56 protein-coding genes, 1 tRNA gene and 1 pseudogene (1 of these 58 running past the window's edge) are annotated in these 55,142 nt (G+C 64.2%); 27 read left to right on the plus strand and 31 right to left on the minus strand.

The window, feature by feature from the left end; all coding sequences use genetic code 11:
• From AC1DZ8_RS21860 to AC1DZ8_RS21880, 5 genes are all read left to right on the plus strand, one after another.
• On the plus strand, positions 1 to 2,974 hold a 2,974-nt coding region (locus AC1DZ8_RS21860), incomplete at its 5' end, for a cobaltochelatase subunit CobN (protein WP_477401636.1).
• Positions 2,971 to 4,434, plus strand: coding sequence for a precorrin-3B synthase (cobG, locus tag AC1DZ8_RS21865; protein ID WP_477301449.1), 1,464 nt, complete (start codon positions 2,971 to 2,973; stop codon positions 4,432 to 4,434). The genes AC1DZ8_RS21860 and cobG, both read left to right, overlap by 4 nt.
• A gap of 2 nt (positions 4,435 to 4,436) precedes the next feature.
• Entirely contained in the window at positions 4,437 to 5,069 is a 633-nt protein-coding gene (locus AC1DZ8_RS21870; protein WP_027050245.1) for a precorrin-8X methylmutase, read from the plus strand.
• Entirely contained in the window at positions 5,066 to 5,830 is a 765-nt protein-coding gene (locus tag AC1DZ8_RS21875) for a precorrin-2 C(20)-methyltransferase (RefSeq protein ID WP_477301446.1), read from the plus strand. The genes AC1DZ8_RS21870 and AC1DZ8_RS21875 overlap by 4 nt, the downstream gene beginning before the upstream one ends.
• Complete coding sequence (locus AC1DZ8_RS21880) at positions 5,827 to 6,591, plus strand: precorrin-3B C(17)-methyltransferase (RefSeq protein ID WP_477301444.1); 765 nt, start codon at positions 5,827 to 5,829, stop codon at positions 6,589 to 6,591. The genes AC1DZ8_RS21875 and AC1DZ8_RS21880 overlap by 4 nt, the downstream gene beginning before the upstream one ends.
• Here the strand turns inward: AC1DZ8_RS21880 and AC1DZ8_RS21885 are convergent.
• Positions 6,555 to 7,337, minus strand: a complete 783-nt coding sequence (locus tag AC1DZ8_RS21885; RefSeq protein ID WP_477301442.1) for a cobalt-precorrin-6A reductase — start codon at positions 7,335 to 7,337, stop codon at positions 6,555 to 6,557. The two genes, AC1DZ8_RS21880 and AC1DZ8_RS21885, sit on opposite strands and share 37 nt — an antisense overlap.
• Before the next feature lies 1 nt (position 7,338).
• Here AC1DZ8_RS21885 and cbiE point away from each other — a divergent pair, with 1 nt between their 5' ends.
• From cbiE to AC1DZ8_RS21925, 8 genes are read left to right on the plus strand one after another with little or no spacing between them, the layout of a single operon-like run.
• Positions 7,339 to 8,568, plus strand: coding sequence for a precorrin-6y C5,15-methyltransferase (decarboxylating) subunit CbiE (gene cbiE / locus AC1DZ8_RS21890; RefSeq protein ID WP_477301440.1), 1,230 nt, complete (start codon positions 7,339 to 7,341; stop codon positions 8,566 to 8,568).
• Positions 8,565 to 8,951 (plus strand): cobalamin biosynthesis protein, encoded by a 387-nt coding sequence (locus AC1DZ8_RS21895; RefSeq protein ID WP_477301438.1) that lies wholly within the window; start codon positions 8,565 to 8,567, stop codon positions 8,949 to 8,951. Before cbiE ends, AC1DZ8_RS21895 begins: the two co-directional genes overlap by 4 nt.
• Entirely contained in the window at positions 8,948 to 9,712 is a 765-nt protein-coding gene (gene cobM / locus AC1DZ8_RS21900) for a precorrin-4 C(11)-methyltransferase (protein WP_181055868.1), read from the plus strand. The genes AC1DZ8_RS21895 and cobM overlap by 4 nt, the downstream gene beginning before the upstream one ends.
• Complete coding sequence (gene cobA / locus AC1DZ8_RS21905; RefSeq protein ID WP_477301436.1) at positions 9,709 to 10,515, plus strand: uroporphyrinogen-III C-methyltransferase; 807 nt, start codon at positions 9,709 to 9,711, stop codon at positions 10,513 to 10,515. Before cobM ends, cobA begins: the two co-directional genes overlap by 4 nt.
• Positions 10,512 to 11,825, plus strand: coding sequence for a cobyrinate a,c-diamide synthase (locus AC1DZ8_RS21910; RefSeq protein WP_477401640.1), 1,314 nt, complete (start codon positions 10,512 to 10,514; stop codon positions 11,823 to 11,825). The genes cobA and AC1DZ8_RS21910 overlap by 4 nt, the downstream gene beginning before the upstream one ends.
• Positions 11,822 to 12,589: an adenosylcobinamide-GDP ribazoletransferase gene (cobS, locus tag AC1DZ8_RS21915; RefSeq protein WP_477301434.1), complete on the plus strand. Its 768-nt coding sequence runs from the start codon at positions 11,822 to 11,824 to the stop codon at positions 12,587 to 12,589. Before AC1DZ8_RS21910 ends, cobS begins: the two co-directional genes overlap by 4 nt.
• Before the next feature lie 24 nt (positions 12,590 to 12,613).
• The gene (gene cobT, locus AC1DZ8_RS21920) at positions 12,614 to 13,624 is read left to right on the plus strand and encodes a nicotinate-nucleotide--dimethylbenzimidazole phosphoribosyltransferase (RefSeq protein ID WP_477301432.1); all 1,011 of its coding nucleotides are present in this window, start codon (positions 12,614 to 12,616) and stop codon (positions 13,622 to 13,624) included.
• A 16-nt stretch (positions 13,625 to 13,640) separates the two neighbouring features.
• Entirely contained in the window at positions 13,641 to 14,381 is a 741-nt protein-coding gene (locus tag AC1DZ8_RS21925; RefSeq protein WP_477301430.1) for a hypothetical protein, read from the plus strand.
• A gap of 78 nt (positions 14,382 to 14,459) precedes the next feature.
• On the opposite strand, the gene AC1DZ8_RS21930 is transcribed toward AC1DZ8_RS21925, so the two are convergent.
• From AC1DZ8_RS21930 to AC1DZ8_RS21940, 3 genes are all read right to left on the minus strand, one after another.
• Positions 14,460 to 14,535, minus strand: a tRNA-Lys gene (locus AC1DZ8_RS21930).
• A gap of 246 nt (positions 14,536 to 14,781) precedes the next feature.
• Positions 14,782 to 15,012 (minus strand): hypothetical protein, encoded by a 231-nt coding sequence (locus AC1DZ8_RS21935; protein WP_477301428.1) that lies wholly within the window; start codon positions 15,010 to 15,012, stop codon positions 14,782 to 14,784.
• A gap of 127 nt (positions 15,013 to 15,139) precedes the next feature.
• Complete coding sequence (locus AC1DZ8_RS21940) at positions 15,140 to 16,048, minus strand: PhzF family phenazine biosynthesis protein (protein ID WP_477301426.1); 909 nt, start codon at positions 16,046 to 16,048, stop codon at positions 15,140 to 15,142.
• Between the two features lie 113 nt (positions 16,049 to 16,161).
• Between AC1DZ8_RS21940 and AC1DZ8_RS21945 the strand changes: the two genes are divergently transcribed.
• The 4 genes from AC1DZ8_RS21945 (at position 16,162) to AC1DZ8_RS21960 (ending at position 19,711) form a co-directional block, all read left to right on the plus strand.
• Complete coding sequence (locus AC1DZ8_RS21945; RefSeq protein WP_477301424.1) at positions 16,162 to 17,451, plus strand: efflux RND transporter periplasmic adaptor subunit; 1,290 nt, start codon at positions 16,162 to 16,164, stop codon at positions 17,449 to 17,451.
• Positions 17,452 to 17,455: 4 nt separating this feature from the next.
• Positions 17,456 to 18,157 carry an ABC transporter ATP-binding protein gene (locus AC1DZ8_RS21950; RefSeq protein WP_477301422.1) on the plus strand — a complete coding sequence of 234 codons (702 nt, stop codon included), beginning with the start codon at positions 17,456 to 17,458 and terminating at the stop codon, positions 18,155 to 18,157.
• Positions 18,154 to 19,371 carry an ABC transporter permease gene (locus AC1DZ8_RS21955; RefSeq protein ID WP_477280583.1) on the plus strand — a complete coding sequence of 406 codons (1,218 nt, stop codon included), beginning with the start codon at positions 18,154 to 18,156 and terminating at the stop codon, positions 19,369 to 19,371. The genes AC1DZ8_RS21950 and AC1DZ8_RS21955 overlap by 4 nt, the downstream gene beginning before the upstream one ends.
• Before the next feature lie 97 nt (positions 19,372 to 19,468).
• Positions 19,469 to 19,711, plus strand: a complete 243-nt coding sequence (locus AC1DZ8_RS21960) for a hypothetical protein (RefSeq protein WP_477301420.1) — start codon at positions 19,469 to 19,471, stop codon at positions 19,709 to 19,711.
• Between the two features lie 6 nt (positions 19,712 to 19,717).
• Here the strand turns inward: AC1DZ8_RS21960 and AC1DZ8_RS21965 are convergent, their stop codons facing one another.
• Positions 19,718 to 20,194 (minus strand): Lrp/AsnC family transcriptional regulator, encoded by a 477-nt coding sequence (locus AC1DZ8_RS21965; protein WP_477301418.1) that lies wholly within the window; start codon positions 20,192 to 20,194, stop codon positions 19,718 to 19,720.
• Positions 20,195 to 20,340: 146 nt separating this feature from the next.
• On the opposite strand from AC1DZ8_RS21965, the gene AC1DZ8_RS21970 reads away from it, so the two are divergent.
• On the plus strand, positions 20,341 to 21,444 hold the full coding sequence (locus AC1DZ8_RS21970; protein WP_477301416.1) for a 1-aminocyclopropane-1-carboxylate deaminase: 1,104 nt from the start codon (positions 20,341 to 20,343) through the stop codon (positions 21,442 to 21,444).
• A gap of 63 nt (positions 21,445 to 21,507) precedes the next feature.
• Here the strand turns inward: AC1DZ8_RS21970 and AC1DZ8_RS21975 are convergent, their stop codons facing one another.
• From AC1DZ8_RS21975 to AC1DZ8_RS21985, 3 genes are read right to left on the minus strand one after another with little or no spacing between them, the layout of a single operon-like run.
• Positions 21,508 to 22,776, minus strand: a complete 1,269-nt coding sequence (locus AC1DZ8_RS21975; RefSeq protein ID WP_477301414.1) for a hypothetical protein — start codon at positions 22,774 to 22,776, stop codon at positions 21,508 to 21,510.
• A 57-nt stretch (positions 22,777 to 22,833) separates the two neighbouring features.
• Positions 22,834 to 23,562 (minus strand): hypothetical protein, encoded by a 729-nt coding sequence (locus tag AC1DZ8_RS21980; RefSeq protein ID WP_477301412.1) that lies wholly within the window; start codon positions 23,560 to 23,562, stop codon positions 22,834 to 22,836.
• Between the two features lie 14 nt (positions 23,563 to 23,576).
• Positions 23,577 to 24,689, minus strand: a complete 1,113-nt coding sequence (locus AC1DZ8_RS21985; protein ID WP_477301410.1) for an endonuclease/exonuclease/phosphatase family protein — start codon at positions 24,687 to 24,689, stop codon at positions 23,577 to 23,579.
• Between the two features lie 167 nt (positions 24,690 to 24,856).
• Here AC1DZ8_RS21985 and AC1DZ8_RS21990 point away from each other — a divergent pair, with 167 nt between their 5' ends.
• Positions 24,857 to 25,447, plus strand: coding sequence for a BA14K family protein (locus AC1DZ8_RS21990; protein ID WP_477301408.1), 591 nt, complete (start codon positions 24,857 to 24,859; stop codon positions 25,445 to 25,447).
• 171 nt (positions 25,448 to 25,618) lie between these two features.
• A complete protein-coding gene (locus AC1DZ8_RS21995; RefSeq protein ID WP_477301406.1) occupies positions 25,619 to 25,903 on the plus strand; it encodes a PilZ domain-containing protein in 285 nt (94 codons plus the stop codon).
• 87 nt (positions 25,904 to 25,990) lie between these two features.
• Here AC1DZ8_RS21995 and ilvC read toward each other — a convergent pair whose 3' ends face one another.
• Positions 25,991 to 27,010 (minus strand): ketol-acid reductoisomerase, encoded by a 1,020-nt coding sequence (gene ilvC / locus AC1DZ8_RS22000; RefSeq protein ID WP_112394672.1) that lies wholly within the window; start codon positions 27,008 to 27,010, stop codon positions 25,991 to 25,993.
• Positions 27,011 to 27,035: 25 nt separating this feature from the next.
• The gene (locus AC1DZ8_RS22005) at positions 27,036 to 27,689 is read right to left on the minus strand and encodes a TetR/AcrR family transcriptional regulator (RefSeq protein ID WP_477301404.1); all 654 of its coding nucleotides are present in this window, start codon (positions 27,687 to 27,689) and stop codon (positions 27,036 to 27,038) included.
• Between the two features lie 151 nt (positions 27,690 to 27,840).
• On the opposite strand from AC1DZ8_RS22005, the gene AC1DZ8_RS22010 reads away from it, so the two are divergent.
• Positions 27,841 to 28,272 carry an anthrone oxygenase family protein gene (locus AC1DZ8_RS22010; RefSeq protein ID WP_477301498.1) on the plus strand — a complete coding sequence of 144 codons (432 nt, stop codon included), beginning with the start codon at positions 27,841 to 27,843 and terminating at the stop codon, positions 28,270 to 28,272.
• Between the two features lie 18 nt (positions 28,273 to 28,290).
• Here the strand turns inward: AC1DZ8_RS22010 and AC1DZ8_RS22015 are convergent, their stop codons facing one another.
• Entirely contained in the window at positions 28,291 to 28,749 is a 459-nt protein-coding gene (locus AC1DZ8_RS22015) for a MarR family winged helix-turn-helix transcriptional regulator (protein WP_477301402.1), read from the minus strand.
• 98 nt (positions 28,750 to 28,847) lie between these two features.
• Here AC1DZ8_RS22015 and AC1DZ8_RS22020 point away from each other — a divergent pair, with 98 nt between their 5' ends.
• On the plus strand, positions 28,848 to 29,153 hold the full coding sequence (locus AC1DZ8_RS22020; RefSeq protein ID WP_477301400.1) for a Rieske (2Fe-2S) protein: 306 nt from the start codon (positions 28,848 to 28,850) through the stop codon (positions 29,151 to 29,153).
• A gap of 1 nt (position 29,154) precedes the next feature.
• Positions 29,155 to 29,895, plus strand: a complete 741-nt coding sequence (locus tag AC1DZ8_RS22025; protein ID WP_477301398.1) for a glutathione S-transferase family protein — start codon at positions 29,155 to 29,157, stop codon at positions 29,893 to 29,895.
• Here the strand turns inward: AC1DZ8_RS22025 and AC1DZ8_RS22030 are convergent.
• A pseudogene (locus AC1DZ8_RS22030) lies at positions 29,858 to 31,093 on the minus strand (FAD-dependent oxidoreductase); the annotation flags it as partial. The gene AC1DZ8_RS22025 and the pseudogene AC1DZ8_RS22030 overlap by 38 nt on opposite strands.
• Positions 31,094 to 31,168: 75 nt before the next feature.
• A complete protein-coding gene (locus AC1DZ8_RS22035) occupies positions 31,169 to 31,576 on the minus strand; it encodes a winged helix-turn-helix transcriptional regulator (protein WP_352584038.1) in 408 nt (135 codons plus the stop codon).
• 136 nt (positions 31,577 to 31,712) lie between these two features.
• Between AC1DZ8_RS22035 and AC1DZ8_RS22040 the strand changes: the two genes are divergently transcribed.
• Positions 31,713 to 32,603, plus strand: a complete 891-nt coding sequence (locus AC1DZ8_RS22040) for an SDR family oxidoreductase (RefSeq protein WP_477301395.1) — start codon at positions 31,713 to 31,715, stop codon at positions 32,601 to 32,603.
• A gap of 48 nt (positions 32,604 to 32,651) precedes the next feature.
• Here AC1DZ8_RS22040 and AC1DZ8_RS22045 read toward each other — a convergent pair whose 3' ends face one another.
• From AC1DZ8_RS22045 to AC1DZ8_RS22055, 3 genes are all read right to left on the minus strand, one after another.
• Complete coding sequence (locus AC1DZ8_RS22045) at positions 32,652 to 33,692, minus strand: SDR family oxidoreductase (protein ID WP_477301393.1); 1,041 nt, start codon at positions 33,690 to 33,692, stop codon at positions 32,652 to 32,654.
• A 35-nt stretch (positions 33,693 to 33,727) separates the two neighbouring features.
• Entirely contained in the window at positions 33,728 to 35,647 is a 1,920-nt protein-coding gene (locus AC1DZ8_RS22050) for a potassium transporter Kup (protein WP_477301391.1), read from the minus strand.
• A 103-nt stretch (positions 35,648 to 35,750) separates the two neighbouring features.
• On the minus strand, positions 35,751 to 36,491 hold the full coding sequence (locus AC1DZ8_RS22055; protein ID WP_477301389.1) for a pyridoxine 5'-phosphate synthase: 741 nt from the start codon (positions 36,489 to 36,491) through the stop codon (positions 35,751 to 35,753).
• Positions 36,492 to 36,711: 220 nt separating this feature from the next.
• Here AC1DZ8_RS22055 and AC1DZ8_RS22060 point away from each other — a divergent pair, with 220 nt between their 5' ends.
• On the plus strand, positions 36,712 to 37,131 hold the full coding sequence (locus tag AC1DZ8_RS22060; RefSeq protein WP_477301387.1) for a SpoIIAA family protein: 420 nt from the start codon (positions 36,712 to 36,714) through the stop codon (positions 37,129 to 37,131).
• A gap of 6 nt (positions 37,132 to 37,137) precedes the next feature.
• Here the strand turns inward: AC1DZ8_RS22060 and AC1DZ8_RS22065 are convergent, their stop codons facing one another.
• From AC1DZ8_RS22065 to AC1DZ8_RS22105, 9 genes are all read right to left on the minus strand, one after another.
• Positions 37,138 to 38,265 carry an ATP-dependent DNA helicase gene (locus tag AC1DZ8_RS22065; protein ID WP_477301496.1) on the minus strand — a complete coding sequence of 376 codons (1,128 nt, stop codon included), beginning with the start codon at positions 38,263 to 38,265 and terminating at the stop codon, positions 37,138 to 37,140.
• A gap of 172 nt (positions 38,266 to 38,437) precedes the next feature.
• Complete coding sequence (locus tag AC1DZ8_RS22070) at positions 38,438 to 39,505, minus strand: translation factor GTPase family protein (protein WP_477401646.1); 1,068 nt, start codon at positions 39,503 to 39,505, stop codon at positions 38,438 to 38,440.
• Positions 39,453 to 39,797 carry a nitrile hydratase accessory protein gene (locus tag AC1DZ8_RS22075; protein ID WP_477301382.1) on the minus strand — a complete coding sequence of 115 codons (345 nt, stop codon included), beginning with the start codon at positions 39,795 to 39,797 and terminating at the stop codon, positions 39,453 to 39,455. The genes AC1DZ8_RS22070 and AC1DZ8_RS22075 overlap by 53 nt, the downstream gene beginning before the upstream one ends.
• Positions 39,784 to 40,443, minus strand: a complete 660-nt coding sequence (gene nthB / locus AC1DZ8_RS22080; protein ID WP_477301380.1) for a nitrile hydratase subunit beta — start codon at positions 40,441 to 40,443, stop codon at positions 39,784 to 39,786. Before nthB ends, AC1DZ8_RS22075 begins: the two co-directional genes overlap by 14 nt.
• Positions 40,440 to 41,045, minus strand: a complete 606-nt coding sequence (gene nthA / locus AC1DZ8_RS22085) for a nitrile hydratase subunit alpha (RefSeq protein WP_477301378.1) — start codon at positions 41,043 to 41,045, stop codon at positions 40,440 to 40,442. The genes nthB and nthA overlap by 4 nt, the downstream gene beginning before the upstream one ends.
• Before the next feature lie 55 nt (positions 41,046 to 41,100).
• Positions 41,101 to 44,262: an efflux RND transporter permease subunit gene (locus AC1DZ8_RS22090; protein ID WP_477301376.1), complete on the minus strand. Its 3,162-nt coding sequence runs from the start codon at positions 44,260 to 44,262 to the stop codon at positions 41,101 to 41,103.
• Positions 44,259 to 45,554: an efflux RND transporter periplasmic adaptor subunit gene (locus AC1DZ8_RS22095; protein ID WP_477301374.1), complete on the minus strand. Its 1,296-nt coding sequence runs from the start codon at positions 45,552 to 45,554 to the stop codon at positions 44,259 to 44,261. The genes AC1DZ8_RS22090 and AC1DZ8_RS22095 overlap by 4 nt, the downstream gene beginning before the upstream one ends.
• 250 nt (positions 45,555 to 45,804) lie before the next feature.
• Entirely contained in the window at positions 45,805 to 46,401 is a 597-nt protein-coding gene (locus AC1DZ8_RS22100; RefSeq protein ID WP_477301372.1) for a LysE family translocator, read from the minus strand.
• Between the two features lie 131 nt (positions 46,402 to 46,532).
• Entirely contained in the window at positions 46,533 to 47,489 is a 957-nt protein-coding gene (locus tag AC1DZ8_RS22105) for an acyl-CoA desaturase (protein ID WP_477301370.1), read from the minus strand.
• Between the two features lie 124 nt (positions 47,490 to 47,613).
• Here AC1DZ8_RS22105 and AC1DZ8_RS22110 point away from each other — a divergent pair, with 124 nt between their 5' ends.
• Positions 47,614 to 48,057, plus strand: a complete 444-nt coding sequence (locus AC1DZ8_RS22110; RefSeq protein WP_477301368.1) for a metalloregulator ArsR/SmtB family transcription factor — start codon at positions 47,614 to 47,616, stop codon at positions 48,055 to 48,057.
• Positions 48,058 to 48,093: 36 nt separating this feature from the next.
• Here AC1DZ8_RS22110 and AC1DZ8_RS22115 read toward each other — a convergent pair whose 3' ends face one another.
• The 6 genes from AC1DZ8_RS22115 to tmpA form a co-directional block, all read right to left on the minus strand.
• Entirely contained in the window at positions 48,094 to 48,330 is a 237-nt protein-coding gene (locus tag AC1DZ8_RS22115) for a hypothetical protein (protein ID WP_477301366.1), read from the minus strand.
• A 77-nt stretch (positions 48,331 to 48,407) separates the two neighbouring features.
• The gene (gene ilvN / locus AC1DZ8_RS22120) at positions 48,408 to 48,980 is read right to left on the minus strand and encodes an acetolactate synthase small subunit (RefSeq protein ID WP_023668352.1); all 573 of its coding nucleotides are present in this window, start codon (positions 48,978 to 48,980) and stop codon (positions 48,408 to 48,410) included.
• An 83-nt stretch (positions 48,981 to 49,063) separates the two neighbouring features.
• Positions 49,064 to 50,845, minus strand: a complete 1,782-nt coding sequence (locus AC1DZ8_RS22125; RefSeq protein ID WP_477301363.1) for an acetolactate synthase 3 large subunit — start codon at positions 50,843 to 50,845, stop codon at positions 49,064 to 49,066.
• A 252-nt stretch (positions 50,846 to 51,097) separates the two neighbouring features.
• Positions 51,098 to 52,243, minus strand: a complete 1,146-nt coding sequence (locus AC1DZ8_RS22130; protein WP_477301361.1) for a PcfJ domain-containing protein — start codon at positions 52,241 to 52,243, stop codon at positions 51,098 to 51,100.
• Positions 52,244 to 52,975: 732 nt separating this feature from the next.
• On the minus strand, positions 52,976 to 53,560 hold the full coding sequence (gene tmpB / locus AC1DZ8_RS22135; RefSeq protein ID WP_477301359.1) for a (R)-1-hydroxy-2-trimethylaminoethylphosphonate oxygenase: 585 nt from the start codon (positions 53,558 to 53,560) through the stop codon (positions 52,976 to 52,978).
• Positions 53,557 to 54,708: a 2-trimethylaminoethylphosphonate dioxygenase gene (tmpA, locus tag AC1DZ8_RS22140; RefSeq protein WP_477301357.1), complete on the minus strand. Its 1,152-nt coding sequence runs from the start codon at positions 54,706 to 54,708 to the stop codon at positions 53,557 to 53,559. Before tmpA ends, tmpB begins: the two co-directional genes overlap by 4 nt.
• 120 nt (positions 54,709 to 54,828) lie before the next feature.
• Between tmpA and AC1DZ8_RS22145 the strand changes: the two genes are divergently transcribed.
• Positions 54,829 to 55,142, plus strand: the start of a protein-coding gene (locus AC1DZ8_RS22145; protein ID WP_477301355.1) for a LysR family transcriptional regulator. The gene runs 577 nt beyond the window's last position; only the first 314 of its 891 coding nucleotides appear in the window; the start codon lies at positions 54,829 to 54,831; its stop codon lies off the right edge, out of view.

A 55,142-nucleotide genomic window follows, 5' to 3' on the forward strand; every position in this document is an offset into this window, starting at 1 on the left:
ACCCGGCCCTGCGGGCCACCCTCCCCTCGAGGGGGAGGGAAAGGTCGTCCCCATCCTCTTCTACCGCTCGATGCTGCTGGCTGCCGACGTCGCCCCCATCGACGCGCTTTTTGATGCACTCCGCCAGCGCGGCCTCAGTCCGGTCCCCATCTTCGTCTCCAGCCTCAAAGACCCGACGTCCCTCGCCTTCGTCGAAACCGCGCTGGCCTCGCTGAACCCCACCGCCATCATCACCGCGACCGCCTTCGCTTCCGGCGCCGAACCGGGCGTCGAGACCGTGTTCGACCGTGCCGGTGTGCCGGTGTTCCAGGTCATCGTCGCCACCACCCGCCGCGATGTCTGGGACAAGAACCAGCGCGGCCTGGCGCCCGCCGACCTCGCCATGCATGTCGTGCTGCCCGAGCTCGACGGCCGCATCCTCGCCGGCGCGATTTCCTTCAAGGGCGAAAGCGAGACCGACCCCGCCCTCGGCCACCGCGCCTTCGCCAACCGGCCGGAACCGGATCGCGTGGCACAGGTGGCGGAGCGTGTGGCGGCGTTTATTCGCTTGCAGGAGACACCGCGTGCGACGCGCAAGCTGGCGATCTTGATTCCCGACTATCCGAGTGCCCCCGGCCGCACCGGCTATGCGGTTGGCCTCGACGTACCGTCCAGCGTGCTGGCGATGCTGCATGACCTGAAGGAGCAGGGCTACGCTGTTGAAGGGATTCCGCAATCGCCGCGAGGGTTGCTGGATTTGCTGGAGCGGAGTGGCGACGGGTTGGGGCTGGAGGAGTATCTCGACCTTTCCGTGGAGTTACCCACAGCGGCAATTGCCACTGTGGAGGCCGCTTGGGGGAAAGCAGAAGACATAAATTCGCGCGAGGCACCCCCCTCTGTCCTGCCGGACATCTCCCCCTCAAGGGGGGAGATTAGCGGTTCCTCCGGCGACGCCAGTCCTGCAGCGCTGGTGATTGGCGAAGGCCGAGGCGAAGGAATAATCTCCCCCCTTGAGGGGGAGATGTCCGGCAGGACAGAGGGGGGTGTTCAAGCGCCGACCTCGCCGCACTTCCCCTTCCGAGCCGCCACCTTCGGCAACATCACAGTCGCACTCGCCCCCGACCGTGGCCGCTCGGCCGACCGCCGCGCCGACTACCACGACCCGACGCTCCCTCCGCGCCATGCCCTACTCGCCTTCGGCCTGTGGCTGCGCAAATCGCTCGGCATCCACGCCCTCATCCATGTCGGCGCTCATGGCACGCTGGAATGGCTGCCGGGCAAGACGGTCGCGCTGTCGCAGGCCTGCTTTCCCGAAATCGTCACCGGCCCGCTGCCCGTCATCTACCCCTTCATCGTCTCCAATCCGGGCGAGGCAGCACAGGCCAAGCGCCGCATCGCCGCCGTCACGCTCGGCCATCTGCCGCCACCGCTGGCCGGCGCGGGACTGGACGAAGAACAGCACAAGCTCGAACGCCTGGTCGACGAATACGCCCAGGCCGACGGCCTCGACCGCCGGCGCCGTGACCGCCTCGCAAAACTGATCGTCGACACGGCGCAAAAGACCGGCCTCGCTTCCGAAGCCGGCGTCGCCAAAACCGATGCGCCCGACGAAGCGCTGCGCCGCATCGACGCCTGGCTCTGCGACCTCAAGGACTTCGCCATCAAAGATGGCCTGCACATCTATGGCCGCGCGCCCGAGGACGAGCCAGATGCCATTCGCCGGCAAAGCGCCGAGGCCGAGAAGACCGCACTGCTTGCCGCGCTTGATGGCCGCCACGTCAAGGCCGGTCCGGCCGGCGCGCCCGCGCGTGGCCGCTCCGACGTGCTGCCCACTGGCCGCAACCTCTTCACCTCCGACCCGCGCACCATGCCAACGCCGACCGCCTATGATCTCGGCAAGGCGGCAGCGGAGGAAGTGGTGCGCGGCTACATGCAATCGCATGGGGACTGGCCGCGCTCGCTGGTCATCGACCTCTGGGGCTCGGCCTCGCTGCGCACCGGGGGCGAGGAGATCGCGCAAGGCTTGGCGCTGATGGGCTGCCGGCCGCAATGGGATTCTGCCACCGGCCGCATCACCGGCATCGAGGTGCTGCCGCCGGCAACGCTCGGCCGCCCGCGCGTCGATGTCACCTGGCGTATTTCCGGCCTGTTCCGCGACATGTTCCCGACCCAGATCGCGCTGATCGACGCCGCAGCCAACGCGGTTGCCGCCCGCGACGAAGACGATTCGGAAAACCCGCTCGCGGCCAAGACCCGCGCCGACGGCAAGATCAGCCCGCGCATTTTCGGCACTTCGCCCGGCACCTACGGCGCCGGCGTCGAGGACCTTTTGGCCAGCGGCGACTGGGGCGCACGCGAAGAGATCGGCCGCGCCTATCTCGACGCGACATCGCATGCCTATGGCGGCGCCGAGGGTGAAGGCACCGCCTCCCCCGGCGCCTTCGAAAGCCGCATCGCCGAGGCCGATCTGCTCGTCCACACAGGCGACGACCCCGGGCGCGACATTCTCGAAGGCTCCGCCGATGTCGCCTTCATCGGCGGATTTTCGGCCGCACTTGCGGCGCTGGGTCGAAATGCCGACGTCATCGTCCTCGACACCACGGACCCGCAAAAGCCCAAGCCGCGTTCGGTCGGCGAGGCCGTATCGCGGGTGGTGCGGGCACGTGCGGTCAATGCCCGCTTCATATCAGGCCAGATGCGGCACGGCCCGCGCGGCGCCTCCGAATTCGCCGAGACAGTCGACCGTCTCATCGGCTTTGCCGAAACCACGCACGCCATTTCGGGCGCGCTGATCGAAGCCGTGCACGACGCCTATGTGGGCGACGCGGAAGTCCGCGCCTTCATCCTGCGCGAAAACCCCGCTGCCGCCAAAGTCATTGCCGAACGCTTCCTGTCGGCGCGCCGGCGTGGCCTATGGCACCCCTTGCGCAACTCGATCGACGACGATCTTGCAGCACTCATCGCCGAGGCCGAGGCGCTCGGGGTCGCGGCATGAACGCCTTCTCAAGGCGCGGCGCCTGCCCGGCTTTGTCGGCGCCGATGCAGACCGGCGACGGCCTGCTGGTGCGGCTCAACCCGGTTGCTGGAGGATTGGCGCCGAAGCTGTTGATCGGACTCGGCGAAACCGCCTTGCGGCACGGCAACGGCATCATGGAGGTGACGGCGCGCGGCAGTCTGCAGATACGCGGGCTGACGGTGGAGAGCGCACGACTTCTGGCTGGAGAGGTCGATGCGCTGGGCATTGCCGTGCGCACCGGCGTGCCGGTCGAGACCGGGCCGCTGGCCGGCATCGATTCGTGGGAGCTTGTGGATCCGCGGCCGCTGGCTGAGCGGATCAGGGCGGCGGTCGAGGACGCCGGGCTGACGGCGAGGCTCGGACCGAAGGTTTCGGTGGTTGTCGATGGCGGCGGACAGCTGACGATGGATGCGGTGACGGCTGATGTCAGGCTGAAGGCGGGGCGAGGCGGCGCTGGCGTCTTGTGGAATGTGTCAGTTGGGGACGTTGGCCAAAGCATGAAACCGCTCGCGACGATCGACGCAGATTCCGCAAGGGATATCGCGGTGGCTGCACTCAGGATGGTCGCGGAGAAAGGGCGCGAAGCGCACGCTCGGGATTTATCGGAGAGGCAACTGATATCTCTCGCGAGTTGGCACTCCGTCCCACCCCCCTCTGTCCTGCCGGACATCTCCCCCTCAAGGGGGGAGATTGAGCTCTCATCTCGGCTTTTGCCAATCGCCAACGTTGAAGGTGAAGCGCCAGCGCCCAAACTGCCAATCTCCCCCCTTGAGGGGGAGATGTCCGGCAGGACAGAGGGGGGTGTGCAGGATCGCCGGCCTATCGGTCTTTTCCTCTTGTCAAACAACACCTCTGCCCTCGGCATAGCCCTCCCCTACGGCAGCATGCCAGCCGACAAACTCATCGCCCTCATCCAAACCGCCCTCACCCTCGGCGCGACCGAGATCCGCCTGGCCCCCGGCCGCGCCTTGCTCTTCCTCGGCCAACCCCCAGCCACCAACCAACCCCTCCAAACCGCCGCCACCGCGCTCGGCTTCGTCACCTCTGCCACCGACCCGCGCACCCGCATTGCCGCTTGCCCCGGCACCCCCGCCTGCGCCTCCGGTCAGATCGCCACCCGCGACATCGCCGAGACCATCGCCGCCGAAAACCCCGACATCCTCGACTTCACCTTGCATATCTCCGGCTGCGCCAAGGGCTGCGCACACCCAGGTCCGGCGGCGCTAACTCTGGTCGGCGGCGAAAACGGAGCCGGACTTGTCGTGAACGCGACGGCAAAGACCCTTCCTGCGGGCTACAGGCCGGGCTATGACGCCGCGCGCGGCATCGGTCGCGTCGCAGCGCTGGTCCGCAGCGCACGATTTCAGGGCGAAACCGCCGCCGCTTGCCTGGCAAGGCTCGGGCCGGCGGCAATCGCCAAGACCTACCGACAGGAATAAGCATGGCCGCCTACGACTACATCCATGACGGCAACGCGATCTACGAGCGCTCCTTCGCCATCATCCGCGCCGAGGCCGACCTGTCGCGCTTTTCCGAAGCGGAGGCCGATGTCGCCATCCGCATGATCCATGCCTGCGGCCAGGTTGAGGCCGCCAGTCATTTTGTCTTCTCACCTGACTTCGTCGCTGCCGCACGCACCGCTTTGGCAGCCGGCGCGCCGATCTTCTGCGACGCCGAAATGGTTTCGCATGGCGTCACCCGCGCCCGGCTGCCGGCCGGCAACGAGGTGATCTGCACCTTGCGCGACCCGCGCACGCACGACATCGCCAGGGATATCGGCAACACCCGCTCGGCTGCCGCGATCGACCTGTGGGGCGAGCGCATTGCCGGTTCGGTTGTCGCCATCGGCAATGCGCCGACAGCGCTGTTCTATCTGCTCGAAAAACTGCGCGACGGCGCGCCGAAGCCGGCGGCGATCATCGGCATGCCGGTCGGCTTCGTGGGCGCGGCCGAATCCAAGGATGCGCTGGCCGAGAACTCCTATGGCGTGCCCTATGCCATTGTGCGCGGCCGTCTGGGCGGCAGCGCCATGACCGCCGCCGCGCTGAATTCGCTGGCGAGGCCCGGCCTGTGAACGCGATCCCCAAAGGCCGCCTCTTCGGCGTCGGCACCGGTCCCGGCGATCCCGAACTGTTGACGCTGAAAGCCGCGCGCGTGCTTTCCGAAGCCGATGTCGTCGCCTATTTCGCCAAGCGCGGCAACAACAGCAACGCGCGCGCCATCGTCGAGGCGCGCTTCCGCCCGGACATGCTGGAACTGCCGCTGCTCTATCCCGTCACCACCGAGATCGACAAGGATCACGACGACTACCGCTCGCAGATCACCGATTTCTACGAGCAGTCGGCCGAACAAGTCGCCGAACACCTCGAAGCCGGCCGCATGGTCGCCGTGCTCTCCGAAGGCGATCCGCTGTTCTACGGCTCCTACATGCATTTGCATGTGCGCCTTGCGCACCGTTTCCCGACCGAAGTCATTCCGGGCGTCACCGCCATGTCCGGCTGCTGGTCGCAGACCGGCGTGCCGATCGTCCAGGGCGACGATGTGCTGACGGTTCTGCCCGGCACGATGAGCGAGTTCGACTTGACCCGCCGTCTCGCCGACACGGATGCCGCCGTCATCATGAAGGTCGGACGCAATCTGCCCAAGATCAGGCGGGCGCTGGAGGCGACCGGCAAGCTCGCCCGCGCCGTCTATGTCGAGCGCGGCACCATGGCCGGCAGCGTCTCGATGCGGCTGGCCGACAAGCCGGACGACAAGGCGCCCTATTTCGCCATCGTGCTGGTCGCAGGCTGGTCAGCCCGGCCTGGCGTTGTGGGAATGGGAGCCAAGCCATGAGCGGCCGCCTTACCGTCATCGGCCTCGGACCCGGCAATGCCGACCAGGTCACGCCGCAAGCGAGCCACGCTGTCGCCGAGGCAAAGTTCTTCTATGGCTACAAGCCCTATCTCGACCGGCTGGACTTGCGCCCCGACCAGACCCGCGTCGCCTCCGACAATCGCGAGGAACTCGCCCGCTCCAAGGACGCGCTGGTCAAGGCCGCCGAGGGTCATGATGTCGCCGTCGTCTCCGGCGGCGATCCCGGCGTGTTCGCCATGGCGGCCGCCGTCTGCGAGGCGATCGAGGCCGGCCCGGCCGAATGGCGCACCGTCGATGTCGCTGTCGTGCCCGGCGTCACCGCCATGCTGGCGGTTGCCGCCCGCATCGGCGCGCCGCTCGGCCACGATTTCTGCGCCATCTCGCTGTCCGACAATCTGAAACCCTGGGACCTGATCGAACTGCGCCTTCTGGCGGCGGCCGGCGCCGGCTTCGTCATTGCGCTCTACAACCCGATCAGCAAGGCGCGCCCTTGGCAGCTTGGCCGCGCCTTCGAATGCCTGCGCGCCATCCTGCCTGGCACCACGCCTGTCATCTTCGGCCGCGCCGCCGGCCGCCCGGACGAGCGCATCGAGGTGTTTCTGCTGGCCGACGTCGAGGCCGAAAAAGCCGATATGGCGACCTGCATCATCATCGGCTCGCCGGAAACCCGCATCATCAAGCGTGGCGACAAGCCGGCGCTGGTCTACACGCCGCGCTCCGCGACTGGGTCGAGCAAATGATCGACCCCAAATTTATCAACAATGGCGGCGAGCTCATCGGCGGTTTCGGCGGAAGGCACGTCCGGCAGGACGGGCCTGCGCACCATGACCACCTCGATGCCGAGCGCCCGCGCCGCTGCGATCTTGCCGTAGGTCGCCTCGCCGCCGCTGTTCTTGGACACGACGACATCGATGCGGTGCTCCACAAGCAGCGCGCGTTCATCCGCCTCGCGGAACGGGCCGCGCGCCGGCAGGTATGCCGCATCCGGCACCGCCAGTTTCGGCTCGACCGGATCGATGCTGCGGATGAGATAGTGGTGCTGCGGTGCTGCCTCGAACGCCGCGACCTCCTGCCGGCCGAGGGCCAGAAAAGCGCGGCGCGGCGGCGCTCCAAGCACTTGCGCGGCATCGCCCACAGTATCCACCAGCGTCCATCGATCGCCTTCGACAGGCGCCCAGCCGGGGCGGCGCAGCGCCAGGATTGGCACGCCGGTCAGGCGCGCGGCCTGCGCCGCATTGGCGGAGATTCGCGCGGCATAGGGATGCGTGGCGTCGATCAGCAGATCGGCGCCCGCCTCCCTGAGCCAGGCGGCCAGCCCCTCGGCGCCGCCAAAACCGCCGCTGCGCACCGGCACGCCTTGCGCGACCGGGCTTTCGGTGCGGCCGGCAAGCGACAGGGTGATCGACAGATCGGCACGCGCAGCCAGTTTTCCCGAGAGGTGCCGGGCTTCGCTGGTGCCGCCAAGGATCAGAATGCGGTGGGTCATCATGCCTGCTAAGGGTTCGCGCGACGCCAAATGGCTCACCATCGTCGGCATCGGCGAGGACGGTTTAGCGGGTCTCGGCGACGAGGCCAAGCGGCTGATCGCCGAGGCGGAATTCGTCTTCGGCGGCAAGCGGCATCTGGCGCTGGTGAGTTCGCTCTCCAAGGGCGAGCAACGTCCTTGGCCCGTGCCCTTCGATGCCGGCATGGCCGGTGTGCTGGCGCTTGCCGGCCGGCGCGTCTGCGTGCTCGCTTCCGGCGATCCACTCTTCCACGGCGTCGGCGTCACCCTTGCCCGCAAGGTCAAGCCTGAGGAAATGCAGGTCATCCCGGCGCCCTCGGCGATTTCGCTGGCTGCCGCGCGGCTTGGCTGGGCGCTGCAGGACATCGAGACCGTCTCGCTGCATGGAAGGCCGCTCGACCTGCTCCGGCCATTGCTGCATCCAAAGGCGCGCATTTTGGCGCTGACATCGGACGGCGACGCCCCCGCTGCAATCGCGCGCCTGCTCGCCGAGCTCGATTTCGGCGCTTCGCGGCTGACGGTCCTCGAAGCGCTGGGCGGACCGAACGAGAGACAGCGCTCGGCCCGCGCCGACGCTTTCGATCTCAGAGACATCAACCCGCTCAATGTGCTGGCGCTCGAACTTGAATCGACACCGGAGGCCCGCATCCTGCCGCTGACCGTTGGCCGCGCCGACCATCTGTTCGAGCATGACGGCCAGATCACCAAGCACGACATCCGCGCCATCACGCTTGCGGCGCTCGCGCCCTGTCGCGGTGAACTGCTGTGGGACATCGGCGCCGGCTCCGGCTCGATCGGCATTGAGTGGATGTTGGCGCACCCCTCGATGCGCGCCATCGCCATCGAGGCGAACAGCGACCGTGCCGCGCGCATCGCCCGCAACGCCGTGCATTGCGGCGTACCTGGCCTTGTCGTGGTGGAAGGCAAAGCACCCAAGGCGCTCAACGGGCTTGCCACGCCGGATGCGATCTTCATCGGCGGCGGGGGCAGCGATGCGGGCGTGCTGAATGCCGCCATCAAGGCGCTGCCATCCGGCGGCCGTCTGGTCGCCAATGCCGTCACGCTGGAGATGGAAACCCTGCTGCTTGCTGAGCACACCAAGCGCGGCGGCGACCTCACCCGCATCGCCATCTCTAGGGTTTCCCCGGTCGGCTCGATGCAGGCCTGGCGGCCGGCCATGCCGGTCACGCAATGGAGCTGGGCAAAACCATGATGGTCGCGGGCATCGGCAGCCGGAAGGGCGTCAGCGTCGAAGACGTGCTGGCCGCGATCGAAACCGCACTCGAAGCGCACGGGCTGGCGATGACGGCGATTTCGGCACTGGCGACCGCCACGCTCAAGAAGGATGAACAAGCGATCGCTGCCGCCGGCCGCGCGCTCAACCTTCCGGTTATCATTGTCGATGACGCAGAACTTCAGGCCGCCTCGCCGGGGACGCTTAGCCATTCCGGCCTTTCGCAGGATCTGGCCGGCACGCCGTCCGTCTCCGAAGCATCCGCCCTTGCCGTCGCCGGCGCCGGTGCAAGATTGCTCGGCCCCCGAACCGTGCTCGGTCCGGTTACCTGCGCCATCGCCATCGGCGGAGACGCGCCATGACCGTCCATTTCATCGGCGCCGGTCCGGGCGCCGCCGACCTGATAACACTGCGCGGCGCCAAGCTTCTCGCGAGCTGCCCGGTCTGCCTGCATGCAGGATCCATCGTCGCGCCCGAATTGCTGCAGCACTGCGCGCCCGGCACGAAACTGATCGACACGGCACCGATGTCGCTCGACGAGATCGAGGCTGAGTACGTGGCGGCCCACAAGGCCGGCCACGATGTCGCGCGCCTGCACTCCGGTGACCTCTCGGTGTGGAGCGCGGTGGCCGAGCAGATCCGCCGGCTGGAGAAGCACGGCATCCCTTACACACTGACACCGGGCGTTCCCTCGTTCGCCGCGGCCGCTGCCGCGCTGCGCCGCGAACTGACCATTCCCGAGGTGGCGCAAAGCCTGGTGCTGACCCGTGTCTCCGGCCGCGCGTCCAAAATGCCGCCCGGCGAAACGCTGGCAGGCTTTGGCCGCACCGGGGCAACGCTCGCCATTCATCTCGCCATCCACGCCATCGACCGCGTCGTCGCCGAGCTGACGCCGCACTATGGCGGCGATTGTCCGGTGGCGATCGTCTTTCGCGCCTCCTGGCCGGATGAGCGCGTGCTGACCGGCACGCTGGCCACCATCGAGGCGCTGCTCGCCGCCGATCCGATGGAGCGCACGGCGATCATCTTCGTCGGCTCGTCGCTGGCGGCCGAAGGCTTTGGCGAGAGTTCACTGTACGACGCCCACTACCAGCGGCGTTTTCGCGGACGGGACGGATTGTGAGCGGCAAGACCAAAAACACCACGCTCGAACAGGCGCTTGCGCGGCTCAACTTCAAGCCGCGTGCGCTTGAGCCGGGCCATGTCTGGCTGGCCGGCGCCGGTCCCGGCGACCCCGGCTGCCTGACGCTGGAAGTGCTGGCCGCTTTGGCCGAGGCCGATGCGCTGGTCTACGACGCGCTGGTCTCGCCTGACGTCGTCGCCGTCGCGGACAAGGCCGAGCTGTTCTTTGCGGGAAAACGCGGCGGCAAGCCGTCGATGAAGCAGGACGACATCACGGCTCTGCTGGTGCGGCTCGCGCGCGACGGCCGCCGCGTCATCCGGTTGAAGGGCGGCGATCCCTATATTTTCGGGCGCGGCGGCGAAGAAGCGCTGGCGCTCGCGCGAGAAGGCATACCCTTCCGTGTGCTGCCTGGCCTGACATCGGGCCTGAGCGCGCTAGCCGCCACCAGCATTCCGGCCACCATGCGCGGCATCAACAAGGCGGTGATCCTGGCGACCGGCCACGCCGCCGGCACCGATGACGATCTCGACTGGGCAGCGATCGCCCGCACTGGCCAGCCTGTGGTGATCTATATGGGCATGGCCAATTTGCCCATCATCGCCGCGTCGCTGCTCGAAGGCGGGCTGGCGCCGTCGACGCCGGCTGCCGTCATCGTGTCGGCTACAACGCCGCAGGAGCGCACCGTCGTCGCCACACTCGCCACCATTGCCGAGGCGGCGGCCGCTGCCGGGCTTGCCTCGCCGGCGCTCATTGTCGTCGGCGGCATTGTCGCCATGCGCGCGGCACTGGCGGGCGAGCAATGACCCGCGCCATCATCATCGGCGCGGCGCGCTCCGGCTCCGGCAAGACCAGCGTCACCATCGGCATTTTGCGCGCGCTCGCCCGCCGCGGCATCAAAGTGCGCGGCGCCAAATCCGGCCCCGACTATATCGATCCCGGCTTTCACACCGCGGCGACCGGCCTCTCCGGCGTCAATCTCGACAGCTGGGCGATGTCGCCCGACCTGCTCAATGCGCTGGCCGGCAACGCCACCGAGGATGCCGATTTCATCTTCCTGGAAAGCGCCATGGGCCTGTTCGACGGCATCCCTGCCGGGCAAGGCCGCACCGGTTCGGCCGCCGACCTGGCGCGGCTCTACCATCTGCCGGTGCTTCTGGTGCTCGACGTCTCCGGACAGTCGACGACGGCCGCTGCCGTCGCCAAGGGTTTTGCCACCTATGACCCGGATGTGCGCATGGCCGGCGTCGTGCTCAACCGTCTCGGCAGCGAGCGCCACCGCAAACTGTGCAGCGAGGCCATCGAAGCGCTCGGCCTGCCGGTCGTCGGCTCGATCTTGCGCGATCCCTCGCTCAACTTGCCGGAGCGCCATCTCGGCCTCGTCCAGGCCGGCGAATATGCCGACCTGATGGCACATCTGGACCGCTTGGCGGATATGGTCGAAAAATCGCTCGACCTCGACGCCATCATGGCGCTGGCCGCACCCTTTTCGCCGGCGTCCGGCAGTTTCGAAAATGCCCTGCAGCCGCCCGGCCAGCGCATTGCGCTGGCCGAAGACGCTGCCTTCACCTTTCTTTACCCGCACGTCGCCGCTTACTGGCGCAAGGCCGGCGCGCAGATCGTGCCGTTCTCGCCGCTCGCCGACGAAGCGCCGGTGGAGGATTGCGATGTCTGCTGGCTGCCCGGCGGCTATCCTGAACTTCATGCCGGCCGCCTGGCGGCGGCGACCAATTTCCACGCCGGGATGGCGCGTTTTGCCAAGACAAAACCCGTTCATGGCGAGTGCGGCGGCTTCATGGTGCTGGGCGAAGCGCTGGAGGATGCGGCCGGCGAGACGCATGCCATGCTCGGCCTGCTCGGCCACTCCACCAGCTTTGCCAAGCGCAAGATGAACCTCGGCTACCGCGAGGCGCGGCTGCGCGCCGCCTGTCCGCTGGGCGCACAAGGCGCGCTGGTCCGCGGCCACGAATTCCACTATGCGCAGATGATCGCGACCGGCAATGACGAGCCGCTGGCCGATCTCGCTGACGGCCAGGGCAATCCGCTCGGCGCTTCCGGCTACCGGCGCGGCCATGTCAGCGGCACCTTCTTCCATGCCATTGCGAGAGGTGGATGAACACAATTCCCTCACCCCGCCAGGCGCTCGACGACATCGCGCTCTGCCTCGTCTTCTTCACAAGGCTGCCGCTGCCGGTCTTCGATTTTCGCGGCCGCAGCCTGGCCGATGCGATCTGGGCCGCACCTGTCGCCGGCCTCGCCGTGGCAGTGGTTGGCGCCGTCGTTTATGCCATCGGCGTAAAGCTCGGCCTTGCCGCCGGTCCGGCGGCCGCCCTTGTGCTTGCAGCAACCCTGCTCACCTCTGGCTGCCTGCATGAGGACGGGCTGTCGGATGTGGCCGACGGCTTCGGCGGCGGCAAGACGCGCGACAAAAAGCTGGAGATCATGCGCGACAGCCGCATCGGGGCTTACGGCGCCGCAACGCTTGGCCTGTCGCTGCTCATCCGCTGGAGCGCGCTGTCGCAACTGGCCAATCCGACAAGTGTGCTCTTCGCCCTCATCGCCGCCCATGCTGCTTCGCGCGGCCTGCTCGGCGCCTTCATGCATCTGGCGCCGCCCGCGCGCAGCGACGGCCTGTCGGCCGGCGCCGGCACCGTCTCGGCGCAAACCGCTGTTCTCGGCGCAGTGCTCGGCACCGTAGCACTTCTGGCGCTGGGATTCGGCGGCGGCTTTGCCGCGCTCGTCCTGCTCGCGCTTGTGTTCAGCGCCTTGCGTGCGCTCTGCCTCAACCAAATCGGCGGCCAGACCGGCGATACGATCGGCGCCCTGCAGCAGCTCGGCGAGATCACCGTCCTGCTCGTCGCTTCCGTTTCCCTCACCTGAATCCCTTCCGGAGATTTTTTTCCCATGCCCTTCAAATCGCTCGATGAACTGCGCGCCGCCTGCCTTGACCTGCCCACCGGCAGCGACACGGCCGCCAATGCCGTCGCCCGCCGCCAGGACACGCTGACCAAGCCGCAAGGCAGCCTTGGCCGGCTGGAAACCATCGCCGCCTGGCTGGCGCGCTGGCAGGGCCGCGACATGCCGAAGCTCGACCGCGTCAAAGTCTTCGTCTTCGCCGGCAACCACGGCGTGACCGCGCAAGGCGTGTCGGCCTTCCCGTCTGAGGTCACCGTGCAGATGGTGGCCAATTTCGCCGGTGGCGGTGCCGCCATCAACCAGCTGGCCCGCATCGCCGGCGCGGAACTCGACGTCATCCCGCTCGACCTCGAACACCCGACCGGTGATTTCACACAAACGCCGGCGATGGACGAAAAGGCCTTCCTCGCTGCCGTCTCGGCCGGCTATGACGCGCTGACGAAAGACCTCGACCTCGTCTGCTTCGGCGAGATGGGCATCGGCAACACCACCCCGGCCGCCGCCATTTCGACCGCTTTGTTCGGCGGCGGCGCGGAAAAATGGACCGGGCGCGGCACCGGCGTCGATGATGCCGGCCTGAAGCGCAAGGTGACGGCCATCGAAGCCGGCCTCAAGCGCCATGCCGATGCGCTGTCCGATCCGCTGAAGATCGCCGCCGCCCTCGGCGGGCGCGAACTCGCCGCCATCTTCGGCGCCACGCTCGCCGCCCGTCGCAACAATGTGCCCGTGCTGCTCGACGGCTTCGTCTGCACGGCTGCGGCAGCGCCCCTGGCGCGACTGCACCCGAGCGGCCTCGCCCACACCATCGCCGCCCATGTCTCGGCCGAATCCGGCCACCGCCGCCTGCTCGAAGCACTCGGCCTGCCGCCGCTGCTCGACCTCGGCATGCGGCTCGGCGAAGGCTCCGGCGCCTGCCTCGCCGTCAACATCGTCCGCTCGGCGCTGGAGTGCCACGCCAGGATGGCGAGTTTTGCCGAGGCTGGTGTGTCGGAGAAGTAGTGAAACAAGAATTGCGATGAACGAAACGCCACATACTTTCGACGACCCGAAAGAGGGTATTCGCCAGACCTATGCGCGGATTGTCAGAGATTTTGACCGCAAGACCGGGGCCTTTGCCGGGCTGAACTACAATTCGCCGTGGATGCTGGCCACCAAGGACTGGGCGGAACGATCGTGCCACACAGTCGAGGAACTGCGTGACATGATTTCTCAGCAGCGGATTTCATACTTTTCAAAGGAACCGGTTGATCCAAGGGTCACCCGGACTTTCGAGGATCTTCGCAGCGCCGCGGAACAGTGGAGAGCAGAGACCGGCTACAGTGATCCGGCCACCCACCTACCTCCTGAAATGACAAAATTCCCTAATCGCAAGGAACTGAAAGCCCATACCCTTGAGACATGGGGCGCTCTGGGGTTGGCGAGGCAATGGCATAGCTACGATGCCAGAGACCTTCGTTTTGGCGGAGTTTTTGAAGACAGATTTGGTCACGGTGTTACAGTCACCATGACCTTCAAGCTTGGATATGGTGGGCCAATTGAGCTCGATTTGCGCTTTCCTTACTATGCAGACGATGAACCCACGTCATTTGGACTGGGCGGTCTCTCGGGCGAGGCGCTATTCCATGCACTTCGACTGCCCAAGCATCCTGAGCTCGAATGGATCGCCGGCAAAAGCAAGACAGACTTTGAAGCCGTCGATGGCGTCGTCGCCATAACACGGGCGATCCTCACCTATCTGCGGCCAACTATCCAATAGCAGTCGAATGAACGCTGCCGCCGGCCAGCGTCAACGCGTCTCGCTTCAAAGGTCTTCCACCAATTTTTTCGAAAAATTTGGTGGGTGCGCACAGGATTGAACTGTGGACCCGCTGATTAAGAGTCAGCTGCTCTACCAACTGAGCTACGCACCCACTCGACCGGCAAAACCGGTGTTGGCGGGCATATAGCCGCCGATACCGGTCCTGTCCAGCCCTGCCGGAATCATTTCCCGACAAATCGCTCCAGGCTTCGCTCTCGGCCGCGTCGCACAGCGAAACTTACCTTCTCGTGGCGGGACAGGAACGCCAACAGCGAGGGTCTTCCCCGAAGCCAGTCACACGTACAGTCTGCCTTCCGCCACCTTGATGGCATGGCCGCAAATGCGGGCAGAAGCGATTTCAGTCGGCCACTTCGATCAGAATCCCATAGATAGCATTCGCGCTTATCCAGCCGTTGATGCCGCCTCGATTGTTGCCGATCTGGAATTGGCCGTTCCTAACCGCCTTCACCAGATGCAGATATTGAGCGCCGCCGACGCGGCACAGGACGATGTCACCAACGCCAAGCAGGCTCGCATCTTCTATCGGCTTGACCGTGCAGAGCTGCCCGCTCTCGATCTTGCCTTTCATCGAATGGCCGCGCGGACGAAACTTCACCGTCTCTCCTGCCTGAAGGCGCCCAATATAGCCTGTCGCCCAACCCATCTGTCTCCCCTCTCGCCCGAACGCGCCGGCTCCCGCAGATCAATGCGCGCGTTCAGACGAACAGCTTGCCTTCCGCCACCTTGATGGCATGGCCGCCAATGCGGGCGGAAGCCAGCTTCCCGCCATCGACAGTGAGTTCGAGCCGGATTCGCGATGGGCGGCCCATCTCCAGGCCTTGCTCGATCCACAGCTGCGAAATGCCGTCGGTCGGTGCGTCGAACTGCATGATGGCGCCGGCAAAGGCGGCCGCCGCCGAGCCGGTCGCCGGGTCTTCATAGGACGGCGTGCCCGGCACGATCATGCGGACATGGAAGGCGCTGTCGTGGTTCACCGTCTGGCGGCAATAGACATACGGGCTGGCGAAAGCCCATTCGCTCTTGCGCGGCGCCAGTTCCGACCAGGCCTGGTTGTCGAGCTTGATGCGGCCAGCTGCCTCCAGATTGGCGACCGGAATGGTGACGTATGGCACGCCGGCCGACCAGAACGACACAACATGATTCTCGAAGCCGATCTCGTGCGGCGCCAGGCCAAGGGCGGCGCCGATCGCTTGCGGATCGGCTTCGAGCTTGAGCGGTTCCGGCAGCTTGGCCAGGTCGAACTCGGCAAAAGTGGCGCCATCGTGCTTGCTGACGGCGCAGCGCACCGGGCCGATATTTTCTTCCAGCACGAAAATGCCGGCGCCGCTCTCGCCTGCCAGTTCGGCCAGCGCGATGGCTGAGCCGACCGTCGGGTGGCCGGCAAACGGCATTTCATAGTCGGGCGTGAAAATGCGAATGCGGTTGCGGTGCTTTGGATTGTCCGGCGGCAGCACGAAGACCGATTCGGACAGGTTGAACTCGCGCGCAATGGCCTGCATCGCCGCCGTATCCAGCCCCTTGCTGTCGAGCACGACGGCCAGCGGATTGCCGGCCAGCCGGTCGGTCGTAAACACATCATAAAGCAAGTAGTTGCGCGTCTGCATCTTGGAAAACCTTCCGCCTCAATCCGAACATGGCCGAAATTTAATTTGATATTCGAACCAGTAAGCCTGATCTGTCCCCCTATAGGGACATTACGCTTTCATAGGGGTCCAGCGTGGACCAGCTTGTCAATCTGCCAAAGACGGAATCGGATTCCGCCATCGAGGCCGCACTTGGGCTCGACCAGAACGGCGTGCGCAAGAAGCGCCGCCGGGGCTGGCTTTACGCGCTGCTGGCGCTGATTGCCGTTGTTGGCGGCCTCGCCGGCTACCAATGGTATGCCGGTTCTCCCGCCAAGATCGACTACACCACCACGCCGGCCACTGTTGCCGACCTGACCGTCGCAGTGTCGGCAACCGGCACACTGCAGCCCCTCACCCAGGTCGACATTTCAAGCGAACTGTCCGGCATCATCCGTTCGGTCTCGGCCGAGGAGAACCAGCAGGTCAAGAAGGGCGATGTGCTGGCGACGCTCGACACGGTGAAACTCGAGGTCCAGATCGAGCGCGCCGAGGCCTCGGCCAAGGCCGCCGCCGCCAATGTCGAGGACGCCACGGTCACGCTGACCGAGAACGAGAAGGCGCTGGTGCGCGCCGCCGAACTCACCAAACGCGGCATGGCGACCGACCAGTCGCTTGAGGCCGCAACCGCCACGCGCGACCGCTCCAAGGCGGCGCTCGATAGTGCTGAGGCCAATCTCGCCATCGCCCAGGCCGACCTCAAGGCGCAGCAGACCGATCTTGCCAAGAGCACCATCTATGCGCCGATCGACGGCATCGTGCTGACGCGCTCGGTCGACCCCGGCCAGACGGTCGCCTCCTCGCTGCAAGCGCCTGTGCTGTTCATCATCGCCGCCGATCTCAGAAACATGGAACTGGTGGCGGCGGTCGACGAAGCCGATATCGGCGCGGTCAGGCCCGGCCAGCATGCCCGCTTCACCGTCGACGCCTTTCCCGAACGGCCGTTCGATGCGGAGATCCGCGACATCTCCTTTGCCTCTCTCACCACCGACGGCGTCGTCACCTACAATGCGCGGCTCGAGGTCAACAACAACGAACTGCTGCTGCGGCCCGGCATGACCGCCACGGTTTCGGTCGTCACCAAACAGGCCAAGGGTGTGCTCACCGTGCCGTCCACCGCCTTCCGCTACCGCCCGGCGCAACAGGCGGCCCGCGCCTGGAGCCTGAGCGACCTGTTCACCGGCCGCATGGGCCGTCCCGGCGGCAATCGCCGCCAGCAGGTGGCGGCGCCCACCGATGGCTCACGCACGCTCTATGTGCTGGAGAACGGCCGGCCGCATCCGGTCAACGTCAAGATCGGTTCCACCGACGGTGAACTCACAGAGATCACGTCAGGCCTCGACGAAGGCGCTCTGGTGATCACCGCCTCGCAGCTGCGGAGCTGACGCTGTGGGCGCCCTCATCGGCTTCGACACGGTCTGGAAGAGTTATGGCCAGGGCGAAGCCAAGGTGCATGCGCTGGCCGGCGTCGACCTTGCCATCCAGCGCGGCGAATTCGTCGCCATCATGGGTCCGTCGGGTTCAGGCAAGTCGACGGCGATGAACATTATCGGCTGCCTCGACACGCCGACCGCCGGAACGTACACCTTCATGGGCATCGATGCCGGCCGGCTCGACCGCAACCGCCGCGCGCTGCTGCGTAACCTCTACATCGGCTTCGTCTTCCAGGGCTACAATCTGTTGCCGCGCACGACGGCGGCGGAGAACGTCGAGCTGCCACTGATCTATCGCGGCGCCCCGGCCCGCGAGCGCCGCGAGCTTGCCATGCAGGCGCTGGCCGAGGTGGGTCTTGTCGGGCGCGAGCACCATACGCCGGCCGAGCTCTCCGGCGGCCAGCAGCAGCGCGTGGCGATCGCGCGCGCCATCGTCACCAGGCCGACGCTGCTCGTCGCCGACGAACCCACCGGCAATCTCGACACCGCCCGCACGCATGAGATCATGGAGCTGTTGACGCGGCTGAACCGCGAGCTTGGCCTGACCATCGCCATGGTCACCCACGAGGCCGACGTCGCCGACTATGCCGAGCGCACCATTCGCTTCCTTGACGGCCACGTCGCCTCCGACTCCAAGAATCTCGAGGTGGCCCAATGATCTGGGAAACCGTCCGCCTGTCGCTGCGTTCCATCCGCCGCAACGTGCTGCGCTCCTTCCTGACGCTGCTCGGCATCGTCATCGGCGTCGCCGCCGTCATCGCCATGCTGACCATCGGCTCGGGCACCACGGCCAAGGTCAAGTCCGACATTGCCAAGCTCGGCTCCAACCTGCTCGTCGTCCGCTCCGGCCGCCCGGCGGGCACCGGCGGACCGGGCGGGCTCGACCAGGCGGTGCGGCCGCTGGCCGACAAGGATGTTGCAGCCCTTGTCGCACACCTGACCGGTGCGCGCGCGATTTCGCCTGCCTCGCAAAAGCAGGTGCGCGTCATCTTCGGCACAGAGAGCCTGACTTCGGGCGTCACCGGCACCGACAGCGCCTATCTCGACGCCCGCGACTGGAAGCTGGTTTCGGGCCGGCCGTTCTCGGATTCGGAGACACGCTCCGGCACTGGCGTCTGCCTGATCGGCGAGACGGTGCGCCAGCAATTCTTCGGCGCCGGCGAGCCCGAAGGCGAGATCATCCGCGTCAACCGCACCTCGTGCAAGATCATCGGCCTGCTCGAACCAAAGGGCTATACCGGCTTTGGCCAGGACCAGGACAATGTCGTGCTGATGCCGCTTGCCGCCTATCAGCGCCGCATTGCCGGCAACCGCGACATCGACAACATCTACGTCGCCGCCGACGACCGCACGCCGACCACCGAATTACAGCCGCGCGTCGAGGACATTTTGCGCGACACCCGCCGTATCACGCCAGACCGCGAAGACGATTTCTCGATCCGCGACATGACCCAGATCGCCGACGCCATGGCCAGCGCCACCACCACCATGACCGGCATGCTCGGCGCCGTCGCCGGTGTCAGCCTTTTGGTCGGCGGCATCGGCATCATGAACATCATGCTGGTGTCGGTCACCGAACGCACCCGCGAGATCGGCATCAGGCTCGCCATCGGCGCGCATGAGAAACACATCCTCATCCAGTTTCTGGTCGAGGCGACGGTGCTGTCGCTGCTCGGCGGCATCATCGGCATACTGATCGGCCTGGCGCTCGCTGGCCTCGCCTCGGCGACGCTGGCCATACCGTTTGCGCCAAGCCCTGCGGTCATCCTGCTGGCCGTCGGTTTTTCGGCACTGATCGGTATGGTGTTCGGCTTCTTCCCGGCGTTGCGCGGCGCAAGGCTCGATCCGATCGACGCGCTGCGGCACGAATAATTGCTATCCACAACTTGGGTGCTTGCCGATGCCGGCAACGCTGTCATCGTCCGATCCACGATGCTAGGGAAATGCATCTCTGGTCGAGGAATGGGCGATGAGCAAGAAGGTGCGATTGATCCTGGCGATGGTGATCATCGAAGGCGCCCTTGCCGGCATCTGGTGGTATCTCGCCCGCTACGGCATGGCCAATCCCGATCGCGTCACAGCCGATTTTCAGGGCGTCGTCGGCCAGACGATGGGCACGGCGATGGGTGGGTTGCTGGGGCTCGGCCTTATCTTGTTTGTCGTCGCCGCCCGCAACGACCGCAAGGCAGCGCAGCAAAAGGCGCAGCGCTGAAGCCTGTCAGAACGGCAGCCGCGCATTCTCCTTGACCTCCTTCATGACGAAAAAGGTCCTTGTTTGCCGAACGCCCGGCAGCGCAATCAGCTTCTGCCCATGCAGCTTGTTGAAATCCGCCATGTCGCGGACCCTGATCTTCAGGAGATAGTCGAAGTCGCCGGCAACGAGATTGCAGTCCAGCACCTCCTTGAGTTCGAGCACGGCCGCTTCGAAAGCGGCGAAGCTTTCCGGTGTCGAACGGTCGAGCACGACGCCGACCATGACCAGCGCGCCAAGCCCGACCGCAACGGGCGCGATCTCCGCCCTCACCCCGGTGATGTAGCCCTCCTCGAACAGGCGCTGCGTGCGACGGTGACAGGTCGCGGCGCTGACATTGACGCGGGCCGCCAGCTCCGCATTGGTCAGCCGTCCCTCGGCCTGCAGGGCGCGCAGGATTTTCACGTCGATGCGGTCAAGAGCTTGTGTGGAAGATTCTTCCATTTTGATAGACCTCTGTGGACGATATAAGCAATCATATCGCCCGTTTGTGAAACCTGCAAAAACCCTCGGTGCAAGTTCGAGAGCACCTTTCGCGCAATTGCGCCTATCTTCTGCCAATCGAAAACGACCATGGCGGAGACAGATCGATGTCGCTTCTCGCAAAATTCGAACGTTACCCGCTGACCTTCGGCACGACGCCGATCGAGCATCTGCCGCGGCTGAGCGCGGCGCTGGGCGGCAAGGTGCAGGTCTACGCCAAGCGCGACGACTGCAATTCCGGGCTCGCCATGGGCGGCAACAAATTGCGCAAGCTCGAATACATCGTGCCGGACGCCATTGCCTCCGGCGCCGACACGCTGGTGTCGATCGGCGGCGTCCAGTCAAACCACACCCGCATGGTCGCCGCCACCGCCGCCAAGATCGGCATGAAGTGCGTGGTCATCCAGGAGAAATGGGTGCCGCACTATGACGCCGTCTACGACCGGGTCGGCAACATCCTGCTGACGCGGCTGATGGGCGCCGACAGCCGGCTGGTCGATAACGGCTTCGACATCGGCATCCGCAAGAGCTGGGAGGATGCCATCCAGTCGGTGAAGGACGCCGGCGGCAAGCCCTACCCGATCCCGGCCGGCGCCTCGGTGCACAAATTCGGCGGGCTGGGCTATGTCGGCTTTGCCGAAGAGGTGGCGAGCCAGGAGGCCGAGCTCGGCTTCAAATTCGACTACATCATTGTCTGCGTTGTCACCGGGTCGACGCAGGCCGGCATGATCGTCGGCTTTGCCGCGCAAGGTCGCGCCGACCGCGTCATCGGCATCGACGCCTCCGGCACACTCGACCAGACCCGCGCCCAGGTCCGCCGCATCGTCGACGACACCGCCGCCCTCGTCGGACTCGGCCGCACGGTCCGCGACGACGAGATCGTCATCAACCCCGACTATGCCTATCCGGCCTACGGTGTTCCCTCTGACGAGACCAATGATGCGATCCGGCTGGCGGCCCGTACCGAGGCGATGATCACCGATCCGGTCTATGAGGGAAAGTCGATGCAGGGCCTGATCGACCTGACCCGCAAAGGCTTCTTCCCCGAGGGCGCGAAAATTCTCTACGCGCATCTCGGCGGCGCGCCGGCGATCAACGGCTACAGCTACTACTACAAGGACGATGGCGCCACGACCCGGCCGCGACCGGCAGCAAGTTCAGAACCTCGCGAAGGCACTGAACCGGAGACGCTGCCGCCGCTGTTTCCCTGACCGGTCAAGGGTCCTCGCTGCTGAATGCCAAGCAGATCTCGATGCGGCCAGAAGCCTCGACTGTCAAACGTCGCCCCTCGTCGATTCAAGATAGAATTGTTGGTGATAATAGATGAACTGATCGCCTTCAAAGATCGGCGTTGTCGTTCCAGCCGACGTACTCCAGTTCTTTGGTGCGCCTTCAGCCGGTTGATCTTCAACCGTAAAGGACGCCGGTTGACCTTCAAGCGCCTGCATTGCCTCTTCGTTTGAGGAAAAGGCCGGAGACTCAAAGCAATAAGCAAACCCTCTATTTTCTGGAATCGTCGCGCTAACGTTCAGAATATTGACCGGCGACAAGGTAGAGACATAGCTAATCCATTTGCTGGGATCTCGCGGCCATTTGGCTGCTGAAACATCACTCGTAAAAGGGTAGAAAGCTGGAGGGCCAAAGTCACGTTGACCTATCCCGGGCGGACTAGGCGTGCTGCCTCTATGGCGTAAGGCACCGTATTTCGGACGCTCGGAATCAACCCACGGCCCCGTCCCCAAAAGCTCTCCGCCATCATCTCGCGAGAAATCCGCACCGTTGAATGTTTCGCGCAATTCGACGAGCGATTTGTGGTCGGGGATCATCCAGTATTTCGGCCGATCGGCAGGCCAGTATTTTCGTACCTTTGCGCGGAGCTTTTCGGGAAGAAGCGACCGGCTGTACGCCCAGCACGATCTCCCGAACGCTGGATAGATCTTCTTCAGCCCCATCTTTTCGACGACGTCCCGCGGCTGCGCGGAATGGTACTGCTCGCGCGTCACTAGGTTGGGCTGACCATTGGTGCGGAAATCGTCAAATTCGGCTCGTGTCGCTTTGTCGACTGATGCCTGGCCGAATTTCATCAGCGAACGCGGACTGTCATAGGCTTCCTCGGCTATGTAGGCGGTGCCGAAACCCAGGGTGTTGGCGTCGTCATACACGATCATTACCGGCATGAAATCTGACGGCACATTGCCTTTCGCCGTCGTTTGGCCGTGACAAGCGTCAGGCACTCGCACCACAAGTCCCTTGCCGTCGCTCATTTGTCGGCCATAGACCGTTGGCACCAGCCCAACCTCGCGCGTGCCTGAGCCGTCCTTGTAGCCGGTGCTAACAACGTTGCAGCCGGCGACGATATCGAAATGTTGGGGCTCGCCTCGATAGGTCAGGTCGACCTTGAGGCGAAAATAGGTGCCGCTATCGACGTAGGTCCTTTCCGTGTAGGACCAGCGGCCTGTCAGGATTTGCCCGCCTGTCGTAAATGTCGCCCACAGGACGGCTATTATGACCAGCCCGACCATGATCAGCACAAGCTTCCGCACAGGTGTCCCCCGGACCAAAACGCGCGGACATCATCGCTGAGCGGTGTTAATTCCAAGTCACGGAATTTGGGAGGAATCGTTGGAAAAATGCCACTCGACCAGTGGCTTCATATGCGGCGCCAGCCCGTCGGGCAGGTCGGTGGCATGGCGGATGATCACCGGCCCCTCGATCTCCGGCTCGGCCTCGGTCGCGACGAAGGCGCGGATGCGCCGGGCAATCTCATCGGCCGGCTCGTCGACATGGTAGCGGCGGAACAGGACCGTACCGGTCGTGGTCGACAGCGCGTGGTAGCGCTTGCCGCGCGCAGCGCCCGTCAGGTCGAGCCCGGTCTCCTCGCGCACTTCGCGGATCATGTTGAAATCGACATCGACGCGGCCGTCGCGAAAATCGATCGGCTCGAACGAGCCGGCGGCGAAATAGACGCGACCGGCCATGACCGTGTGTGAGCCCATGCGGATAGCCACCAGCGCATTGTCGCCGGCGACCAGCATGGCGTGTCCGTAGGCGTGCTCGGCGCCGGTTCCCTGCCGGTTCTTTCGCCACAGCATGAAGGTCGAGTACTTCACCGCGTGGCAGCGCCCGACCAGCCGATTGTCGCGCCAGGCGAGCGCCGACAAAAGCACCACGGTGCCGTCGAACAGCGCCGGTTTGGCTTCGATCTCACGCCGCCAGTTCTCAGTGATGGCCTGCGCGTTGTCGCGCTCGAACGGATGCGGTCCCGGGTCGAGCCGCACGTCGATCTCGTCGACCGGCAGGATGACGTTGCGCGGCAGGTCGAAACTCACGCTCAGGCCCCCACTCAGGCCATGTCCAAAGTAATTGCCACAGGACAATGGTCCGAGGCCTTCGGCCGGTCCCAGCCGGCGCGCGGAAAACGCTCCACCGCCTGTCCGGCCGGAAAGATGGTGCGCCAGGGCTGACCGTTGCGGATGATGTCGGGCACGGCCGTCGCATTCTTCGCCGCCAGCCCCTTCGACAACAGGATGTAGTCGAGCTGGCACAGGTGCCGCTCCTGCGGCCCGCGCGTGTGATAGAAACTCCAGCGGTCCATCTCTGGCCGCCGCTCGACGACATTCTCGCAAAAGCCGCCGGCGGTCAGCACATTGATGCAGGACAGGCTCTCGTCGATCACCTGGAAGCGGTAGCCGTCGACGGCGTCGCCCTCGATCTTCACCCGCTGCCGGTAGTCGTTCATGTCGCCGCAGATCGCCCAGCGCTTGTCGGCGGCGTGATCCTTGCTGAAGCGCTCCTCGATGATGTGTCGTACGGCCTGCGCCTCGGCGACGCGCAGCGGCATCGTCGCCTCGCGCCCGTCGAGCCCGTTGCGCGGCGAGCCCATCGATTTGAAATGCACGAGATAGAGCGTCAGCGGCACACCGCCGATCTTGACGTCGACCTCCAGGCAATCGCGCCGGAAGACGCGCTCATTGGCCTGATGCCCGAGTTCGGCCAGTTCGGGCGTAAACAGGCCGAACTGCTCGAAGGTGGCATAGGCATGGCTGGTCATGCGCACGAATTCGATCGGCTGGCCCTGCGCGGTCTCGTTGCGCATCATCACGGCAACGTCGATGCCGCGCGAATCATTGCCGGCGGTGGTGTATTTCTGCCGGTAGCCCTCGCCCACCATCTTGAAGAGATAGCCATATTCGAACGCCTTCAGCGCCTCGATATTGTCGACCTCCTGCATGCAGATGATGTCCGCGCGGGTGGCAGCGATGGCGAGCGCCGTCAGCTGGCGCGTATCGTCGGACTGCGCAATCGCGCGCGCCTGCTCCAGCATCTTGTATTCGGCCTCGCTCTGGATGTCGAAAAGCGCCAGTGTGCGGTCTTCGTTGAGCTGGTTGCGGTAGCCGGAGAAATCGAACCTGTTCATCAGGTTTTCGACATTGAAAGTGGCGAGGCGCAGCGACATGGCCGTGACCTTTGCCTGCAAGCGGTGTCGAAAACAAGGGCCTCGCCCTTGCTCGCCAGGGTTGATGGAACCTTTCCGTTCATCCTCCGTTCAGATGGAAAGTCCCATCATCAGGCTTCTTCCCTGGGGTATTCTGGGCGTGGGGCCTGTATCGCTTGGAGAGTGCAATGAACTCGCTCTTTTCTTCCACCGTCAAATCCGGGCTCATAGCGCTCGGTCTCGTCTCGGGTCTCACGGCGCCGTCCGCCGCGGGCCCGATCCTGCAGCCAAACCTGTCGGTGCCGACAAGCACCGCTGCCCCGACGATCACCCCGGTCCGAGACGAATGGGCGGGCGGCAATGACCGCCGCTCCTTCAACGATTGGCAGTGGCGTCGCCACGACGGGCGTCGCTTTGCCCGGTCGGGCAACTGGAACAACGACAACTGGAATGGCAACGGCAACTGGAATGGCGGCGACAACTGGCGCTGGCGCCATCATCGCCATCGTCACGGCCGCGATTTTGATACCGGCGCCGCCGCGGTTCTCGGCCTCGGCCTGGGTCTYGGCCTCGGCAGCATCTACAACAACGGCTATTATAACAACTACAATGACGGCTACTACGTGCAGCCGGCGCCTCGCCGCTACTACCGCACGCAGCGTCTTTCCAGCGCCCATGTCCAGTGGTGCTACGACCGCTACCGGTCTTACCGGTCCTGGGACAACACGTTCCAGCCCTACAATGGCCCGCGCCAGCAATGCTGGTCGCCCTATAGCTGAACTATAAGCGATAATGCATGACGGCGCCGCTCCTCGCGGCGCCGTTTCCATTTGGGAGACAGGGCTGGAGACGGCCGCCGCTAACCATCTGTTTATCGGCTGCGTCTATCCATGATACGGTGCCCCCCATCTGACGATCGCGCCCGGTCCGATCGCGAAGGACGTGCCGTCATGGCCGACGACGAATTGAGAAACAAACACCGGCAGCGCGTGCTGAAAGGCGCGACGATCCTGCTCGGCCTCACCAATTCCGAGGTCAAGTGCACTGTGCGCAACATGCATGCCGGCGGCGCCGAACTGAAGGTACCGATCGACGCGCGCGTGCCGGACGAATTCCTGCTTTATGTGCCGATCGACGGCATCGGCTACAAGGCCATCGTGCGCTGGCGCCGTGACGACCGCATCGGCGTCGAGTTCACCGGCACCGAGCCGAAGCCGCACTGGCATTACGGCTGACATCTGTACCAGCTGACCGAAAAAACAGCATGAAAAAGCCGGCGGATCGCTCCGCCGGCCTTTCCTATCCAACAAGGAGGCCGAAGATTAGTTCTTCGCCTTGTCGACCAGCTTGTTCTTCGAGATCCACGGCATCATGGCGCGCAGCTTGGCGCCGACTTCCTCGATCTGGTGGCTGTCATTGTTGCGGCGGATGCCCTTGAAGCGCGACATGCCGGCGCGGTATTCCTGCATCCATTCCGAGGTGAATTTGCCGGTCTGGATGTCCTTCAGCACGCGCTTCATCTCGGCCTTGGTCTCGGCGGTGATGATGCGCGGACCCGAGACATATTCACCCCATTCGGCGGTGTTCGAGATCGAGTAATTCATGTTGGCGATGCCGCCTTCATAGATCAGGTCGACGATCAGCTTGACCTCGTGCAGGCACTCGAAATAGGCCATTTCGGGGGCGTAGCCGGCTTCCACCAGCGTCTCGAAACCGGCGCGGATCAGCTCGACCAGGCCGCCGCAGAGAACCACCTGTTCGCCGAACAGATCGGTCTCGCATTCCTCGCGGAAATTGGTCTCGATGATGCCCGAACGGCCGCCGCCGACGCCGCAGGCGTAGGACAGAGCGAGATCGAGCGCATTGCCCGATGCGTCCTGGTTGACGGCGACCAGGCACGGCACGCCGCCGCCCTTCTGGTATTCGCCGCGCACCGTGTGGCCGGGGCCTTTCGGCGCGATCATGACGACGTCGACCGAAGCCTTCGGCTCGATCAGGCCGAAATGCACGTTGAGGCCGTGCGCGAAGGCGATCGCCGCACCGTCACGGATGTTCGGGGCAATTTCGTTCTTGTAGATGTCGGCCTGCAACTCGTCGGGCGTGGCCATCATCATCAGGTCGGCCCATTTGGCGGCGTCCGCCACGCTCATCACCTTGAGGCCGTCGGCCTCGACCTTCTTGGCGGTTGCCGAGCCGGCCTTGAGGCCGATGGCGATTTCCTTGGCGCCGGAATCCTTGAGGTTGAGCGCATGCGCCCGGCCCTGGCTGCCATAGCCGATGATGGCGACCTTCTTGCCCTTGATCAGGTTGAGATCGGCATCACGATCGTAATAGACACGCATTTTGGTCTTCCTTCCCGTTTGAAGATCAGAGGCCTTTCGGCCCGGTTTTTGCTCCGAAAAGAGCGAGAAACTGTTGCGTTGCCCGGACGGCATCGCCGCCGATCGTCGCTTCAGTCAATTCCAGCCGGTCGCCGAGCAGGAGACGGATCTGCACGTCGCGGGCGACCAGTCCGAAAAAGCTGCGGAACGCCGTTTCGGCATCCGTGAAATCGAGCAGCCCGGCCTGCTTGCCGGCCAGCAGCACCGGCTTCAGCCGCCTGGCCAGCGCAAAGCGGCCATTCTCCAGCACGATGGCGCCGAGGTCGTCTTTGCCGGAACCGGCATGGCCGACCGCGACGCGGTTCAGCGCGATCGACGTGTCGCTCGAAATCACCTTCAGCCAGTCCGAGGCAAAGCCTTCAAGGCTAGCCGTCAGCGAGGCAAGATCGAGTTTTTCGCCGTCGACCGGCACCACACGCACTTTCGAGGCCTGCCACTGCACCGTCGCCGTTAGCAAACCGTCACGGTCGCCGAACCATTTGTAGAGCGTTTCCTTGGAGCAGCTGGCGCGGCGCGCCACCGCCGTCATGGTGAGATTATCGCCCTCCTCGACGAGCAGCCGCAAGGCGGCGTCGAGAACGGCCTTCTGCCGCTCCGTCAGCGTCGCGCTGGTGTCGATGTCGGGTACGATGTGCAACACGCTCTTCCCTCGGCCGGCAGGCAAGCCAGCAAATGCGGCGTGCCGTACCGTACGTTACGGTTCGCCGCTTCTATGGCGTATTGCTATCAGCCTTGCAAGCCCTATTTCTGTTCGAACGGTTCACTTCACTGATGTCGCGGGAACGACGATGCTGGCCGGATTGCTTGCCTTGACGGTCGCCGCCGTGTTCTCCGGAGCCGCCATCTATGTCAGCGTCGCCGAACAGCCGGCGCGGCTTGGCCTCGACGACAAGGCGCTGCTCAGCGAATGGCAGCCTTCCTACAAGCGCGGCGCGGCCATGCAGGCATCCATCGCCATTGTCGCCTTCGTTCTTGGCCTTATCGCCTGGTGGCAGACCGGTGGCTTCGCCTTTCTGCTCGGTGCTGTGCTGATCATCCTACCTTGGCCGTTGACGCTGATGGTCATGATGCCGACCAACAAGCTGCTGGGGGCGATGGACGCCAGCGCCGACAATCCGCAAGCCAGGGCCTTGATCGTCAAATGGGGCACTCTGCACCTAGCGCGCGCCGGACTGGGCGTGCTGGCGACGCTGGCCTTCCTCTGGGGCAGCCATCTGGCCTGACGGCTGGCCGCGGTCGCCTCAGTCCGAAGCCGGCGGCAGGCGCAGTCGGCCAAGCAATGCCGACACCATGCTCAGTTCGTCCGCGGAGAGTTTTTCGCCGACCAGCTCCGCGATCGAGCGGCCATAGACAGCCCACATCCGCCGACGCGTCTCGCGCCCTTTGGCAGTGACGCGGATGGTCTGGCCCCGGCCGTCATCGGCGACCTTCAGCTTCTCGACCAGCTCGTCGGCTTCGAGCCGGGCCAGCAGCCGCGAGATGTTGTACTGCGCAAACAGGGTGCGCTCGATCAGCTGGAACGGCCGCAGCCCACCCTCACCTGCCTCGGCAAGCTCGTGCAGCACGTCGTACCAGTCGAGCGGCGGCAAGCCACTGTCCTTCAAAGCCTGTTCGGCCTGTTCGATAAGCTGGCGCGAAACCCGCATCAGACGCGCCCAGGCCTTGATGGCGTCGGGCGAAGGCGTGGCTTTCTCGGTCATGACCACATCCTAGGCGATAGATGCAATTGCATCAAGCTTGACGATTAATGCATCTGCATCTATATAGATGCAATCGCATCAATCACCCGAGGAACCTCATGAAACACGAAATCTGCAAAGTCGCCGACGTCCCGCAGACGGGCAGCCTGATCGCACCGTTCTTCGGCCGCGAGGTCCATGTCTGGCGCAGCGGCGAGCGCATCCGCGCTGCCGCCAATGTCTGTCTGCATTTCGGCGGGCCGCTCGACTGCAAGGACGGCCGGCTGGTCTGCCAATGGCATGGCGCCGCCTTCGACATGGCATCAGGCGATCGGCTCGAAGGCCCGGCGCCAAAAGCGTCCCGTCTGCTGTTCCTGTCGACGCGCATCGAGGACGGCGCGCTGAACTATGTCTGGGGAGAGTGACATGCCAGAGAAGAATGAAATGACTGGCAAGCTCATTCTCGTCAGCCATCATCTGTGCCCCTATGTCCAGCGCGCGGCGATCTCGCTGGCGGAAAAAGGCGTGCCGTTCGAGCGGATCACCATCGACCTCGCCGACAAGCCGGACTGGTTCAAGGCGATCTCGCCGCTGGGCAAGGTGCCGCTGCTCATCGTCCAGTCCAATGGCGCGGAGACGGTGATCTTCGAATCCGCCGTCATCCTCGAATTCCTCGAGGAGACGCAAGGCAATCCGCTGCATCCCGCCGACGCTCATGACCGCGCCCGGCATCGCGCCTGGATCGAGTTCGGCTCGGCGACGCTGAACGCCATCGGCCGCTTCTACTCGGCGTCGACGGAGGCCGCCTTCCTGACGGAATCCTCGGCACTGTCGGCCATGTTCGATCGCATCGAGGACGAATTGGCAGACCAGGCCGGACCATGGTTCAACGGCGAGCGCTTCAGCCTCGTCGATGCCGTCTACGGCCCGGTCTTCCGCTATCTCGACGCCTTCGACCGGATCGGCAATTTCGGCATTCTGGACGGCAAGCCGCTGGTTCGGGCCTGGCGCAAGGCGCTGAGTGAACGCGCCTCGATCAAGGCCGCCGTGGCGCAGGACTATCCGCAACGCCTGCGACAATTCCTGCTGGCGAGAAAGTCGTTTCTGTCGACCCTGATCCCGCCGGATGGTCTCGCCAGTCCGCCTCCTCTAGCCCGATCCGCCTGAACGGATCGACCAGCGTTCCCGCCACCATCGAGGCAAGCACGCTGGGTACTGGCGGGATTTTTGCGATGGTCGCCACCAGCCTGTCGCGGAAGAAGGGCAACATCACGCCATCCGACTGGTAGAACGGCGTCAGCGCCAGCGACAGCAACTGGAAGATCCGGACATGCCATCGCCGCGCCTTGGCATAGGCTTCCAGCGCCGTCTCGACGCTGCCCGTCTGTGCCAAGGCATGGCTGAGTGCTGCCGCATCGAGCAGCGCCATGTTGGCGCCCTGCCCGAGCTGCGGGCTGGTCGAATGCGCGGCGTCGCCGATCACTGCCAGACGCCGTCCCGCCGGCAGCTTCATCGTGTGGTGGCCGTAGCGCGCCAGCGACAGCTGGTCGAAACTGTCGATCTGGCTGGTGAATGCCTCGCACGCCGGCCACAGCGCAACCAGCCTCGCCTTCCAGGCGTCGAGGCCTGCGGCCCGGACCTGTTCGACGTCGGCCGGCTTCAGGCTCCAGAAGAACGCCGCCATCTTTTCGGCGCCCGGCTGCGGCCGGCCGATCGGCAGCACGCCGATCATGACGCTGGCCTTGTCGTAGCGCTGCAGCAGCGCATTCTCATCGAATCCGTCGCGCCAGCCGAGCGACGCCCAGAACGCGCCATAGGTGAGTGGCCGCGGCTCGGCCAGGTCGTTGAGGCTCCGGCGCAGTTTCGAGCGCGCGCCGCTGGCGTCGACGACAAGGTCGAACGGCCCTGCCCTTCGGCCCCCACCCTTTCGGCTTTTGTCGAAGACCAGGCTCGCCCGCTCGCCGACCTCCAGCGTCTCGATCTCGACGCCGGTCTCGATGGCGATGCCTTGGCGCTGCGCGGCGCGGAACAGCACATTGAACAGTGCCGCCCGATGCACCGCCAGTCCGAAGCGACCGCCGGGCTGCGCATCGTAGCGGACGGCGAGCACGGTGCGGCCGGTGCTCGCATCGGCGCCATGCAAACGCTCGATGCGGCTACCCAGCGCCAGTATGTCGTCGAGGAGGCCGAGATCGGCGAGCACGCTCAGCCCGGTCGGCTGCAGGATCAGTCCCGACCCGACGGCCTTGGGTTCCTCGAAGCGTTCGAAGATGGTGGCGTTGTGCCCGGCGCGCTTGAGATAGAGCGCCGTGGCCAGCCCCGCCGGACCGGCGCCGGCAATCGCGATGTCGAGAGATTTTTCCATTGCCCGCCCAACCAATGGCCGGACAATCCTTCAGCGACCTTGCCAAATCAAGGCATTGCGGCATGCGTCAAAAAATCAACCACCGGCGTCGAACGCAGCCCGCGCGTCGCGCACCGCATCGTGGTTGAGTTCGGCCCACAGGATCAATTGATGCATGGCGCCGAACATCGAGCGTCCGAGATCGGTCAGGCTGTATTCGACGCTCGGCGGCTTGGTCGGGAACACTTCGCGATGCACATAGCCGTCGCGCTGCAGCTCGAGCAGCGTCTGGGTCAGCATGCGCTGCGAGATATCAGGAACGAGCCGCCGCAGTTCACCGAAGCGATAAGGCTTCTCCGCCAGCGCCATCGCCAGCAATGGGCTCCATTTGCCGTTGATGCCCTTGATGACGTCACGAACCGGGCAATCGCCGAAATTGGCGCCGCCCGTCATGGCCCTGTAGATCTCGATCTTCGATTTCAGATTGACGATCTTGCCGTCCATCGCTGGTTCCCTGCCTGTGCCTACCTCCCGGAAAACTGCCTTCTTTACGGCATCGGGTCAATTCCTATTTTAGTGCTGGTCTCTTTTTGAGACCACCAAGGCACCCGCCATTCCGGCGCTAAGATCAGGATCCCCCATGCCCAAAACCCTTCTCGTCACTGGCGCATCCGGCCAACTTGGCCGCGGCGTCATCAATCACCTGCTGGACACAGCAAAAGTTCCTGCAAACCGTATCATCGCCACCACCCGCACGCCCGCCAACCTCGCCGACCTTGCGGCGCGCAGGGTCACCATCCGGGCGGCCGATTTCGACGATCAGGCTTCGCTTGCCAAGGCTTTTGCCGGGGCCGACCGGGCGCTCATCATCTCGACCGACCAGGTCGAAGTGCGGGGAAAGCGGCGCGAGCAGCAGCTGGCGGCCGTCGCCGCAGCCAGGCAGGCAGGCGTCGGCCACCTGCTCTACACCTCGATGCCCAACCCGGAACCGGGCTCGCCGGTGGTCTTCGCGCCCGACCATTACGACACCGAACAGGCCATCAAGGCGAGCGGCATCCCCTACACCATCTTCCGCAACGGCTGGTATGACGAGAACCTGTTCATGGCATTGCCGCAGATCCTGGCCTCGGGCCAGTGGTACACATCCGCCGGCGATGGCGCCATTTCCTATGGCACGCGTGACGACTACGCGGCCGCGATCGCTGCCGGACTTGCCTCGGACACAGGCGAAAGCACGACCTACACGCTGACAGGTCCCAAGGCATACACTGCCGCAGAGGTCGCGGCGTTCGTCACCGAGGTCACAGCCAAGCCGATCCAGGTCATCCAGCTCTCGGACGAGGCCCTGACCGAGGGCATGAAGTCGGCCGGCCTGCCCGAATCCCTGGCCAAGGTCCTGGTGTCGTTCGATGCCGCCGCGCGCGTCGGCGACCTCGCCATGGTGACCGACGCCGTCGAAAAACTCTCCGGCCGCCAGCCAGTGCCGCTGAAGCAGTTTCTGGAGACCAACAAGGCCGCGCTGGCAGGCTAAAGTTGCGTTGCGGGACGCCGGGCCTTTGATGGTTCGGCGACCCGCAAACTATTTCGATTTCTTGAGCAGCCCAAGCCGGATCAGGCTTTCGGCGGTCGCAACGATGGCCTCTTCCCGCGACCGCGGCGCCCAGCCGAGCAGGCGCATCGCCTTGGCCCCCGTCGCGTTCCTCGCCTTGCCCAGTTCCGTCACGATCTGGGCCGCCTGGCCGTCGAAAAGTCCGACGATCCTCACCAGCCAGTCCGGCAGCACCCGCGTCGGGACGCGTGACGCCGCATTGCCCAGCCGGGCTTTCAGCGTCTGCGCAATCTCAAGCATCGTCATGAAATCGCCGCTGATGGCCAGGAACCGCTCGCCCTTGGCGAGCGGATTGGTCATGGCGCGCAGATGCAGGTCGGCCACGTCGCGCACGTCGACCACGCCGAACAGCATGCGCGGCAGGCCCGGCATCGCGCCGTCCATCAGGCGTCCTATGAATTCCGTGGAGGTCGAATGATCCGGCCCCAGGACGGGTCCGAAGATTCCAACCGGATTGACGACCGCCAGCTCCAAGGCACCGCCTTGAGCCGCAATGAAATCCCAGGCCGCCCGCTCCGCCAGCGTCTTCGATTTCACATAGGCGCTCACCTTTTCCGCCAGGTTGGTCCAGTTCTCCTCGGTGAACGGACGACCGGCAACCGGCAGCTGGCCATAGCCAACGGCAGCAAAGGACGAGGTGAGCACAACACGCTTGACGCCGGCATCGCGCGCGGCGCGCAGCACGCGCAGTGCCCCTTCGCGCGCCGGGATGATCAGATCGTCTTCATGCTTGGGCACACCGGGCGGGAACGGCGAGGCGACATGAAGAACATACTCGCATCCGGCGACCGCTGCTGGCCAGCCTGCATCGGTCATCAGATCGGCATGGGCAAAGGAAAGCGCCTCGCCTGGCTCGGCACCGCCGTCCCTAAGCATGGCGAGCACATCGGCTTCACGCTTGGCCGATCGCACGGTCGTGCGGACGCGATAGCCGGCCTTCAGGAGTTCGAGGATGCAGTGAGCGCCGAGGAAGCCGGACCCGCCGGTGACCAGCACCAATTCGCCGCTCATATCCGCCTCCCCCAATGCCTATGCGTTCAAAATCCTCAAATCGCCACCTGCGTGCCGATCTCGACCACGCGCCCGGTCGGGATCTGGAAGTACTCCGTCGCGTCGGCCGCCGTGCGGGCGAGCCCGATGAACAGCTTGTCCTGCCAAACCGGCATGCCCGAATTGGGAGACGCCTTGAGCGAGCGTCTCGACAGGAAGAACGAGGTCGTCATGATGTCGAACTTCCAGCCCTGTTTGCGGCAGATCGCCAGCGCGCGCGGAATGTTGGGCTGTTCCATATAGCCGAAGGTCAGCGTCACCCGCATAAACAGCTCGTTGACCGTCTCCATCTTGACCCGCTCGCTGTCGGGCACCAGCGGCTGCGGCGCCGTCACCACCGAGAGGATGACGTTCTGCTCGTGCAGCACCTTGTAGTGCTTCAGGCTGTGCATCAGCGCGGTCGGCGCGCTTTGCGGATCGCTGGTCAGGAACACGGCGGTGCCGGACACCAGCTGCGGTTTCTTCTTCAACAGATTGCCGGCGAGGAAATCGAGCGGGATTTCGTTACGGCGGGTTTTGTCGAAGAGATAGCGGCTGCCGCGCACCCAAGTCCACATCGCCAGCACAATGGTGAAGGCCACCGCGAGCGACGCCCAGCCACCCTCGAACACCTTGACGATGTTGGAGGCAAAGAAGCCGATGTCGATGAACATGAACACAGCCGTCATCGCCACCGCTACCCACAGCCGCCACTTCCAGATGCGCGTCATGACGACATAGAGCAGCACCGTCGTCACCAGCATGTTGCCGGTCACCGAGATGCCGTAGGCGGAGGCGAGCTTGCTCGATTCGCCGAAGCCGACCACCAAAAGCATCACCACCAGCGCCAGCAACAGGTTAACGCGCGGCATGTAGATCTGGCCGGACTGCCGTTCCGACGTGTGCAGGATTTCGAGCCGCGGCAGCATGTTGAGCTGCACCGCCTGCCGGGTCAGCGAGAAAGCCCCTGATATGACCGCCTGGCTGGCGATCACCGTTGCCGCCGTCGCCAGCACCACCATCGGGATCAGCGTCCAGCCTTCGTTCATCTCGAAGAACGGATGGCCGACAACGCCGTTCTTGGCCAGCACGAAGGCGCCCTGCCCGGCATAGTTGAGCAGCAGGCAGGGAAACACCACCGCCAGCCACGCCAGCACGATTGGCTTGCGGCCGAAATGGCCAAGATCTGCGTAAAGCGCCTCGGCGCCGGTGACGGCGAGGAAGATGGCGCCGATGGTGACGAAGGCGACGTCGGGCGAATTGATCAGGAAGGCGACGATGTAGTGCGGGCTGACCGCCCACAGGATTTCCGGATCGGCGATGATGTGGTTCAGGCCGGAAAGGCCGATGGCCAGGAACCAGACAGCGGTGATCGGGCCAAAAATCAGCGCCACGCCGCCGGTGCCGAAACGCTGCACCGAAAACAGGATCGCCAGGATGACCAGCGTCAGCGGCACGACATAGGGCTGGAAGGCCGGGGTAACGACATTCATGCCTTCGACCGCCGACAGCACCGAGATCGCCGGCGTGATGACGGCGTCGCCGAAGAACAGCGACGCACCGACAATGCCTATGGCCAGGATGATCGCCGATCGCGTCGGGAAACTGCCGCGCGCCAGCGCCATCAGCGACAGCACGCCGCCCTCGCCGCGGTTGTCGGCGCGCAACACGAAATTGATGTATTTGATGGTGACGATGATCGTCAGCGACCAGATGATCAGCGACAGCACGCCCAGAATATCGCCGCGATCCGCGACCTCGCCGCCGGACGACGCCACCAGCGCCTCGCGGAACGCGTAGATCGGGCTGGTGCCGATGTCGCCATAGACCACGCCGAGCGCGCCCAGCATCAGCACCTTGGTGCTATGCTGTTCGATTTCGGGATGGCTCGATTGTTCGACGGGTTCTGCCTCACTACCAGTATTGGTAAGGGCCATGGACGACACTCCGATAAGCGCGCGGTGCTCTACGCTTGCTGCGATGCAATATCAAGAGCCCTCACGTAATGGCTGATATGCGGTAATGCCAGCCGTCTGCCCTTTACCATCCGCATGCCCTAAGGAACCGCCCCACCGTGCCGGCCATGCCATACTCCAACGCATCGGCTGTCAACCCATGTCCGATTGACACTTCGGCCAATGCCGGGATGCGTTTGACCAGCCCCGGCAGATTGTTCACCACCAGATCGTGCCCGGCATTGACCTGGAGCCCGGCGACGAGCGCGGCATCCGCGGTTTTTCCCAACCTTTCCAGTTCCTTCTGCGCCTTGGCGGAATCGGAGTGGTAGCTGCCGTAGGGCCCGGTATAGAGCTCGATCCGGTCGGCGCCGGTATCGCGCGCGGCATTGACGCCGGCGGGATCCGGGTCGGAAAACAGCGACACGCGAAAGCCCCCTTTTTTCAGGCGCTTGACGATCGGATTGAGGAACGCGGCCTCTGCGGCAAAGTTCCAGCCATGGTCGGAGGTCGCCTGCGCCGGATCGTCGGGCACCAGGGTGACCTGCTCCGGCTGGTGCTTTTCCACAAGCGCCAGAAAATCTTCCGTAGGGTAGCCCTCGATGTTGAATTCCGCCTTGGGGAACTCGTCGTCGATCAGCGCGCGGATCTCCGGCAGGTCGGAATGCCTGGTGTGGCGCTCGTCGGGCCGCGGATGCACCGTCAACCCATGCGCGCCGGCGGCCAGGGCAAGGCGCCCGAGCCCGGTGACGCTGGGCCACGGCAGGTCGCGGCGGTTGCGCAGCATGGCGATGGCGTTGAGGTTGACGGAAAGCTTGGCGGGCATGGCTTTGGGTCCGATCAGGGGCGTTTGGCAGCGCATCTATACTGCCTTTGAAGGGAACAGACAGGGGGTTTCGGGTGTTCCAGTCAGGTGAGTGCCCTATGAGAGCAGTTCCAGGAAAAGTGTCACACGGTTTTCCGTCCGGAAACTGCGTCAAATCAAAGAGCTAGAGCGGTTCGCCGTTTCAGCGAAACGGTGAAACGCTCTAGCGGAGGACCAGCCGATGAATTTTCTCCAATCCGTGCCGGCGATCCGCCGTATCGAAACCGACCGTGAGGACCTTTTCGCCATTGACGTCGTCGGCCATGTCTCGGCGGCAGACGGCGAAAATCTGTTTGGATTGCTGGAGGCCGCCTACGCACTTCACCCAAGGATCGACGTGTTGATGCGGCTGGTCGACCATGAAGGCGTCGACTGGGCGGATGTCGCAGACGAGACGCTGAAACAGGGCACGGTGCACGCCCTGGACCATATTGCCCGGTGCGCGACGATCGGTGAGCCGAACTGGATAGCGGATGCGCAAGGCTTCCTTCCCGCTTCATCACCCATCGAGTTCAGACACTTCAAGGTCGAGGACGAGGCGGAGGCCTGGCAATGGCTGGACGCAACGCCACTCAGCCCTGCCACGCCAGCCGCTACCTGACGCCAGCTATCTAACGATGGTCAGCCGCTCGGCCGCGCGGGTGATGGCGGTGTAAAGCCAGCGCTGGCGGGTTTCCTTGAACGCCCAGCTCTCGTCGAACAGCACGACGTCGTTCCACTGCGAGCCCTGCGCCTTGTGCACGGTCAGCGCGTAGCCATAGTCGAAATCGTCAAAACGCTTCTTCTGCTGCCAGGGGATATCGGCGTCCGGGTCCTCGAACGCCGACTTCAGCAGCTTGATCTTGGCGACACCGCGGTCGGGATCGTCCTCTTCCGGCGAGACCAGCAGGTTGATGCCGGGTTTTATCGTCTCGCGCGACGAGGTCATCACCTTCCACAGCGAGCCGTTGAGCAGGCCTTTGGCCGGGTCGTTGCGCAGGCACACCAGCTTGTCGCCGGCCTGCGGATAGTCGGCATTGAACCCCTTCAGCTCGCGCAGGCGCTGGTTGTAGCGGCGCCGCGTGCGGTTGGTGCCGACCAGCACCTGGTCCGCCTTCAGCACCAACTCCTGGGTGACGTCTTCCTTGCCGATCACTTGCGCGGTGCCGTAGTCGCCGCGCATGAACTCGCGGCCCTCGCGCACGTCGAGCGCCAGCTGGATGATCGGATTGTCGCGCGCCTGGCGGTGGATTTCGGTCAACAGCACATCCGGCTCGTGCTCGGTGAAGAAGCCGCCGCCCGAAATCGGCGGCAGCTGAGCCGGATCGCCAAGCACCAGGATCGGTGTGCCGAAACTCAGCAGATCGCGGCCGAGTTGTTCGTCGACCATCGAGCATTCGTCGATGACGACCAGTTTTGCCCGCGAGATCGGGCTTTGCCGGTTGAGCGAGAAGGTCGGCGACATCGACGTCTTGCCGGTCACCTCGTCGGCCACCGATTCCTCGCCCTTCGGCCTGTAGATCAGCGAGTGGATGGTGCGGGCATTGATCGCGCCCTTGGAACGCAGCACCTGCGCCGCCTTTCCGGTGAAGGCGGCGAACTGCACCTGCCCGTCGACATGCTCGGCGAAATAGCGCGCCAGCGTCGTCTTGCCGGTGCCGGCATAGCCGAACAGCCGGAAAATCTGCGGCCGGCCCTCCTTGAGCCAGCGCGCCACCGCCTTCAACGCCTCATCCTGTTGGGGGGAAAATTCCATCGGCTCGACAGACCGGATTCGCGAGAGAAAGACAAGCTTGGCCGCCATGGCGACCATTGTCGGCGACAATCGCCAGCGCCTCCGACAAGTCAGGCTATCAGCCACAAACCGGAACGTAAAGAGAACAAAACAATCAATGCCGAGGGTGAAACTCAGTCCAGCGAGTATCAAGTCAGCCGTAGGCAGCCACTGCCGGCGGCGGCGGTGGATCGCGGTAGGCCGTCGGAACGGGCGCATAGTGGTCGAACTGTATCGTGTAGGTCGCGCGGTCCCGGCTCATCAAGCGCAGAATGTCGACGTACTTGAACATGGTGACCAGCGGCACCAACGCTTTGACCACCACGTCCGCGTCTCGGATTTCCCGGCCCGTGATCTTGCCGCGGCGGCCTACCAGGTCGCTGACAATGGCGCGGGCACAATCCTGCGGCGTGACCACTTCAACCTCGGTGATCGGCTCGAGCAGCTGCACGCCAAGCCTGGGTGCGGCTTCCCTGAAACATGCGCGGCCGGCGATCTCGAAGGCCGAAGCCGAAGAGTCGGTCTCATGAAAGGCGCCGTCGACCAACGTCGCCTTCATTCCGATCATCGGAGAACCGGCAAAGGGGCCGGATGGCAGGACACTGCGCACCCCTTTTTCGACACCGGCGACATGCTCATCGCGAACCGCGCCATTGGGAATCCTAGACGCAAACACGAACTCCGGATGGTGCCCATTCGGCTCGAAAAGCAGCTTCACGCGGGCAAACTGACCCATCCCATATGACTGCTTCTTGTACGTGTAATCCTGTTCGAGCTTGCGGGTGATCGTCTCGCGATAGGCCACTTGCGGAGCACTGATATTCAGGGTGATCTCGAACTTATTGACCAGCCGATCGATCACAAGATCGAGGTGAAGCTCGGCGTTGCTGAAGATTATCGTTTGGCCGGCTTCCTCGTCCCATGTGAAGCGGAAGCCGAGATCCTCATCCGCAAGGCTCGACAAGGCGATGCGCAGCTTTTCTTCATCGGCCTCCGACTTCGGCTCGATCGCGATTTTCAGTAAAGGCCAGGGTGCTGAAGCGATTTCCATCATGGCAATAATGTTGCGTGAAGCGTCAATATTTACAACCGGACGGGCAGCGAAATCCAGGGCAGCATAAAGGAAGTCTAAATTGGCCGAATGATGCCGTTTAGGCCGTACCTTATTGTCAGGGCCCTGGATCGTTCTCCAGCAAAATCGGCTTGCCGTGCGGCGTCGCATGCGCGGCGCGCTCCCAGGCGGCGGCGAGCGTGTCAACATCGTTCTTGCCGGCGACGCCTTTGGCCGCCAGCAGCGTTTCCAGTGCTGCCAGCCAATGCTCGTAGTAATCGTGGCCGTCGCTCGCCGCGCCCGGCTTCTTTACCTCAGCGGACAAGGCGTCCGCCCATTCGATCCACGAAAACAGGCCTTTGTCATGCAGCGCCACTGTCATGGCGAAGGCTTCGGCCTGCCACGGCTCTGCAAACACCGGCTCGTCGATATCCGCCGGCAATGCGCCTTCATGCCGGGTCAAGGTAGCTCTCCCAGGCATCGATCGAGACGCTGAGCGTCGGGTCGGCGCCCTCGCCCCAGATCTCGGCGCCATCGAAGACGACGGTATAGACCCACTGCGGGTTTTCACCCTTTCCATGCGCGTTGCTGTCGGGGAAGACAAAGCCGTCACGCACCGCCTCGATCACACCCTGCTTGCCACGCGCATAGCGCGGCAGCCGCGTGTGACCGGTCGGATTGAAATTTTTCGTCAGCACGGCCTGCCCTGCCTTGAACCGCGCCGGCGTCGCAACCGGCCGGTCGCAGGGGCCGCCCTTGGCCAGCACCGCCGGCACGTTTTCCGCCTTCAGCACCCTCTTCGGTGTTGCCGCCGGATCGACCGCCCGGCCCTCGGCCAGATCGCGCTCGCTGACAAAGCCATGACGCTTCAGCAGCACTTCCAGCGCCTTGATCCATATCTGGTAGTAGCTCGATGAATAGTAGACGGCGGGATGCAGCGATTCCCTGGCATGCCGGCTCTCATCGATGTTCCAGGCGCCCATCGAGCCGGCCGTCAGCGTCACGCCGAGAGCCCGCCTCTCCCATGCGGCATGGAAGTAAGGCTCGTCCTTTTCGGGCGCGACCGGCCCGAACCCCATCTGCCCGCCGAGATCCTGCGGTCCGTTCATGCCGGCACCCTCGCGACAGCGGTGCCGATCATCGCGTCGCGGCTGACCAGTTCGGCGAGTTGCTCCTCGCTCCAGCCCTCGGTATTTTCAGGCCGCATCGGCACGACGAGATAGCGCAGTTCGGCCGTCGAATCCCAGACGCGGATTTTTTTGTCCGCCGGCAAGGTCAGGCCGAATTCCTCCAGCACGCCGCGCGGATCGATCACCGCGCGTGAGCGGTAGGGCGGCGCCTTGTACCAGACCGGTGGGAGGCCGAGCACCGACCACGGATAGCAGGAGCACAGCGTGCAGACGACGAGGTTGTGCGTCTCGTCCGTGTTGAACACCGCCTGCATGTGCTCGCCTTGCCTGCCAGTGTAGCTCAGCGAGGCGATCGCTTCCGTCGCATCGCGCTTCAGCCAGTCGGCATAGGCCGGATCGCTCCAGGCTTTCGCCACGACCCTGGCGCCGTTGCGCGGCCCGATCTTCGTTTCATAGGTGTCGACGATGACGTCGATCGCCGCCGGATCGATCAGGCCTTTTTCGGTGAGGATGGTTTCCAGCGCGCGCACGCGGGCCGCAAACGGGTCGAACTCGTTGTCGTGGTCATGATCATGGGACATGACCACAGATTAGGATTGCGGGCACGTCGCCGCAAGCACCACAGCTTGGGCCAGATTACTCGGCGGCGGCCTTCTGCGGTTCCATGAGCCGGTCCTCGGGGCCGAACAGCGAAGCCTGCTCGCCGCTTTCGACGGCATGCAGCGTCGGCCGCTTCTTCAAGGTGAAGAAGCTCGTCAGCCAGCCGGAGAGGTTCTCGAAATAGACGTAGATCACCGGCGTGACGAACAGCGTCAGCGCCTGCGAAGCCAGCAGGCCGCCGACCACCGCGACGCCGAGCGGCTGCCGCAGTTCGGCGCTTGCGCCGGTGCCGAGCGCGATCGGGAACGTGCCCATCAATGCTGCCAGCGTCGTCATCATGATCGGCCGGAAGCGCATCAGGCAGGCCTTGTGGATGGACTCCTTGGCCGACATGCCTTCTCGTCGCAGTTCCAGCGCGACGTCGACCATCATGATGCCGTTCTTCTTGACGATGCCGATCAGCATCAGGATGCCGATCACCGCGATGACCGACAGGTCCATGCCGGCAAAGCGCAGCGCCACCACCGCGCCAAGCACCGCCGAAGGCAGACCGGTCAGAATCGTCAGCGGGTGGATGAAGCTCTCATAAAGGATGCCGAGCACGATATAGATCGTCAGGATGGCGCCGCCGATCAGCAGGCCCTGGTTGGCAAGCGAATCCTGGAAGGTCTTGGCGGTGCCGGCGAAACTGGTCGAGATCGCCGTCGGCATGCCGATCTGTTCCTTCAGCGCGTCGATGCGGGCCGTGCTGTCGCCGAGCGCCACGCCTTGCGGCAGATTGTAGGAGATGGTCACCGCCGGCAGCTGGCCGAGCTGGTTGACGGTCAAGGCGCCGGCCGTGCGGTCGACGCGGGCAAAGGCGCCGAGCGGCACCAGGCTGCCGCTCGCCGTCCGCATCTGGATGGCGAGCATGCGCTCGGGCGACCATTCGATGTTGGGGTCGAGCTCGGTGATGACTTCATAGCTGTCGGCCGAGCCGAAGATCGTCGAAACCTGGTCGGTGCCGAATCCGCCATAGAGGGCGGAGCGCAGCGTGTCGGTGTCGATGCCGAGCTGGGCCGCCTTGTCGCGGTCAACCACCAGCGATGCCTGCAGGGCATTGTTCTGCAGATCGCTGGTGACGTCGGTGAAGTTCGCATGGTCGGCCGCCATCGCGTCATTCAGCTTCTGCGCCCAGATGTCGGTCTGGCCGGTATCCAGGCCTTGCACGACCAGCTGGTAGGCGCTGGCCGACGAGCGCGAACCCAGCCGCAGGTTCTGCACCGGCTGCATATAGGTTTCGATACCCGCCACGCCGGCGAGCTGTCGCCTCAGGTCCGAAAGCACCTTCTCGATGTCGGGACGCTGGTCCTTGCCCTTGAGCTGGACGAAAAGCTGCCCCTGGTTGAGCGCATTGCTGCCGCTGCCGGCCGACCACGCCACATGATCGACATAGGGCGAATGCGAGAAGACGCTGGCCACCTGCCCTTGCAGCTTCGACATGGAATCGAACGAGATGTCCTGGCGCGCGATTGTCGTCACCGATATCTGGCCGATATCCTCTTGCGGGAAGAAGCCCTTCGGCGACACCTCGATCAGCCACACCGACCCTGCCGCGGTTCCGACGAAGACCAGGAACACCAGAAAAGTGTGGCGCAGGCAGAAGCTGAGCAGCCGGTCATAGCCGCGGGTGACAAGGTCCTGCTTGTGGCCAGGGCTATGCTTGTCGCGATCGGCCTTCGTCACCGTGAGCAGCCGCGAGCACAGCATCGGGGTCAGCGTCAGCGACACGAACATCGAGGCCAGGATGGCGACCGTCACCACCACGGCGAACTCGTTGAAGATGCGCCCGATGACGCCGCCCATCAAAAGCACCGGGATGAAAACCGCAACCAGCGAGATCGAGATCGAGATGATGGTGAAGCCGATTTCGCGCGCGCCTTTCAGCGATGCGTCGAAGGCCGACAGCCCATCCTCCTCCATGTGTCGAAAAATGTTTTCCAGCATGACGATGGCGTCGTCGACAACGAGGCCGACGGCAAGCGTCAGGCCCATCAGCGATATGTTGTCGATGGAAAAGCCGAACAGGAACATCGCGCCCAGCGTCGCGATCAGCGAGATCGGCACCGCCACGGCCGGGATGATGGTTGCCGTCACCCGGCGCAGGAAGACGAAGATCACCATGACAACCAAGGCGATGGTCAACAGCAGCGTGAACTGCACGTCGTCGACGGCCTGGCGGATCGAGGTCGAACGGTCGTTGAGCAGCTTGATGTCGGCGGCGGCCGGCATCTGATCCCTGAAGGACGGCAGCATCGCCTTGACCTTGTCGACGACGTCGACCGTGTTGGCGTCGGGCTGGCGCTGCACGGCCATGATGATCGCGCGGGTGCCGTCATACCAGCTCGCGGTCGTCGTGGTCTGCACCGAATCGACGACGCGGGTCACTTCGCCCAGCCGCACCGGATGGCCATCCTTGGTGGCGATGATGATGTTGGCGAAGCCGGCAGCGTTGGTGAGCTGCGTGTTGGCGGTGATGGTCAGCTGCTGCTTGTCGTTCTGCAGCACGCCGAGCGGCGTGTTGCTGTTGGCCGACGCGATCGCCGTCTGCAGCTGATCGATCGATATGCCGCGCGCGGCAAGCGCGGTCGGATCGATCTGGATGCGCACGGCGTATTTCTGCTGGCCGAAGATCGAGACCTGCGCGACGCCGTCTATGGTCGACAGCGACGGCGAGATGACGTTTTCGGCGAAGGCATCGAGATCGGTCAACGGAACCGTATCGCTGACCAGCGACATCAAGAGGATCGGCGCATCGGCCGGATTGACCTTGCGATAACTCGGCGGCGACGTCATTTCCGGCGGCAGCGATTTCTGCGTGCGCGCGATCGCCGCCTGCACGTCGGCGGCGGCGGCGTCGATATCCCTGTTGAGCACGAACTGGATGGCGATCGAGGTCTGGCCGAGCGCGTTGGTGGTCGAGATGGAATCGATGCCGGCGATGGTGGCGAACTGCTTGATCAGCGGCGTCGCCACCGAGGTCGCCATGGTTTCGGGCGAAGCGCCGGGCAGCGAGGCCGAGACGTTGACGACCGGAAATTCGGCACTTGGCAGTGCCGCCACCGGCAGGAATTTATAGGCAAACAGGCCGCCCAGCACGAGGGCGAACGACATCAGCAGCGTGGCGACGGGCCTGCGTATGCAAAATTCGGAAATCATGGCTGTGTTCCGCCTGCCTTGTCGGCTTGCGCGACCTTCGGCGCGGCCTGGTCACCGCCGGCCGCCTTGCCTTCGTGCACCGCGGCGCCGTCCTTCAGCCTGGTCTGGCCCTCGACAACCACCTTCTCGCCCGACTTCACGCCCGCGCTGATGGCGCTGTTTTCACCTTCGGTCAGCGCCACCTGCACCGGCCGCATCTCGACCGTGTTGTCCGGCTTGACCACATAGACGAACGGCCCCTTCTGGCTGGGCTGGACCGCGACCGTCGGAACCGAGGTCATCTGCGGCATGATGCCGGCGTCGAGCACGACATTCACATATTGCCCGGGCCACAGCGAGAGATCGGCGTTGGGAATGCTCGCCCGCGTGGCGATGGTGCCGGACGCGGTGTCGACGCTGGAATCGACGAAGTCGAGCGTGCCCTTGCCGATCGGTGTCGGGTCGCCGTCCTTGGTCAGCGTCACCGCGTTTTGCTGCGGATTGGCCAGCGCCTTGTGCAGCAGCGCCAGATTGCTTTCCGGCAGATTGAAATTGACCTGCAGCGGATCGATCTGCGTGATCGTCACCAGCGGCGTCGCCGTGCTCGAGTTGCCGTTGCTCACGGTGACGAGGTCACCGACCGAAACATTCACCGCGCCCAACCGCCCGGCAATCGGCGCCGTGATCGTGGCAAAGCCGAGCTGAACATTGTCGGCATCGATCGTCGCCTGGTCGGAATCGACGGTCGCCGCAGCCGCCTTCTGCGCCGCAACCGCCTGGTCATAGGTCTGCTGCGTGCCGGCCTGCTTGGCGACAAGATCCTTGGCGCGCTGGAGATCGGACACCGAACTTGCAAGCAGCGCCTGGTCCTTGGCGAGCGTCGCCTGGTCCTTGGCCAACTGCGCCTTCAGCGCGCGGTCGTCGAGCGAGAACAAGAGATCGCCGGTCTTCACCATCTGGCCATCCTTGACGTCGATGGACACGATCTGGCTGGACACGCGCGCATTGATGTTGACCACGGCCGGCGAAGACACGAAGCCGATGGCGTAGCGGCGGATCGGGAAATCGGCGGTTGTGGCTGTGGCCGAAACGATCGAGGCCGAACGCGCGGCATTGCCACCGCCGCGGGATTTGCCCCCTGCCTTGTCAGCCGAAGTCTTGCCTGCCGCAGCCGGCGTATCCGCGGAAGCCGTCTGCCTGGCCCCCGGCAGCATCTGCTGCAGACTGCCCATCGCCGTTGGCGAAAAATAGACCCACGCCGCGGCGACACAGGCCGCTGCCACCACCACCGCCAGAACGACTTTTCCGCGCATCGACTACAGGCCCTATGATCCGACACGCCGAACCCGGTGGTCTCATTCTACCGCAAATCGCGGCGCCTTGCCGCGGTTTTGCCGAAGTAGATAGGACACGCCTTTGTCGGAAAAGGGCCAAAACACGGCATTACGAAGATTTAATGTGCACTGCACAATGAATGGGCAGCCGGCTCAAGAGTCGGCGAGCTGGCCTGGGTGTGGTTGAGATTCAGGTCAGGCGAGCCTCACCTGAATATCAAGCATAACCCTATTTCAGCATCGGCCAGAGCGTCGCCGCCAGCAGCACGCCCATGGCGATGTTGAACCATTTCAGCCGCACCGGATCCGACAGGAAGCCGCGCAGCGCCGTGCCGAAACCGGCCCATATCGACACGCTCGGCAAATTGACCAGCGAGAAGGCAACAGCGATCAACACCACCGAAAGGAACGGACGATCGGGGTTGGTGTAGACGGCCATTGCGGTGATCGCCATCACCCAGGCCTTGGGGTTGACCCACTGGAAGGCGGCGGCATCGACGAAGCGCATCGGCTTGGCCTCCGTCTCACCCTTGGCGCTCAGCGAGCGCGACATGGCGATCTTCCAGGCGAGGTAGAGCAGATAGGCAGCACCGGCGATCTTGAGTGCGGTGTGCAGCGCCGGAAACGCCGTCAGCACCGCGCCGAGGCCGAAGCCGACGGCCAGCAACAGCACGCAAAAGCCGATGCTGATGCCGAGCATATGCGGGATTGTCCGCACGATGCCGAAATTGACGCCCGACGCCAGCAGCATGAAGTTGTTCGGGCCCGGCGTGATCGAGGTCACCAGGGCGTAGAGCAGCAGGGCAAGGAAGGCGTCGAGGGTCATGACGGCTCACAAAGGTCAGCAATACTGACTTAAATCGACCGGGCGCCGGACGCAACTTCATTCGATTGGTCCAATGCATCCGGCAGTGACCCGTCTGGTCGTGTCGCCAGCCCAGCTACGGCCGGCGCACCCTACCTGCCGTGAGGCCGTGCCGACAACACATGGGAAGCAGTCGCTCTCTCGCTGCGGCTGGCGACGCGCCGTAGGCCTTTGCGTTTCGGCGTGTTCTCGGGAAGCCTCACATTATGCGCCAGGCCAAGCGCGGCGAGAATGCGGATAAGAACCCAGCCGAGGTCGATCTGGCCGCGCTCAAGGCCGAGCCTGGCGGATTCGGGGAACGCGTGATGGTTACCGTGAAAGCTTTCGCCGAAGGTCACCAGGCCGAAACGCGGCAGATTGTAGCCTTGCACCGCGACGCCGTCGACGCGCCAGCCCTGCTGCCCGCTGCGATGGGCGAAATGCCCGACCAGCCAGTGCCCGGTGAGCGAGACCGAGATGCGCACCGCGATGCCCCAGACCACCCAGCTCCAGCCGCCAAGGACAAAGAACAGGATCGCCCACGGCAATTGCTGCAGCATCCAGGTGCGCTCGACAAATCTGTAGAAGCGGTCGTTGCGGATTGACGGCTCGATGACGAAATCGGGCGGATTGCGTAAGCTGACCGCGCAATGCATCTGCCAGAAGGCGTCGGTGAAGAACGGCCGGCGGTGCGCGTGCAGATCGTGGCACGCCGTCTGGCGCTGCGCCCAGTCTCTGATGTCATGCGCATAGATCATGCCGAACGGACCGGCCATGCCGACCAGCGTGCCGAGATAGACCAGCGCATGTTCGATGAAGATATGCACCTTGAACGAACGGTGGATGAGCAGGCGGTGCATGCCGACCGAATGTCCCGCGCAGATCGTCACCGCCGTTGTCGCCACGAACAACGCGAAGGCACTCCAGCTGAACGTCAGCGGCCCGAACACCAAGGCGATCAGCGTCATCGCGCCGACCCAGATCGACTTGGCCGGCATCCAGACGACCTCGCCGTCCTCGGCGTCGCTCAAGGGCTGCGAGATCATTCTGCCTGTGGATATGGTCTTCATCGGTACCCCTCCTCTGCAGGAAACATTTCCGAACCAGAGCCTTGCCTTTCGCCGCGTCGGCGCTTATTTAGGCAGTAAGCTAATTATCTACTATATCGAATTAGGTATTTAGGCAATAGTCTAAATGCCGGAGAAATGCAGACCGGAGGCGGACGCCTTCGCGATCTACGAGGCAGGAATTGTGATCGAAGACGACATCTCGAATGGCGAAACGGCCGCCGGCAGCGGCGCCATACAGCGCGTGTTCGAAGCGCTGTCGTCGCAGCCCCGGCGCAAGATCCTCGCCTATCTCGCCCATTCATCGCTGACAGCAGGCGAGATCGCCGCGCGCTTCGACATGTCGAAGCCGTCGATCTCTCAGCACTTAAGCATTCTGGAAACGGCCGGCCTCATCGCCAGGGAGCGGCAGGGACAGTTCATCCGCTACTCGCTGGTCCAGAACAATCTGGTTAACACGCTGAACGGCTTCGTTCAGGACGTCTGCCCGGTCTCGCGCCCGATCAAACGGGAGAGCAAGGAACTGGCTAGCGGCAAGGTTGAAACCAAGTCGAGAAAATCCGGCGACTGATATCCCGATTGCACCTGGCAGGAAGCCTTCGGCAGATCAGTTCCGGCGGCGATACTTCAGTGCCCAAAGAAGCCAACTGAAGATGACAATGGACCCGGCGTGGAAGAAGATCACGTCCCAGAATCTGGTTGGATTATCCGCATAGGCAACCCATTCATTGCCTCGTAAGGCTGGGACCGTCATCGTCACCCAGGCATGGGCAAGCACCCAAATCGAGAATGCGATCAGAACGTACATCATCACATGTACGACCAATTCTTTTCGCGGGGTCATGCGCCACCAAGTCTCAGTTCGCTTTTCGGATCGCCTCGCTCGACCGTGAATGCAGAACTTTAACGTCGCATGAATGCCTACATGCCTTGCGGGCCGCGGTTCATTGCCGCCACGCCGGTGCGGCAGATTTCGACCAGGCCGAGCGGCTTCATGATGGCGATGAACTGGTCGAGCTTGGAGCCTTTGCCGGTGATCTCGAAAATGAAGTGCTCGGTGTTGGCGTCGATGACCGACGCGCGAAAAGCGTCCGCCAGACGCAGCGCCTCGACGCGAGCCTCGCCGGTGCCGGCAACCTTGACCAAGGCCAGTTCCCGCTCCAGCGGCCGCTCCTGACCGAATTCGTGCGAGCGCACGGTCAGATCGACGACGCGGTGCACCGGCACGATGCGCTCAAGCTGATGCTTGATCTGCTCCAGCACATGCGGCGTGCCGCGTGTCACGATAGTGATGCGCGACAGATGCTTTTCGTGCTCGGTCTCGGAGACGGTCAGGCTCTCGATGTTGTAGCCGCGGCCGGAGAACAGGCCGATGACCCGGGCGAGCACGCCCGGCTCATTGTCGACCAGCACGGAGAGCGTGTGGTTCTCCGGCTTTTCCGTTTCCTTGGCGATGAAATAGGCGGAGCCGGTCGGCTGTAGCTGTGCGTTCATGACATGAATCTCGATTTCAAACTCTTGAGCTAATTCTCTGTTTGCGCACGGCTTCTTCCGACAACCCTGCCTCGGCTTGTTGACTAGACCAGTTCCCTGCCCTTGGCGTCGATGGCATTTGCCACGGCTTCATCCGTTGCCTCGTCAGGCAGGAGCATCTCGTTATGCGCCTTGCCCGACGGGATCATCGGGAAGCAGTTGGCGAGCGTCGCCACGCGGCAGTCGAACAGCACCGGCTTCTTGACCGAAATCATCTCCTTGATCGCGTCGTCGAGCTCGTCCGGCTTCTCGCAGCGAATGCCATGGCCGCCATAGGCGTCGGCCAGCTTGACGAAGTCGGGCATCGCCTCGGTGTAGGAATGCGACAGACGGTTGCCGTGCAGCAGCTGCTGCCATTGCCGCACCATGCCCATATACTGGTTGTTGAGGATGAAGATCTTGATCGGCGCATTGTGCTGCACCGCCGCGCTCATCTCCTGCATCGTCATCTGCACCGAGGCGTCGCCGGCGATGTCGATGACCAGCGCATCGGGATGCGCGATCTGCACGCCGAGTGCTGCCGGCAGGCCGTAGCCCATCGTGCCCAGGCCACCTGAGGTCATCCAGCGGTTCGGTTTTTCGAAATGATAGTGCTGCGCCGCCCACATCTGGTGCTGGCCGACCTCGGTGGTGATGTAGGTGTCCATGTCCTTGGTCAGCGCGTAGAGCCGCTGGATCGCGTATTGCGGCATGATGACGTCGTTGTTCATCTTGTAGGCGAGTGAATCGCGCGCGCGCCATTTGGCGATCTGCTCCCACCAGGGATAGAGCGCCTTCTTGTCGGCCTTGGCGCTTGCCCGCCACAGCCGCACCATATCTTCCAGCACGCGTCCGACATCGCCGATGATCGGCACGTCGGTGTGGACGTTCTTGTTGATCGAGGACGGATCGATGTCGATGTGGATCTTCTTCGAGTTCGGCGAGAACGCGGTCAGCCGGCCGGTGATGCGGTCGTCGAAGCGCGCGCCGATGCAGATCATCACGTCGCAATCGTGCATGGCCATGTTGGCTTCATAGGTGCCGTGCATGCCCAGCATGCCCATCCAGTTCTTGCCCGAGGCCGGATACGCGCCGAGGCCCATCAGCGTCGAGGTGATGGGGAAGCCGGTGAGGTCGACCAGTTCGCGCAGCAGATGGCTGGCTTCCGGGCCGGAATTGATGACGCCACCACCCGAATAGATGATCGGCTTCTTGGCGCTCGCCATCAGTTCGACCGCGGCCTTGATCTTGTCCAGATCGCCCTGGACCTTCGGCTGGTAGCTGGTGCGCGGCGCCGTCTGCGGCGGCACGTAAATGCCCTTGGCAAACTGCACGTCCTTCGGAATGTCGACCACCACCGGACCGGGACGGCCGGTCGTGGCGACATGGAAGGCTTCATGGATGGTGGCGGCCAGTTCGTTGACGTCCTTCACCAGCCAGTTGTGCTTGGTGCAGGGGCGCGTAATGCCGACCGTGTCGCACTCCTGGAAGGCGTCGGAACCGATCAGCGAGGTCGGCACCTGGCCGGTCAGGCAGACCAGCGGAATGGAATCCATCAGCGCGTCCTGCAGTGGCGTCACCGCATTGGTGGCGCCCGGCCCCGATGTCACCAAAAGCACGCCGGCCTTGCCGGTCGAGCGCGCATAGCCTTCAGCCGCATGGCCCGCGCCCTGCTCGTGGCGCACGAGGATGTGCTCGACCTCGTCCTGCTGGAAGATCTCGTCATAGATCGGAAGGACAGCGCCGCCGGGATAGCCGAAGACATGCTTGACGCCATTGTCCTTCAGCGCCTGCACCACCATTTCGGCGCCTGTCATTTCACGCCGGTCGTTCTGTCCGTTGCTCATCGGTCCTGTCCCGTACTGTCCGCCATTGGGCGATTGCTGGTCGTTTAGTCGTGTTTCGGGCAATAAAAAAGGCCCCCGAGGGAGCCTGTGTGTTGCGCATGGGAGGTTTTCGCCCGGCGGTTACACCGCCTTGCCCACGCGCCTTCCTACGAGGATGAGTGCCTTTTTCATGGTGGCGGACAATAGAATTGGTTTTGCGCGGATGTCAACGGGCAATCCGCGCGGCATTCACGCCGCGCGGATGTTCCATTTTCAGGCCCAGAGCGCCACGCCCTTCGCCTTGGCCCAACGCTTGAGGATCTTTTGTTCATCAAGCGTTGCCAGACGATTGCCGAAACCGCGCACCTGCACCGCACGGTGCTGCGGGTCGAGCTCGATCGTCAGAAGCCGCTCGGCCTTGCCAAGCGCCTTGCGCCGCAGCGTCCAGATCGAGGCGTTGCCGGCAATGCACTTGACCGCGTAGGTCGAGACGCAGTGATGCATCGCCCTGGACTCGGCAACCAGATCCTCGGCCGTCTTCAGCTGGCGGACGAAGAAGCGCTCGCCATGCGCCTTCGCCTCCTTGGCCGGTGGCTCCCATTCCCAGTCCTCAAGGCGCGAGCCCTCCCAGCCGCTGCCCGGAGCCAATGCGGCCCGACCGGCGGCGCGGCGGCGCATGGCCTCGATGCGCTCGATGGCGGCAATGTCGCGATGCCATTGCGACATCTGCCGGTGCAACGAGGCGAGCGTGCGGCCCTTCAGGCTATACGCCTTGTCGCGCCGGTGCATGGCGGCGATATAGTCGCAGAGATCGTCGATCTCCTCCTTCGACGTTGGCTGCTCGCAGAAGAAGCGCGCCACTTCACGCCAGAAGGTGAGCTCGCCACGCGGCGTGCGCGCAATCTTGGTGCGCGCAAGCCGTGCCGCCAGCCCGCTATCGCCGGTGTAGGACCGCGCGATCGCGAACCAGAACGCCTCGCGGAAGCCGAACTCGCCCGACGCGTTGAGGAAGCAATGCACCTCCTTGCGCGACAGCCATTCATTGGCGCCCGCCTTGTAGAGCGACTGGCCACCCGCGGCCGCAACGTACCAGGCCAGGCGCAGCGCGATCTCCGGGCCGTCCAGCCCCGACCTGTCCAGCCAGATGGCTTCGAGCGCGGCCGAAACCGGGTAACGCGCATAGAGATAGCGGGCAGCCGCCAACCGCAGCCGCGCAGGGTCGCGCGTCTTCAACTTCGGGCGCCACAGCGCCCCGTCGCGGATGGCTACGCCGGCATAGCCCCGACGCACCTCATCGAGCGCCCGCTCGAAATCCGGAGCGGGACGTGGTGCGGCGGACACACGCTGCAACGATGCCTGATATGCTTCAATGCGTTGGCGCTCGGCATCCTGCCTGAGCTGTATCATGGACCTGGCCATGGCCGTTCTTCCCGATTGGAACCCTGTCAGCCGCGCGCAATTCCAGCGCCGGCACGGAATGTGTCGATCTGGATTGCCGTGACATGGACAGGTCTCCTCAGAGGGGATGACGGGTTGCGAATGAGCGATGTCACTACGCCTGCAACGATTCAGGCACAAGAGCCATTCTTTCAATGTTTACAATGGCCTGACAGCGTGTTGCAAAGGTGCATCTCAGACCTCCAGACGACCGCCATCGTCGGCGGAAGCGCTTGGCTTCAACCGGTTTGCCACGGCTCCGACCGGGCATTTGGGTATCGATGTGATCGCCTTCGAATGGTGACAGCCGCAACGCCTCGCGGCACGGCTCTCAGCTTGTCAGAAAATGGGGATTAGCCGTGAAGCGGCTCAACTCGCCCATCGCCAGCGGAGGCGCAAAATGCGTGATCGTGATCTCATCGTCGCCTCCTTACAAAGCGTGGTTGGTACGGGTGCGGCGCGATGAAAGGGGCGCCGCTGATTGGGCGCGGTCAATACAACGGAACGGGTGCAGCGGCAAGATGGCGACCGGACGCCAGGTCGCCCGGCCTTGACGAACCGGCAGTGGCAAGTCGGCTGGACACGTCGCTGATAACGACCGGCGATGAAGCAGTCGCCGCTGGCCGTCGTTCACAGGCTTCTGGCCGGTATGCAGCCACCGCGCCTTCGCCGTCGAAGCAGAAACACATGGGCTGTCTCCCTCCCCGCCTGCCGTCAGGTGCCATTGGCGAAGTCGCGGACAACCCGCTGCAGCAACGGCACGTAATCGCGAAACGCCCGCGTCTTCATGTTGGCGATCTTGCCGGCCTCGTCCCAGATGCGGACCCGTACCGCTTCCTCGTGGAACGGGTTCTTGCGGAACTCGGCCACCTCTTCGGCATTCATCGGTCCGCCCTGCAGCGACAACGTGTGGACCGAAGCCTGCGACAGTCTGCCGAAATAGGTCGGGTCGGTGGCGCAGAGGTAGCGCTTGGCGGCGACATGCAGTCTGACGCATTCGACGATGACGGGCGGGAAGAACGGCGCCAGCACCTCGCCGCCGGCTTCGTCATGATGCTTGTCTTCGACATCGTCGGGCGAATAGGTGCCGAACTCGCTGGTGTAGTGGCCGATGTCGTGCAGCAGGGCTGCCGCCACCAGCACGTCCGGCGCGCCGTCCTTCTCGGCAAACCAGGCGCCCTGCAACATGTGCTCCGACATGGTGACGGGCTCGCCGAGATAGGATTCCGCACCCCGCCGCTCAAAAATGTCGGCGATGAATTCGACAATGTTGTCGGCGTTCAAATCCTGGCTGCTCATTCCGCAGCCTCCTTGAAGCCGTGTTCGATCGCCGCAAGCGTCGATAGCAGGCCGTCCTTGTCGGCGTAGCAGCCCTGCAGCCAGCGCTTGCCGGTGCCGGAAAATGCCTTGCGGGCATGCATGACGCGCGTGTTGTCGACGATGAAGGCCTGTCCCGGTTCGAGCTTGAAGGTGACTTCGAAGGACGGATCCTCGATCAGTTCGGCGAACCGCCGATAGGCGGCGTAATAGGCCTCCATGTCGGCGAACGGCACGTCGACCGTCGGCGCCAGCGAGCGGTTGTTGAAGCGGATGGCGATGAGTTCGCCATCCGGCCCGAGCTCGATCATCGGCCGCTTGGCCTGCAATCGCACACCCGACGATCCGGCATATTCGAAACGCGCCGGGTATGAACTCAACAGGCGGAAGCCCTCGGGATTCTCGGCCTGCAGCGCGGCCGCCACGGCAAAACCGTCGACCACGCTGGATTCGCCGCCTTCGACCGTGTTTTCGATGCAGGACAGGATCTGCAGCGTCGGCACCGGATCGCGATAGGGATTGTCGGTGTGCGCCTGCAGCCCGAGATTGGTGTAGGCCAGATTGGTCGGATTGACCTCGGCGCGGACTTCGAACCAGCGGCCGTAATTGGTTTCCCTGATATAGCCGAACAGATCGGAGACCTTGCACAGCGCCCCGGATTCGGCCGGCAGATCGTCCATCACCGCGAAGCCATAGGTCTTCACCGCCGACAGCCATTGCCTGAGCACCGCGCGGTCGCGGCTGGCCGCGGCATAGCCGGCGCGCGGCACCGAATGCTGCATCGAGGCCTTGGTCCATCGCACGGTAGCCTCGCCCGTCCAGCCGGGCTCACGAGCGGCATCGCGGTCATAGGCGTTGGCGCTCAGCCATGCCGCGGGAAAGCGCACCGTCTTTCCCTCCGGTACGAAGCTGACCTCGAGGGCATCGCCCTGGATCGAGGCTGCGCCGATCTTTGTAGCGGCCGGGATGTCGAGAATCGTGATGAGCCGCTGGCCGTTGCCGGCGCTGCGCGTCTTGTCGTCCAGCGCATTGTCGCGCAGCCACACGGCATGGAAGCGGGTGCGCGCGCCGTCCTTCCAGCCGAGTTCGATTGTTCTGCCTTCGTCGCCGATCAGCGCGTGGGTGAGCATGAAAATCCGTCCTGTCCGCTATGCCCTGCGGCCAGCTCCGCAGGGTTTCCGATTGCATGGTGAAGGCGCGAGAGGCATAATTCAAATTATCATTTTGCAGCCAATGGCCGTAAACTGCTTATGCCTCAGACGACCCTCCCCTTGCCACCGCTCGACTGGCTGCGCAGTTTCGAAGCCGCGGCGCGGCTGTCGAATTTCACCGCCGCCGCGGCCGAGCTCGGCCTGACCCAGGCTGCGGTCAGCCAGCACATCCGTTCGCTTGAGGAGCGGCTGAAGCAGCCGCTGTTCATCCGCCTGGCGCGTGGCGTCGAACTGACGCCGGAAGGTGGTGCCTACCTGCCGCATCTGCAATCGGCCTTTGCCACGATCGCCAACAGCACGCGCGAACTGTTCGAACCGAGAACGATCCAGAGCGTGACGATCCGCTCGCCTAT

Source organism: Mesorhizobium sp. P2_F7, from assembly GCF_056403695.1.

What these genes read in the sequence shown, in the direction of transcription:
- cobG (WP_477301449.1), top strand. Translation starts at nt 2,971, where the DNA reads ATGAACGCCTTCTCAAGGCGCGGCGCCTGCCCGGCTTTGTCGGCGCCG.
- AC1DZ8_RS21870 (WP_027050245.1), top strand. Translation starts at nt 4,437, where the DNA reads ATGGCCGCCTACGACTACATCCATGACGGCAACGCGATCTACGAGCGC.
- AC1DZ8_RS21880 (WP_477301444.1), top strand. Translation starts at nt 5,827, where the DNA reads ATGAGCGGCCGCCTTACCGTCATCGGCCTCGGACCCGGCAATGCCGAC.
- AC1DZ8_RS21885 (WP_477301442.1), bottom strand. Translation starts at nt 7,337, where the DNA reads ATGACCCACCGCATTCTGATCCTTGGCGGCACCAGCGAAGCCCGGCAC.
- cbiE (WP_477301440.1), top strand. Translation starts at nt 7,339, where the DNA reads ATGCCTGCTAAGGGTTCGCGCGACGCCAAATGGCTCACCATCGTCGGC.
- AC1DZ8_RS21895 (WP_477301438.1), top strand. Translation starts at nt 8,565, where the DNA reads ATGATGGTCGCGGGCATCGGCAGCCGGAAGGGCGTCAGCGTCGAAGAC.
- cobM (WP_181055868.1), top strand. Translation starts at nt 8,948, where the DNA reads ATGACCGTCCATTTCATCGGCGCCGGTCCGGGCGCCGCCGACCTGATA.
- AC1DZ8_RS21910 (WP_477401640.1), top strand. Translation starts at nt 10,512, where the DNA reads ATGACCCGCGCCATCATCATCGGCGCGGCGCGCTCCGGCTCCGGCAAG.
- cobS (WP_477301434.1), top strand. Translation starts at nt 11,822, where the DNA reads ATGAACACAATTCCCTCACCCCGCCAGGCGCTCGACGACATCGCGCTC.
- cobT (WP_477301432.1), top strand. Translation starts at nt 12,614, where the DNA reads ATGCCCTTCAAATCGCTCGATGAACTGCGCGCCGCCTGCCTTGACCTG.
- AC1DZ8_RS21925 (WP_477301430.1), top strand. Translation starts at nt 13,641, where the DNA reads ATGAACGAAACGCCACATACTTTCGACGACCCGAAAGAGGGTATTCGC.
- AC1DZ8_RS21935 (WP_477301428.1), bottom strand. Translation starts at nt 15,012, where the DNA reads ATGAAAGGCAAGATCGAGAGCGGGCAGCTCTGCACGGTCAAGCCGATA.
- AC1DZ8_RS21940 (WP_477301426.1), bottom strand. Translation starts at nt 16,048, where the DNA reads ATGCAGACGCGCAACTACTTGCTTTATGATGTGTTTACGACCGACCGG.
- AC1DZ8_RS21955 (WP_477280583.1), top strand. Translation starts at nt 18,154, where the DNA reads ATGATCTGGGAAACCGTCCGCCTGTCGCTGCGTTCCATCCGCCGCAAC.
- AC1DZ8_RS21960 (WP_477301420.1), top strand. Translation starts at nt 19,469, where the DNA reads ATGAGCAAGAAGGTGCGATTGATCCTGGCGATGGTGATCATCGAAGGC.
- AC1DZ8_RS21965 (WP_477301418.1), bottom strand. Translation starts at nt 20,194, where the DNA reads ATGGAAGAATCTTCCACACAAGCTCTTGACCGCATCGACGTGAAAATC.
- AC1DZ8_RS21970 (WP_477301416.1), top strand. Translation starts at nt 20,341, where the DNA reads ATGTCGCTTCTCGCAAAATTCGAACGTTACCCGCTGACCTTCGGCACG.
- AC1DZ8_RS21985 (WP_477301410.1), bottom strand. Translation starts at nt 24,689, where the DNA reads ATGTCGCTGCGCCTCGCCACTTTCAATGTCGAAAACCTGATGAACAGG.
- AC1DZ8_RS21995 (WP_477301406.1), top strand. Translation starts at nt 25,619, where the DNA reads ATGGCCGACGACGAATTGAGAAACAAACACCGGCAGCGCGTGCTGAAA.
- ilvC (WP_112394672.1), bottom strand. Translation starts at nt 27,010, where the DNA reads ATGCGTGTCTATTACGATCGTGATGCCGATCTCAACCTGATCAAGGGC.
- AC1DZ8_RS22015 (WP_477301402.1), bottom strand. Translation starts at nt 28,749, where the DNA reads ATGACCGAGAAAGCCACGCCTTCGCCCGACGCCATCAAGGCCTGGGCG.
- AC1DZ8_RS22020 (WP_477301400.1), top strand. Translation starts at nt 28,848, where the DNA reads ATGAAACACGAAATCTGCAAAGTCGCCGACGTCCCGCAGACGGGCAGC.
- AC1DZ8_RS22025 (WP_477301398.1), top strand. Translation starts at nt 29,155, where the DNA reads ATGCCAGAGAAGAATGAAATGACTGGCAAGCTCATTCTCGTCAGCCAT.
- AC1DZ8_RS22035 (WP_352584038.1), bottom strand. Translation starts at nt 31,576, where the DNA reads ATGGACGGCAAGATCGTCAATCTGAAATCGAAGATCGAGATCTACAGG.
- AC1DZ8_RS22040 (WP_477301395.1), top strand. Translation starts at nt 31,713, where the DNA reads ATGCCCAAAACCCTTCTCGTCACTGGCGCATCCGGCCAACTTGGCCGC.
- AC1DZ8_RS22045 (WP_477301393.1), bottom strand. Translation starts at nt 33,692, where the DNA reads ATGAGCGGCGAATTGGTGCTGGTCACCGGCGGGTCCGGCTTCCTCGGC.
- AC1DZ8_RS22050 (WP_477301391.1), bottom strand. Translation starts at nt 35,647, where the DNA reads ATGGCCCTTACCAATACTGGTAGTGAGGCAGAACCCGTCGAACAATCG.
- AC1DZ8_RS22055 (WP_477301389.1), bottom strand. Translation starts at nt 36,491, where the DNA reads ATGCCCGCCAAGCTTTCCGTCAACCTCAACGCCATCGCCATGCTGCGC.
- AC1DZ8_RS22060 (WP_477301387.1), top strand. Translation starts at nt 36,712, where the DNA reads ATGAATTTTCTCCAATCCGTGCCGGCGATCCGCCGTATCGAAACCGAC.
- AC1DZ8_RS22065 (WP_477301496.1), bottom strand. Translation starts at nt 38,265, where the DNA reads ATGGAATTTTCCCCCCAACAGGATGAGGCGTTGAAGGCGGTGGCGCGC.
- AC1DZ8_RS22070 (WP_477401646.1), bottom strand. Translation starts at nt 39,505, where the DNA reads ATGCGACGCCGCACGGCAAGCCGATTTTGCTGGAGAACGATCCAGGGC.
- nthB (WP_477301380.1), bottom strand. Translation starts at nt 40,443, where the DNA reads ATGAACGGACCGCAGGATCTCGGCGGGCAGATGGGGTTCGGGCCGGTC.
- nthA (WP_477301378.1), bottom strand. Translation starts at nt 41,045, where the DNA reads ATGTCCCATGATCATGACCACGACAACGAGTTCGACCCGTTTGCGGCC.
- AC1DZ8_RS22090 (WP_477301376.1), bottom strand. Translation starts at nt 44,262, where the DNA reads ATGATTTCCGAATTTTGCATACGCAGGCCCGTCGCCACGCTGCTGATG.
- AC1DZ8_RS22095 (WP_477301374.1), bottom strand. Translation starts at nt 45,554, where the DNA reads ATGCGCGGAAAAGTCGTTCTGGCGGTGGTGGTGGCAGCGGCCTGTGTC.
- AC1DZ8_RS22100 (WP_477301372.1), bottom strand. Translation starts at nt 46,401, where the DNA reads ATGACCCTCGACGCCTTCCTTGCCCTGCTGCTCTACGCCCTGGTGACC.
- AC1DZ8_RS22105 (WP_477301370.1), bottom strand. Translation starts at nt 47,489, where the DNA reads ATGAAGACCATATCCACAGGCAGAATGATCTCGCAGCCCTTGAGCGAC.
- AC1DZ8_RS22110 (WP_477301368.1), top strand. Translation starts at nt 47,614, where the DNA reads ATGCCGGAGAAATGCAGACCGGAGGCGGACGCCTTCGCGATCTACGAG.
- AC1DZ8_RS22115 (WP_477301366.1), bottom strand. Translation starts at nt 48,330, where the DNA reads ATGACCCCGCGAAAAGAATTGGTCGTACATGTGATGATGTACGTTCTG.
- ilvN (WP_023668352.1), bottom strand. Translation starts at nt 48,980, where the DNA reads ATGAACGCACAGCTACAGCCGACCGGCTCCGCCTATTTCATCGCCAAG.
- AC1DZ8_RS22125 (WP_477301363.1), bottom strand. Translation starts at nt 50,845, where the DNA reads ATGAGCAACGGACAGAACGACCGGCGTGAAATGACAGGCGCCGAAATG.
- AC1DZ8_RS22130 (WP_477301361.1), bottom strand. Translation starts at nt 52,243, where the DNA reads ATGGCCAGGTCCATGATACAGCTCAGGCAGGATGCCGAGCGCCAACGC.
- tmpB (WP_477301359.1), bottom strand. Translation starts at nt 53,560, where the DNA reads ATGAGCAGCCAGGATTTGAACGCCGACAACATTGTCGAATTCATCGCC.
- tmpA (WP_477301357.1), bottom strand. Translation starts at nt 54,708, where the DNA reads ATGCTCACCCACGCGCTGATCGGCGACGAAGGCAGAACAATCGAACTC.